Genomic DNA, 57671 nt, shown 5'->3' on the forward strand with positions numbered 1-57671 from the left:
CGCACCGAACAGGAGCAAGACCTCGTCTCCTTCGGCCAGCTTTCTAGCTTGCTCGACGCTCTTGGGCGGGGAGTATCCATCGTCGTAGGAGATGAACTTTATCCGTCGACCATTGATGCCGCCTGCAGCGTTGATCTTGGCGAAGTACGCTTCCTCGGTCTTCCCCATGATTGCAAACGAAGACATCGGTCCGCTGTAGGGAATGATGTTTCCGACCTTGATCTCGACGTCCGAAGCTCCAGGACCGTATTTCTTCTCGGCGAGCGCAGTCCCGTTGCCGAGCAGCGTCGAAGCAACGAGCAGGCTGATAGCAGGCAGGGTCTTTCCAACTGTCATTATTTCCTCCACGGCTTCGATCTAACGAGTGATATCTGGTCCGACGACAGAACTATTCTCCTTAGTCAGGCGTCCCTGACGGAGGCGCAGACGGGCGCTAGGTAGCCGAACTGCTTCGTCAGCGAGTTCAGTCGCCGCCTAGCAGAAACGGAATGATCGCCTCGGCAATGGGCGCGGCTTCCGTCTGCATGGCGGATGCGTAGGTTACAGGAACGCTTTTGGAGACGCCCGAAGACAGCATCGCCGCGATACGCTGGGCCTGGGGGCCCATGTGTGTTTCCTGAGGCGTCGTCAGTTCAAGGATCAGCGTGGGTGCTCGAATCGTTCGATAGGCCTCGGCGAGGTCATATGCATAAACCGCGCGATAGACGGGATCTACGCTGCGCCATCCTAGGAGATAGTCAGAAACTGTCGATTCCGCATCTTCGATGTCTTTTTCTGTGACCTTCGCTCCGGTCAGCACCTGCGTCGGCCACCACTTTCCCGAGGCCGTATTGAAGGTGCGCAGCCATTGCCTCACCAGATGACTGCCGTCCGCGTTCTCCCCGGCGGGCTGGAGGTAGCCGTCAACGATAGGCTTGATGGCTTCGTTGCGCGATGCGACCTCCGGAATGATGCTGTGGGTTTGTCCCGCCAATACCAGCCGGTCGATCCGCTCGGGGAAGTTGGCCGCAACGGCTGAGGCGATTTTGTTGCCGAGGTGAATGCCGAACAGGTTCGACGAGCGCAATCCGATTGCAGGTAGGAATGCGGCGACACATTCGGCCAGCGACTCGATCGAGAGCGGCTCAGGCAGAGCGTGAGAATTGCCGTACCCTGGAGTATCAATCGCGATCGTTCGGAAATGAGGTGCCAGCAAAGGCATGATCCGCTCGAAGTGCCGCCAAGTACGCGCGGTCTCGCTCAACATCAGGAGAGGAGGGCCTTCGCCAATTTCAGCGTAGTGAATGGCGCCGTATGTCGTTTGCGCGTAGGCTTTGCGCGTCGCATGCCGTGGATTGCTCATGTCGTTGCTCCGTTTTTCGATCGTCTGTGCGGTTGGTTCCGCGATGACCAAGGAGGGCTGGACGGCCGTCAGTGTGGCGCTTGCGCCGCGGTCGACAGAGACATGATCTCCTGTAGCGAGTCCGCGTCTTCAAGGTGCATCACGGCTTCGGCAAGGCGTTCGGCCGCGCGGGTGGATACGACGCGCGTGGCGTTGGCCATGAACTTTGCCTCTAGGTCGGCCTGAGATATCGGCCATTCCGGCGTGCCAAGGCTCCATGGCTTTCGACTGCTTAGAACTCGTCCATTTCTCAGGTGAACGATCATCTCTCCCGGGAAATGCGCGGGGTAGTCGCTCTCGGGATCGTCGACACACCAGGTCTTTTCGGCGATCGCGAGCACGTCGGGCGCATCCAGCGGTTCATCGTAGAAAGCGGCGAGATCGACGCGGCCGCGAGCGAGCGCGAGGCCCACCACGTATTGCACGCTGAACAATGCGCGATACGCATTCGCTGGGCGAATGCAATCGGCTCGTGGTTCCGTCACTAGGGAGAGCCACTCGCGGGTGAGCTTGCATTCGATCCGCTCCACGTCACCAAGCGCGAACTGATCGCGAAGCTCGAAGGCGGCATCGACGAACGCGTGGATCACGTGGCAGCACGGGTAAGGCTTGAGAGCGAGTCCGATCGCCCGCCACTCTGCCCCGAGTTGGTGGCCGGGCAGGGGGTCTGGAACGTGGCCGATATGGGCCGCATAGAAGCCCCTACGGCCTTCGAGCACCGTGTCCGGGCCTATGAAACCAACCCGGCCCAGTGCGGCAGCGACGACCCCGGCGTGCGCCGACCACCCAGGATGGAGCCTCTTGAGCCAAGATTCCCCGGTTTCCAGAATGCCAGAGGCCATGCTGCCGCATAGGCCGAAGGCGCTGACCAATTGGGGGCGGGTCGCGCCCGAGAGTCGGCCGGCAGCGGCGGCCGCTGCGAAGGTGCCGCACACGGCCGTAGCGTGAAAATTGCGGCGCGTAAAATCGCCGGCGCCCGCAATAGCTAACCGGCACCCGATCTCGATCGCGGCGATGAAGGCGAGCAGGGCGTCGCGGCCACGTGTCTTTTTGGCTTCGCCAACGGCGAGAACGGTCGCAAGAGCAGGAGCGCTCGCATGATAAATGCCGCCGATATGCGTGTCGTCAAAATCGAGACCATGAGCGAGAACGCCATTGACGAGGGCCGCGGAGGCCGCTGGCAACATGGCGCCGCTTCCGATGGCAGTCGCATCGGACCCGGTGCCGAGTTCACGTACGCCCTCGAGTGCGACGCGACCAAAGGCAAACGCAGATGACGCGATGGCGACGCCCAGCGTGTCGAGCCAGTGTCTTTTGGCCAGGTCCTGCACCGCAGCGGGTACTTCGCTGAGCGTCAGTCCGATGGCGAAATCTGCAAACCGAGCCGATTGCCATTCGCGCTGGCTGGAAACCTGTTCCTTGAACGCGTCCATCCCTCATCCATCTTGTTGGATCGCTTGCCTAAGCAGGCGGTCATTGACAACTGCTACCTAACAGCATTAAGTGTTTATATCATTATGTCAACATAATATCTCTTGGCGGAGCTGTTTCCAATTATCGGCACGTGCGTGAAACGCTCTGCTGTGCCAAGCGGATGTCGAGGTGCTAAGTTGCGATTCGTCTCTCCCAAAGCTGTGAAGACCATGTCCCCTGCTGCTGGCATTCCCGAGTTCTCGCCCGCCAAGGGCACATTGCTGCATCGCCAGCTGTTCCTGGTCTTGCGCGAGCAAATTCTGCGCGGCGCGTTTGGGCCGAGTGGAGCGCTGCCGAAGGAGGAGGAACTCTGCAAGCACTTCCGGGTGTCGCGCATCACTGTCCGTCGTGCGCTTGCGGACCTTGCAACGCTGGGATTGGTGGAGCGTCGGCACGGGTTGGGCACCTTCGTAAGACAGGGCACGGCCATCCCGCGCGCCGCGCCTAATCTCAGCCTGATCGACGAGCTCAAGAAGCAGGCGAGCGAAACGGAGGTGCAAGTCCTGCTGTTCGAGCATGCTCTGCCAACTGAAAGCGTGGTGCATCTGCTCCAGCTGGGGGAAGGCGAGGAGGCCATTCACGCCGTTCGCCTGCGCACGCTGGACGGCATGCCCGTCATGCTGACGGATGCGTGGATTCCCAGCGAATTCCGCAAGGGCGTGAGCGCATCGCGCCTTAGGAAATCGCCGCTCTATGAATTGTTGCTGGGCCAAGGGGTCGTCTTCGGGCGCGTGCTGCAGGAGTTTACCGCCGTGATTGCCGATCCCACTTTGGCCGGCCAAATGAAAGTCGAAGTCGGGGCCGCTCTGCTGCGCCTCGTGCGCGTCATGCACGACGATAAGGATCGACCTATCCTCTATCTCGCGGCGTTCCTGTCGTCGGAGCGCAGCCGTATCCTGATGGACATTCCCGGCGATACGGTGAATACGCTGACTGCCGGCCGGATCGTGCATGATGGGCTCTGAACTGGACGACGCAGATCAAATCGAGATTCCTTGCGTGGTGATGCGGGGCGGAACCAGTAAGGCACTGTTTTTCCGTAGCCGCGATCTGCCCGCACCGGGCCGCGATCGCGATAATCTACTTAAGCGCGCCATGGGCACGCCCGATGAGACGCAAATCGACGGAATGGGCGGCGCCCGGCTCAACACATCCAAGGTGGCCATCGTCGATCCGTCAGAACGGCCGGACGCCGACGTGGATTACACGTTCGCCCAGGTTGAGATCGGCTCCGACAGGATTGGATACGAAGGCAATTGCGGCAACATCTCGTCTGCGGTCGGCCCATTCGCCATCGACGAAGGACTCGTTCGGGCGACAGAGCCTGTGACGACGGTCCGCATTCACAATACTAATACGGGCACCATTCTGGTGGCGCGGGTGCCGGTGGCTGGAGCGAGAGCGAGAGTCTTTGGCGAATGCGCGATCCCGGGCGTCCCGGGCACGGGTGCTGAGATCCTAATGGACTATGCCGGAACGATCGGAGCCGCGACCGGCCGTCTTTTGCCGACCGGCACGGCGATCGAAACGGTGCATTTGGATGATGGTCGCGTGTTCCAGACGTCAGTCTGCGACGTCGCCAATCCCTGCGTCTTCATCGAGGCCTCTGCGTTCGGATTGCGCGGCGATGAGAGTCCCGAGCAAATCGAGAGCGATGCGGCCTTGATTGCCGCGACGGAGGAAATACGGGGGCGTGTAGGCCAGGCGCTTGGTTTCTGGCCGGATTGGAGGACGGGCGATCTGCCGGCAATGCCCATGATCGTGCTAGTCGGGCGTTCGGCAGACGACGCGCCTTCGGACATGCATGCGCGCCTCCTTTATCTGCGCCGATGCCATCCAACCATGGCAGGCACCGGTGCGATCTGTCTTGCTGCAGCTTCCCGCATCGCCGGCACCCTCGTGCAGCGCGTTCTCTCGGAGCGTCACCGGGGCGGGGCCGACGTGCTTCGCATCGGCCACCCCGGCGGCACGCTGGATGTCCGTGTTGTTGCACAGGACGACGGGCGAGCTTTTCAAGCTCTCGGATTCCCGCGAACAGCTCGCCGGTTGATGTCGGGCAGCATCTGCATCCCGCGCACTCTCGGGAGCTGATGCTTCTCAATCAACCGGCGCGATATCGAGCACCAGCTTGCCCTCGGCCTCACGTCTCTCGATCGCCCCGTGGGCCTCTCGGATCTGGTCCATTCCGTAGCGATCGCCCAGACGAAGCCTGAGGCTCCCCTCGGCGAGACCAGCATACAGAGCTTCTGCGCGCCGCTCGATCGTCTCTACGCCAACGAGGTGATCCTTGAGGCGCGGTCTTGTGAGATAGAGTGATCCGGCCTCGCCAAGTTCAGCCGGGTTGAGGTCGGTGACCGCGCCGCCGGACGATCCGAAGTTCACGATCAGGCCCCGGCACCTGGCTACTTTCAAGTCGTGCCGAAGGGTGGAGCTTCCGACAGAGTCGAATACCACGTCGACGCCCCTACCCCCGGTGGCTTCCAGGAGCGGCGCGACGAAGCTCCCTTCGTCGGACAAAAAGACCTCCCGCGCGCCGCGTTCGAGCGCGACTTGCTTTTGTCCCTCGGATCGGACCGTACCAAAGGCCGTTGCGCCGAGGCGTGCCGCAAAGCCAAGCAGAAGTTGTCCGACGCCGCCGGCGGCCGCGTGAACGAGACAACTGCGCCCGGGCCCGAGTTGGCCGACATCCGTGGCAAGATAGTGGGCGGTGAACCCTTGAAATGTCGCAGCCGCGGCGAGTGATAGCGGTATTGCGGCTGGGACGTGGACGAGCCAGTCCTCGGGCACAACGGCAAATTCGGCATGACTGCTCCAAACCAGGCAATACGCCACGCGGTCGCCTCGCCGAAATCTACTCACGCCATCACCCACCTCTTCGACCGTGCCTGCGCCTTCCATGCCGATGGTGGTCGGGAGCTTGACGGAGTAGGTGCGCGAAGACGCGAAGACACCTTTTCGCGTGCCGATATCCATCACATTGATACCGGCGTTGGAAATGCGCACGAGCACTTCCCCACGACCCGGCTCAGGCGCGGGAATGTCTTGCAGGCGCAGCACCTCGGGGCCGCCATATTGCTCGATCCTGATGGCCTTCATGTGCCGCCTCATTTGCGCCAGGAGCCTTCCTCGACCTCACGATCGCGCTCGGCGCGGCTAAGAGCGCCCCGCAATCCGCTCTCATCGAACGCTACGCAATATGCTGGTTTAGCGCGCTCGAAGCGCCAGCTTTCCGACAGCGGGCCGGCATCCACGACATCGTAGCCGAGCTCATCATGCAGGGTCGCCACGACTTGCTTGGCTTGCGCATCGTCGCCGGCGATAGGAAGCGCCCGTCGCCCCGGCGATCCGGCCGGCTTGGCATCCTTGACCAAGTCGCTGGCCAGAATCGCGTTGAATGCCTTGACGATCAGCGATCCTGAAAGGTGTCTCGCCAGAATGTTGCTGGTTGTGGACTCCCGCATGTCGAGTTCTTCGATCCGCCCATCGCGCTCGGGGTAGTAGTTTGCAGCGTCCATCACCAGCTTTCCGGAAAGCGCTTCCGTGGGAAGCGTATGGATGGCGCTGAACGGGATTGCGACCAGGATCGCGTCGCCGAAGGCAACGGCTTCGTCCACGGTACCGATGCTGACCCCAATTTTGCGCCCGGCGTCGCGGAGGCTTTCGGGGCCGCGCCCGTTGCTGAGCATCAATTCGTGTCCAGATTTGAGCGCCAATTGCGCCACGCCCTGTGCGACCAGGCCGGCTCCGATAATGCCGATTCGCATGGTTTGTCTCCTTTGGTTGCAATCAAGTAACTGACGCCGGTCGATCGAATTGCGGCGCCTCCGTCCGTCGATATCGCACGGCAAGTCGCGCGATAGGCATAGAGTTTATGTGTATATAAACTTATTGACTTCAAGCCATGCGCTACTTAAATTCCGCGTCGGTCGGGGAGGGGCACCCGGATCGCAGGAGGACGTCGGATGGAAAGCCACGGCGAGCAGTCGGCGATCAATTGCGTGATCATGCGCGCCGGCACGAGCAAGGGTCTGTTTTTTCACGAACGCGCGCTGCCGCCGGCTGGTTCCGAACGGGACCGGCTCCTCCTTCGCCTGATGGGATCCCCCGATGTGCTGCAGATCGACGGGCTTGGCGGGTCACGTCCCATCACGTCAAAGGTAGCTGTCATTGCGCGATCCAGCCGGACGGATGCAGACGTGGACTACACCTTCGCTCAGGTGGAGGTAGATCGCCGTCGCGTCGTTCACAGCGGCAATTGCGGCAATATTTCCGCGGGAGTCGGTCCCTTCGCGGTCGATGAGGGCCTGGTCCCCGCGGTCGAGGGCGTGACACGCGTCCGCATCCATAATACCAACACCGGCAAGATCATCGTCGCGGACGTCCCGGTCCTGAACGGCCGAGCGCGCGTCTCGGGCGATCTGGCAATTCCGGGTGTCCCTGGCACGGGTGCTCCGATCCTCCTCAATTGGGTGGATACGGTGGGCGCGAAGACCGGCAGGCTGCTCCCGACACAAGCGGCAACCGACGTTCTGACGCTGGAGGATGGAAGCAAAATCCCCGCGACTTTGTGCGACGTCGGCAACCCCGTGCTCTGGGTAGCCGCGAGCGACGTTGGCATGAATGGCAGTGAGCTCGACGACGCCATTCACGCGAACACAGCGCTGCTGCGGCGGCTGGCCGAGCTGCGCGGCAAGGCGGCAGCCCTCCTTGGGTTCTGCGAGGATTGGCGACAGGCCGATGAACATTCACCCGGCTTGCCGATGATCGGGGTCGTCGCGCCGCCGGCGAGTTATCTCACGTTGAGCGGAGTCGAGATCGATGCGGCTGACGTCGACCTGCGAGTCAGGCTTATGTTCATGGGACGCCTGCATGAGAGCATCGCAGGCACGGGCTCGATGTGTCTGGCAGCCGCGTCGCGCTTGGATGGATCCGTGGTTCGATCTGTCGTTTCCGATGTGTCCCGACCAACGCTGCGCATCGGCCATCCGTCAGGAGCGATGACCGTGAAAGTCGCGACGGAGGCGCCGGGAGATTCAACGGCAGTACGCTTCACGATGCTAGGGATGGCCCGCACAGCTCGCCGCTTGGCACGATGCGAAGCCTTCTATCCGCATGAGGTCCTGAACACTAGCGTCACACACGGCTGCCCCAAGGACGCCGCCTCGGGAGCAGCCCCCTCATGACCGAACTTTCGCTTCCCTCGATTTTCGCTGTCTCTCCCCATGGCCATCCCACGGAGTTCGGTCGGATTTTTCCTCCAGACCGGCCGTGGCTTGCGCGCCAACCGCGAGAAGAGATCCTGTTCCCCGAGTTGCCCATCGTCGATGCGCATCACCACCTCTGGGACGTTCCAGGGTTTCGTTACCTGGTTGATGAATTTGGCGAAGATGTCGGACGCGATCACAACGTCGTTGCCACGATCTATGCGGAATGCGTGTCGATGTATCGCGCAAAAGGTCCCGTCTCGATGCGGCCTGTCGGCGAAACCGAGTTCGTGGTCGGAATGCACGCCATGAGCGCCAGTGGTCGGTTTGGGCCGGCGGAGATAGCCCGCGGCATAATCGGGTTTTCCGACCTGCGGCTGGGCGCGCGAGTGGCGGAGGTGCTGGACGCACATCTGCAGGCGGCGCCGGACCTGTTCAAAGGCGTGCGCTTTTCAACCAGTTGGGACGCCAGTCCGCAGATCCTGAGCAGCCACACAGGAGCAAGCCCTGACGCATTCGCCGATCCGGCTATCCGCGAAGGTGCGCGGACACTCGCGGCCTACGGCCTTAGCCTGGATTCCTGGTTGTTCCACACGCAACTCAGCGACCTCGCCGGCCTCGCGGACGCCTGTCCGGATCTCGTCATCGTCATGAACCACTGCGGCGGACCTCTCGGCTACGGTCCCTATGCATATGATCGCGAGCGACACTTCGAAGATTGGCGTCGCGGCGTGCTAGACGTCGCTCGACGGCCGAATGTCGTTTGCAAGCTCGGTGGCCTGCTTGGGCGCTGCGCGGCCTACGACTACGTCGATGCGAAGGATCCTCCGGATTCGCGGCTGCTCGCAGAGATATGGAGACCGTGGATCGAGACATGTATCGAGGCCTTCGGGCCTGCCCGTTGCATGTTCGAAAGCAACTTTCCCGTCGAAATCCAAGGCACGGGGTACTCAACGCTCTGGAATACGTTCAAACGCCTGACAGTCGGCGCCAGCGAGGACGAGCGCCGATTGCTCTTCGCCGGCACCGCGGCGCGCATTTATCGTCTTTCCATCTAGATCAATCGAGAACAACAACGCGTCTTCGAGACGCCGGGAGAAATGCCATGATTCAGCACGTGACTTTGCAAGTCGCGAACAGCGGCCCGCGCCTCGACAGATTGCCGCTCGGACCTTGGCACTACCGGCTCCTGGCGCTCATTACCGCCGGGTTGTTTGTCGATACGTTCGAACTGTACTCCGCCGGCGCCGTGCTCGCTGCGCTGGTTCAGTCGGGCTGGTCGACCATGAGCCTGAACGCAACGTTCCTTACCGCTACCTTCGTGGGCTTGACGGCGGGCGCCTGGGGCGCCGGTATTGTCGGCGACCGCTATGGCCGCCGCTTCTGCTATCAGCTAAACCTGCTCGTGTTCGGGCTCGCTTCGGTCGCCGCCGCCTTCGCACCGAACATGACGATCTTGATCGTCCTGCGCTTCGTCATGGGCCTTGGGCTCGGCGCAGAAATCGTCGTCGGCTACGCTACCATGGCGGAGTTCATTCCAGCCAAATATCGCGGCCGGATTATTGCCAGCATGGTGCTGATGGCCAATGCGTCATCAATCGTTGCATTGTTGACGGCTTCATGGGTTGTACCGTCTCTTGGTTGGAGATGGATGTTTTTGTTGCCGGGGGCAGCGGCCCTCCTGATCTGGTTCTTTCGACGATCGCTGCCGGAATCACCCCGCTGGCTTGAGGCGGTCGGTCGAACGTCGGAGGCGAACGCCCTTCTGGATGGGATCGAGCTGGCTTCCAATATTGTGACGGCGAATCCTGGATCAGCATCGGCAGGCCGGGCAACGGTACAAAGCAGAGCCGTCACCCCGCTGTCGGTCTTGTTCGAGAGACAAACCGTACTGCGAACGATTGTCGGTGTCGTCTTGACCACGACAACGGGTTTTGTGATCAACGGTTTCCTCCAATGGCTTCCGACGTTCTCCATCAGCCAGGGAATGAATTTTTAGTCAGCCCTTCATCTTCCGCTGATCATGTCGATCGGGCTTCTGACCGGCGCAGCGGTCTCGATCTGGTCGGCGGACCGGTTAGGCCGCCGTCTCGGCATCGTCATTCCTTCCTCCTGCGCGGGTCTCCTGTGCGGAGCCTTTGCTCTGACGAACGGGACGGCACTGGCTATCGTGGCATTTCTACTGGCGGGTGCGCTGGGAGCCGCCAGTTCGATTGCCAGCAATATCTATCTGCCAGAGTTGTTCGATACACCGGTGCGCCTGCGTGGCGTTGGGTTTTGCGGCGCGGCCGGGCGGCTGGCCACGGCGTCAGTACAGTTCGTACTAGTTGGCGCCTTCGCCTTTGGGGGCCTCCCGGCTGTCGTGGCCATGCTGGCCGGCATCGTCTTCACTCAGGCCGGCGTGGTTTTTGCCCTGGGTCCGGAGACCGGCAGCAAGTCGCTCGAATCGGCGGCTGGTTTGCCGATAGGCAAAGAGGAACGCTCGGCAGCGCCAGGACGGGTGCCGGGGGGCGCCGCGCTTTGAGAAGGGATTTCTGGCCGGCCGTCCGTAAGCTCCGAGCAGATCCATAGCGACGCTGCAGAGCACATGGCGCGAAGCCTCGCGAGTTGCCCCAGCATTGCCGCATCTGTCATAATCGCCGAGCAAGCAGTGCAGCCTAGGGCCAAACCATCTTGGACCGCCGTGTTGCATCGCGCGCTACGGAGTGCAGATGGCGAGTCAAAGAGCAAGTACGAAGAGTCCGCGGCGCCTGAAGCGGATTCAAGAGCGGGAAGAAGCCATTTTGGACGCGGCGTTGCAGCTGTTCTCCCGCTTCGGTTTGCACGGGACGACTCTCGACCAAATAGCCGAAAGTGCCGACGTGTCGCGTCCTAACCTCTTCTACTACTTCAAATCGAAGGAAGAGATCTACCAAGGTGTCTTGAAGCGTCTTCTGCAGGATTGGCTAACGCCTCTCGAGGCGCTGAACGCGGAAGGCGATCCTGTCGAAACCTTGAAATCCTACATCCGGGCCAAGGTCGAGTTTTCGCGCAAAAATCCAGAGGCTTCGCGACTGTTCTGTCTAGAGATCGTCCAAGGCGCGCCCTTGGTTCGCCAGCATTTGCGGACTTCGTTGAAAAGCCTGGTGGATGAAAAGGCGGAATTGATCAAGATTTGGATCAAGCGCGGCAAGCTCGCGCCGGTCGATCCCTACCACCTGATCTTCTCGATCTGGGCGACTACGCAGCATTATGCCGACTTCGCGGCTCAAATCGATGCAGTCGTGGGGAAGCGCCTCACGCAAAAGGCTTTCTTCGAGGCAACAGTCGAGAACTTGCAGAAGCTTTTGCTTGACGGATTGCGGCCGCGGAACACCGGTACTGATTAGCCTGCGAGACTTTTTTTGCCTGTAGAGGTGATCGCTTCAACCATGGTCGAAATCGAATCCTGAAGAGCCTCGAGGTGCGTCTGCATCGCCCTCTCGGCCGCTGTCTCGTCCATGGCGAAGATCGCATGGCAAATGTCCGCGTGCTCCTTGACCGAGCGGTCCACAAGGCCTTCGTGATAAACAATCTGCCGGCGGTAGGGTTCGAGCCGCTGCCGCAGTAATTGAGACTGCGAAGCCAGGAAGTCATTGCCGCTCGCCGTGTAGATGGCCTCGTGAAACACGACATTGGCGCGGTAGAAGCCGCGCGAATCGGCCGCGGTTGCGGCGGCAATGCACTGATTGAGGCCTTTCTCGATGGCCTTGCGATCGTCTCGCGAGTGACGACGTGCTGCAAAGCGGGCGCAAGTGATCTCCAGCACCTTCATCATCTCCACCATGTCTATGATGACACGAGGCGACAGGACTGCGACGTAGGCTCCCTGATGCGGGCGAATCTCGACGAGCCCGGTTGCGGCAACTGCCTTCAAGGCCTCCCTCACCGGGGTCCTCGACATCCCGAAGCGGCCCGCCAGTTCCTCTTCATCGAGCTTCTGCCCGGGCCGGGCACGCCCCTCAAGGATTTCTTCCTCGATCTTGAGGCGCAGGCTCTCGGTCCGTGTTTGTGCTGCCGGCATGCGTTCGACGGGCCTGCGGCGCTTGGGGGTGACCATGTGGGATTTCCGCTGCTTCATAGGTCGATAACGAGAGAAGAAATTGGTACGGCCACGCACGGCAAACACTGGTCCTTGCGGATCTCTGTGGACGTCGAGGGGTGTATCACAGCGCCGTCGAGAAGTCTGACAAGGCAACTTTCGCATTGGCCCGACCGGCAGCCCGACGCAGCCGCGACACCGTGTCGTTCGATTTGATCCAGTAGGGACCCTGCCTCGGGTTGCCACGCAAACGATGTTTTCGATTTCCGCAGGACGATGGTCTGCGGTCCCCGGTTGACGGATTCCAGCGGCCGACTTGAAGGCCCAAACGCCTCAAGACGGATCCGGTTTTCGTCGACGCCGGCTTGGCGAAGGCCTGAGACCAGATCCTCCGCCATTCCGGCGGGCCCGCAGATGTAGATGAGGGGTTTCCCCTTGATCGCGGAGACAACGTCGGGTGGGGTGATGCGTCCAATCTTGCGCGATCCTGTGGGCGCGCCACGCGCGCTGTGAAAGATCGTGACCTTGAGGCGCGGCAACTGGCCTTCGAGCTCCGTGATCTCCTCTCGAAAAGCCTCGTCTTTCGTCGAGCGGACCCCGTAAAGGAGCTGGAGGTCACCCTCCCATTGCCGATCGCGGAGGTCGTACAGCATCGCCAGAATTGGAGTGATGCCGATGCCTGCGGCCACAAGGACGAGCTGTTCCTGCCGCGCCAGATGTTCTTCGTCGAGGCGGAATTCGCCCTTGGGTGCCTGCAAATCCACAATGCCTTTTAAAGACAAGCGACCATGGATCAGGCCAGACATCTGCCCATTGCCCCGCTCAGAGCGGGCCAGCTTTACCGAGATTCGGTAGCTGTCGGCCCGATATTCGCCCGACAGCGAGTAACAGCGTATGACCGGCCTTCCGTCCTCGCCCGTCAACCGCATCGTCACATGCTGGCCGCCGCGGAAGGCCGGCAGTTGAAGGCTGTTGTCCGCAGGGCGCAGGTGCAGCGAGAGAACGTCGTCGGTCTCACGTGCGATCTCCATCACTTCAAACCGCCGCCAGCCCGACCATGCCTTGAGCGCCCGGGGTGTAACAGGTTCAAGATCGCAGATGGAGGACCGCAACCCGGAAGATGCGCTGATCGGATCCACCCTGTCGTCCGACACCAAGCGGTTCACGTTCGCTCCGCCGTCGGATCGTGCGTCATAGCCGGGCAGGCCAAGTTCTTCGTTGCTCTGCCACCAGCCATACTGGGCGCTGACGACGCGGGGATCCAGACTCTGGTCGAATCGCGCTCGCATGCGGGCCGTGCCGTAGGGCATCTTGATGTTGATCCAGTCGCCCTCTCGAATATCGCGCTCGAAAGCGGTGTCTGGATGAACGCTGATTTCAGGATCGGGCGAGCGGCGCCGGAGCGATGTGATGCTGCGATGCTGGCCGTGCAGATAATGCGCGACTTTCGCCGACGTGATGACCAAGGGATACTGCTTATCGGCGCCATACGGAGACGCCGACGGCTCGACGAAAGTGGGGAGCGGAGGTTGGCCGGCCTCGGCAAATACCTCGGAATAGATCTCGATCTTGCCGGTCCGGGTCTTCACCCCGTCGCGCTTGTGGCGGTGGTAATAGGGCTTCCCCGCAATGCTTATTCCGTTGGGTTTGGCCCGGAGGTCGTCGGCTGTCAGTCCTAGTGGCTGCAGGATCTCGTCAAAGCCGGCATCGATGTTGCCGTTCCAGAAGAGGTCGCCGAATCCGAGGCGCTGCGCCAGTTCGAAGACGATTTGGGCGTCAGACCTGCTCTCGCCTCGGCTCTGGATAGCGGCTTTTCGGATTTGGATGTGCGATTCCGCCGCTTGCGTTCCTTCGAATCCGATCCGCAAGGCCTCACGTTCCCATGGGGTGTTGACCGGCAGGAAGATGTCGGCCAAGGCCGCGGTGGGGGTCATGACGAGGTCGACATGGGCATAGAATTCGAGCTGCTCTAAAGCGCGGACGCCGCGATCGCCATTGGCGTGGTTGACCAGGAAGTTACGCCCAAACCCGATCATCCCCCGAATGGGATAGGGGCGGCCATCCAGGATCGCCTTGTAGAGCGCATCGGAACCGATGAGGCCCTGGCGGCCGGGTCCCAGGCTCGAATGTGCAAGCGAGACGCATTTGAGCTTCTGCTCGGGCGACAGGAGGTCGGTACGCGAGACGTCTTTCGCTGGGGGCTTTTGGTATTCGACATTTCCGCCCGGTCCGTCGAAGCTTCCCGTCAATGCCATCAAAAGCGAGATCGCGCGGTCAGTTTGGGTGGCGTTGGTATGCTGGCCAACTCCCGACCAGGCATAATAACTCACGGGCCTGCATTGCCAAAGGAGGTGCGCTGTCTCTCGAATTTGCGATGCGGGCACCCATGCGATCTCCGCGACACGTTCTGGCGGATAGTCGTCGCAGAGCTCGGCGTACATATGAAACGCCGATCGACAGGCGATCCGATTGCCCTCTCGGAGCGAGATCGCTGAAATGGTGTTCAAGGCCGGAAAGCGGCCACCGGCATACCGTCGTTTCGAGGCATTGTAGGAGACCAGACTGCCCGCCGCATCCTGCGCAACGAAATCGTCGGGCTCTCCGTCGATGGTATCAGCGAGATCGCGGACCCGAAGGAAAAGCCCGGTATCGGCTCGCACCAGGAGCGGACCATTGGTCCAGTCGCGCATGAAGTCTGCGTCGAACCAGCCCTCCCTGATCATCACGCCGGCAATACCGAGAGCTAAAGCGCCGTCCGCACCGGGCCTCACCCGCAACCATTGGTCGGCGCGCCCGGCGAAGCCTACCCGCTTCGGGTCGATGACGATCAGCTTCGCGCCGCGCGCATGGGCCGATCCTGTTTCCGTCGCGTGATCGAGCCAAGTAGCGCTCGGATTGTGGCCCCACAGGACGACGCAAGCGGACCTTGCAAAGTCCGGTGATGCTATCGATCGCCCGAACGTATAAGCATGCGCGGAATCCTTGTGCCAATTGCAGATCTCGGTGCCGTCGGCGACATTGGGCGTTCCGAACGCGTTGCAGAAGCGCTGGATCCAGCGGATATCATCCGAGATCGGCGTGCCGCTCGGTGTCGTAAGGCCGACCGCGACCGACTCGGCACCGTATCGGCTGCGAAGGCGATCCAGCTCCTTTGCGGTCGCAGCAAGCGCCTCCTCCCAGGAGATACGAATCCAACCAGGATCCGGGTCGCCCTTGGGGCGTGTGCGCTTGAGCGGGTAGAGCTCCCTTTGCGGGTTATAGACGATATCCGGTGCCGCGCGCCCCTTGATGCAGAGCGCCGCTCCTGTCGGATGGTCCGGGTTCGGCTCCTGCCTGACGAGCCGGCCACCCCGCGTCACCATCACGGAGCCGCACCGCGACTTGCAGAGCGCGCAAAAGCCCGGTGTGCGGATTTCCTCGGCGGCGGTCTCGGAAAGCGGCTTCACGATCCTCTCGCCTCAGGCCGCGTCCGTCATGGGTCGTTCGACCGATCGAAGGAATCGCTGCGTGCGTTCTTCCCGCGGAGAATCGATGACCTGTGACGGCGGTCCCTGTTCGACGACCTTTCCGCCGTCCATGAACACGACGAGGTCGGCAACCTCGCGGGCAAACCGAACTTCGTGAGTCACGACGATCATGGTCATCCCGGCGTCGGCGAGCCGCCTCATCACGGAGAGAACCTCGCCAACCAGTTCCGGATCGAGCGCCGACGTCGGCTCGTCAAACAGCATCAATTGCGGCTTGATGGCCAATGCGCGGGCTATTGCCACTCGTTGCTGTTGACCTCCGGACAAACGGTGCGGCAGCTTGTCGACGTGCGCACCAAGGCCGACTTCTTCGAGCAGTTGGAGAGCGATCTTCCGCGCCTCGGCCGCCGGCATTCCATGCACCCGGACCGGCGCCTCCATGACATTCTCAAGCGCGGACATATGCGCGAACAGGTTGAAATGCTGGAAGACCATGCCGATCTTGGCGTCGGCTCGCGCTTTGGCGACGTTTCTGCTCGGTTTGAGGCCGCCAGGTATGGCGTCGTATCCTACACGTGCGCCACCGACGGTAATCTCGCCCCAGTCCATCGTTTCGAGATGATTGATCATGCGCAAGAAGGTACTCTTTCCGGAGCCGCTCGGACCCAACAGGCAAACGACTTGTCCCCGATGGACGGTCAGATCTACGCCGGTGAGTATTTCGCGTCCGTCATAGACCTTCTGCACGTTGCGGCAGACGACGAACGGAGCGCCCGCATCAACTTGCTCAACTCTTCGGTGAACCAACGAACGCAGCCAATGTCGTTCGTTGTTCTGTCGGGCTTGGCCCGGGCGCTCCAACTCGATGGCGAGGCCATCCGAGGCTTGAGAATTGTTTTGGGGGCGGCGAAAGCCGAACATTCGCGACAGGGGGCCGGCTTCCGCAGGCGTCCGTTCAATATCGAAGTGCCGTTCGGTCAAGCCCTGAACGAACGCGATGAGGCTCGTCATGAGCAGATAGACGGCGCCCGCAGCCGCAAAAACCGTGAAGAACCGAAAGTTCTGACCTACGATCTGCTGGGCGCGGAATGTGAGCTCGCTGACAAAGATGATCGACGCAATCGACGTCAGTTTGAGCATGCTGATGATGTCATTGAATATCCCCGGAAGGATCGTACGCATCGCCTGCGGCAGGATGATCCTGCGTAGCGTCAGAAATGAGCTCATTCCCAAGGAGGCGGCCGCGATCGATTGGGTCCGACTGACAGATGTTATGCCGCCCCTGATGTTTTCGGCGCTGAAAGCGGCTTGATTCAGCCCGAAGCCTATTACCGCCGTGGTGAAGCTGTCGAGCTTGATGCCCATAGCCGGCAAGGCGTCGAAGATGAAGACGAGCTGCAGAAGCTGTGGCGTTCCACGCATGATCCAGATGTAGGTCCATGCGAACGAGCGAACCACCTTCATCCGAGATAGACGCATCAACGCGAAGACCAGGCCCAGACCGAGTCCCAGCATCATGGCTAGACACGTTATCTCGACCGCGATCAGCGCGCCGTTCCATAAAAAGCCGGAGGTTATATAGCCGAAGAAGTCGCCGACGAATGCCATTTCCACGAGCGGCCCCTATGTAAGTTCGTCGCGCCTCGGCGCGACGACTTTTGATCGGTTGATATAAAGGCCGCGCGCTATTTGGTTTTTGTTGCAGCCGGCAGCTGCAGCGCGGCATCGACGCCGTAGGTTTGAAGGATTTTCTTCTGCTGGTCGGTCTTCTGGACCACCTGCATGCCGTCAGATATGACCTGGAGCAACTCGGCGTTCCCCTTTTTCACGGCGGCACCGACCTCGAGCCCGTCCATGATGGCAAATCCGCGTGCATACTTCTCGGGGTTCGTGGCTGCTAAATTGTCGACAAAGCCGAGATCCCACATGATCGCGTCCGCGCGTTCGCTGTCCAACAGGCGCAATCCCGCCGCCAAATCCTGGAACGGCATCATGTTGATCTCGGATTTCTGCGCGGCCTTGCACGCCTCATTCTGCTTTTTGACTGCCAATTCGTTGCTGCTGCCGACTCCGAAAGAGACGGTCAAGCCGCAAAGATCCTCGATCCTGGCGATCTTTTTGGGATTGCCCTTCTGCACCAACGCGCCTGTTGCAGCTTGCATGTAGATCACGAAATCTACGACTTCTGCACGAGCAGGCTTGTAGTAGAGGTCGTCCCACATCACGTCCAACTGTCCGCTCTGGACCGCCGGAAGTATTCCCGACCACGCGCCGAGGACGAACTCGTATTTCAGACCGGCGCAATCGAACACCGCGCGGCTAAGGTCCGCGTCGATGCCCACAACTTTGTTGAAGTCGGTCTTGTCGCGCATGATGTAGGGCGGCGTTTGCGGATCGGCGCCGATCTTGATCGTCTTCCCCGCGAGGCCGGGGTACTTCTGCGCGACTTTTGCCGGTTCGCAGGCCGCATCCGCCGCCGTTGCCGGGCTTATCAGAGCCATGGCGACAGCAACCCCAAGTCCGAAACCAATTGCCCTGCTCGACACGATATCAAACTCCTTCCGACGTTGCGATTGAACTATAGAAATTTCAGCAAGTTAATGTGATGATTATGCAATAATGGGAAGATTGCACGCGCAAATCTTAGGCTTTTGCATTCAGCGAAAACTGTTGATGGCTCCATGCTTTAACGAGTCCGTTCGATGGTGTGATTGATGTTTAGGCGCCGAGGTGCCGGGAAACCGTTCAAAAAACTGGACTAAATCGTCAAAAATGGACAAAATAGTCCAACATGTCGCTCATCAATTTTTCAAGCCTCTGAATTCATGAGGCAATCCCGCGATGGCACGCTTCCTGCTGATAGCAAGCGGGTCCATCAGGCGATACTCGCCACAACTGCGGGAAGCATCATGAAAGTCGGCGTCTTCATTCCGATTGGAAACAACGGTTGGCTCATATCCAGCACGTCGCCGCAGTACATGCCGACGTTCGCTTTGAACAAGGAAATCGTGCAGAAGGCCGAAACCTATGGCTTCGATTTCGCGCTCTCGATGATCAAGTTCCGCGGCTTCGGCGGGAAGACGCAGTTTTGGGAGCACAATCTGGAATCGTTCACGCTCATGGCGGGTCTTGCGGCCGTGACTTCCAAAATCAAGCTGTTTGCGACGTCGGCGTCATTGGTGATGCCGCCTGCTGTGGTGGCCCGCATGGCGTCGACCATCGATTCGATTTCCAACGGTCGCTTTGGGCTCAATCTGATCACCGGATGGCAGAAGCCGGAATATACGCAGATGGGCCTATGGCCCGGGGATGAGTATTTCGGACGACGTTACGAATATCTCTCGGAATACGTGCAGATCCTGAGAGATCTTTGGGAGAGCGGCGTCAGCAACCGCAAGAGCGACTTCTTCCAGATGGACGATTGCCGCGTCAGCCCCAGGCCGCAGGCCGATATGAAAATTATCTGCGCGGGTCAGAGCGACGCGGGAATGGCATTCTCGGCCCGGTATGCGGACTACAATTTCTGCTTCGGGAAGGGCGTCAATACGCCGACCGCGTTTGCGCCGACCGCCGCGCAGCTCATCGAGGCGACTAAGAAGACGGGCCGGCAGGTGACGTCGTTTGCCCTGTTCATGATTATTGCCGATGAAACGGACGAAGCCGCGCGCGCCAAATGGGAGCTCTACAAGAGCGGCGCGGATCAGGAAGCTCTGGACTGGCTGACCCTGCAATCGGGTGCCGACAAGACGTCGGGAAAAGACACGAATGTACGTCAGATGGCCGACCCCACATCCAATGTGAACATCAACATGGGCACCTTGGTCGGTTCATACGCGTCCGTCGCGCGGATGCTCGACGAAATCGCCACCGTTCCCGGTGCCGAAGGTGTGTTGCTGACTTTCGACGACTTCGTGAAGGGTGTGGAAAATTTCGGCACGCGCATCCAACCTCTCATGAAATCGCGCCGTCACATCGAGGCGCTCGCGAAAGCTTCTTGAGGAGTCAGCTATGCAGACCGGATTCAGCGCGCTTACCCTTGGGCGGGCGGAAGTGACTCTTCCGGCGAGGCCCGAGCCGTTATCGGTCAGGCCGAACGAAACCGCGGTGATCGTCGTCGACATGCAGAACGCCTATGTTTCCAAAGGCGGCTACTGCGATCTCGCCGGCTTCGACATATCGGGCAGCGATGCCGCGATAGCGCAGACGGCAAGGCTACTCGAAGCTGCCCGCGCGGCCGGCGTGCTCGTGGTCTACTTCCAGAACGGTTGGGACCCAGACTACGTTGAAGCAGGAGGTCCGGGCTCGCCGAATTGGCACAAGTCGAACGCGCTGAAGACGATGCGCGCGCGACCAGAGCTGCAGGGGACGCTCCTTGCCAAGGGAAGCTGGGACTATGCCATCGTCGATCAACTGGCTCCGCGACCCGGCGACATTCTCGTACCCAAAACCCGATATAGCGGCTTCTTCAACACCAACGTCGATAGCATCCTGAGGGCGCGTGGAATTCGCAACCTTGTCTTCACTGGCGTGGCGACCAATGTTTGCGTCGAATCCGCGCTGCGCGATGCCTTCCATCTCGAGTACTTCGGCGTGGTCGTCGAGGACGCGACCCATCAACTAGGCCCAGACTTCATCCAGAAGGCTGCGCTCTACAACATTGAGAAGTTCTTCGGTTGGGTGACTTCCGCAGCTGAGTTCTGCGGTGCGATCTCTCAAGTGGCTCCTGAATAGAAGATAGGTGAAACATGCCAAAGGTTGTCGTTACTCCCAAAGGTACTGGTGTTCCGATTGCTCCGTTCTCGCCGGGAACGCTGGCGGACGGCATTGTCTACGTGTCCGGCACGTTGCCCTTCGACAAGGAAAACAACGTCGTTCATGTGGGTGACGCGGCCGCGCAGACCAGGCATGTCCTCGAGATCATCAAGGGCGTGATCGAGACGGCCGGCGGCAGCATGGCGGACGTCACCTTTAATTCGATCTTCCTGACGGACTGGGCGAACTACGCAGCCATCAACACGGTCTATGCCGAGTTTTTCCCGGGGGACAAACCCGCGCGATATTGCGTCCAATGCGGGCTCGTCAAGCCCGACGCGCTCGTGGAGATCGCTTCCATCGCCCATATCGGCAAGAGCTAACGTTCTATCTCGGTGCGCGCATGAAGTATCGGCAAATCGGCTCCGCGGCGGTAGATGCGCCGACAGTCATCCTGTCGGCGGGACTCGGCGGGCTAGGTCAATTTTGGCAGCCTCAGCTCGACGAATTGAGCAAGGCGTTTCGCGTACTCGTCTACGACCATCGCGGGACGGGGGAGAACGCCGAGGTCCTACCCACCCCCTACACGATCGACCACATGGCGGATGACGTCGAGGCCATCGCCGAAGCGTCCGGGACTCGTACCTACCATTTCGTCGGTCACGCCCTCGGAGGATTGGTGGGGCTGGCGCTAAGCCGGCGGCAGCGGAGCCAGTGCGTCAGTCTCTGTCTCGTGAATTCCTGGGCGTCGCTTGACACGCAAACGGCTCGATGTTTCGACATGCGGCTGGCCCTTCTCGATCACGTAGGCGTCGAGGCCTATGTGAAGGCGCAACCCCTCTTCCTCTACCCGGCTGTTTGGTCGTCGGTCAACGCCGAGCGCGTCGAGAAGGAAGTCGAGCACGGAGTTCTTGGCTTCCAGGGCGCGTCCAATCTCCGCGCGAGAGTTGGAGCGCTGCGCGCGTTCGATGCGAGCGTTGACCTCGAGCGAATTGCTATTCCCGTGTTGATCGCCGCCTCGAAGGACGACATCCTGGTCCCGTTCACGTGTTCCGAGACTTTGGCAAAGTCACTTCCGCGCGGGCGGCTTTGGATCATTCCCCACGGAGGTCATGCCTTCACGGTCACGGAACCGAGTCCCTTCAATCTTGCGCTTTCCTCCTTTATCGCGGAGGCGAGCCGTGAGTAATGTGTTTACCGCTGTCAATGCCGAAGCAATAGCGACCCTTTTCACCGAAGCACGTACCCATAGTGAATGGCTCCCGAAGCCCGTGGACGACCGCCTGCTAGCTGAAGCCTACGAACTTGCAAAATTGGGCCCGACATCAGCGAACTCTTCCCCTGCGCGATTTGTTTTTTTGCGAAGCGCCGCGGCGAAGGAGAAGCTCAAGCCCGCCTTGTCGGCTGGAAATGTTCAGAAGACGATGACCGCCCCGGTTACGGTCGTCGTTGCCCATGACACGCGCTTTTACGATCGGCTGCCAGAATTGTTTCCGCACGCGGACGCGCGGTCATGGTTCACATCGACACCAGAATTTGCGGCGGACACGGCGCTCCGAAACGGATCGTTGCAGGCGGCCTATCTCATAATGGCATTGCGGGCGCTGGGTCTCGATACCGGCCCGATGTCCGGATTCACGCGCAAATTGGTCGACGAAACGTTCCTCGCCGGGACCACCTGGCGATCAGATCTACTGATCAACGTGGGCTACGGTGATCGCAGCAAGCTATTTGAGCGATTGCCTCGCCTAAGTATCAGCGATGGATCCCGCTTTTTGTAGGAGAGCTCGATGTATAACTTAGCTCAGCATCTGCCTGTGAGCAGGGAAGAGTTTCGTGAAGGGATGGCGCGTTTGCCTGCTGCCGTCAACATTGTTGCCACCGACGGTGTAGGCGGAAGAGCAGGATTTACTGCCTCTGCGGTCTGCAGCGTAACGGACAGGCCGCCGACACTGTTGGTCTGCCTCAACAGAGAGGCTTCCGTGTATCCGGTCTTCCTCAGAAACGAGGTGATCAGCGTCAACACGCTGGGCCCAGCGAGCGAGGATTTGTCGCGGATTTTCGGTGGCAAGACGCCCATGGATGAACGCTTCCGCGCTGCAGAATGGTCGAGAGGCGTCTCAGGAGCCCCGATTTTAATAGGAGCTTCCGTAGCTTTCGACTGTCGTCGGGTGCAGACGTCAAGCATAGGGACACACGACGTCATTTTTTGCGAGGTATTGGCGATCTATCGCCATCTCACGTCGGCAAGCTTGGTCTATGTCGACCGCAATTACCATGTGATCGGAGAACGCCTCCAACCAAGCGGTAATGATCTCTCCAAGAGCGTCGCGCATGCTTAGCTCATCGAAATTCAACTCCTCGAGCCAACCAACCAGAAACGACGCCGGATTGAAATGCCTCGGCGTGGAGTCCGTTTCAAAAAATCGCATGTGATCGCTCGCCGCTCCGCCGTGACGCCGTTCTGTGTCGACGTCAAAATCTTCACCGAGCGCTTACCCAGAGGGATAGTGGCTACGTTGGCACGCCGACTTATTTTTGCCGGCGGCGAATCGCGCACAAACGGCTGCTCTTGGCGGACTATCGAGATCCAAGTTAGGCTGCTCGCCAATAAGAAAACAGGGCCTCCGAAATAGTGGGTTTCGCGATGTAGCGGACCACTGACTCGAACCCCCGACAACTCAGCGATAGCGGCGTACAGCCCCCATCACCAACGGCGCGAGGCGGCTCCCGGTCGGTTAACCTCGGCCGGAGATCCCGCCGCGCATTCAAAGATGCCTACGCCTCGCGCAGCTCAGTTCTTCTTCGAGAGCGCCGCAACGAAATCGCAACGAATTAGGCGAAACGACCGTGAACAAAACGGGATGGAAGTGACTGTCACATCAAGAAATATCAATAGCTTAGAAGATACGCACTGCGTTCGGGACGCAGGGAACGCCCTCGGTCAGATCGCTACCTGAAGGGAATGTCGGTATCGGTGGTTGCGCCTCCGGGATTTGAACCTGCAATTCAAACCGTGTGAAATTCTGACCAGAGACACCGCCTGCTAGCATACGATAGTGGTATCGAAAATTCGCTCGCTTGCGATTTTTCGCGACACAGGCCGCTTTCAGCCGACTGGTAGCCCGAGATCTTTCAATATTCCCCTGCGTGAGCGTAAAGCTGCGCTTATCCCAGGGCTCACGAACTGCCCTATGCGTAAGATTGGCTGAGATATCGTAGGTTTAGTTGGTGTTGGGAAAGGCGGTAGCGCTCCAGGGACCCAAACCCCCGACGATCCCGCGGGAGCTGGGTTTGCGGCTATATGGAATGCGTACGCGCTTAGTAGAGTGACAGGTTACCCCGCGTTGGCCTTCAGTCCCGCCGCCTGGATGCCGGCGACCGCGCAGGCCTCGTCATTGTCGGAGGTGTCGCCGGAGACGCCGACCGCGCCGAGCAGCGTGGTGCCGTCCATGATCAGCACGCCGCCAGGGACCGGCACGAGCGCGCCCTTGGCGATCGTGTTCACGGCGTCGATGAAATAGGCCTGCTCCTGGGCGCGCTGATACAGCGCGCGCGAGCCCATGCCCATGGCGAGGGCGCCATAGGCCTTGCCGTGGGCGATCTCGGCACGCATCAGGCTGGTGCCGTCCTGCGCGGCGGCGATCTTCAGCACGCCGCGGGCGTCGAGGATGGTGACGACCAGCGGCTTCAGCTTCAGCTCGGTGGATTTTGCGAAGGCGGCATCGAGGATCTTTCGGGCGGTGTCGAGCGTGAGTTCAGCCATGGCTGGTTTCCTTTTCGGTGTGAGAGGTGGAATTGATGTCGGCGCGATCGAGGCTCATCGCCAGCACGCGCGCGACGTGAAGTGCCGCGCGCTGCGCGCCGTCGTGGATCTGGTGTCGGCAGGAGGTGCCGTCGGCAACAACCAGCGTGGACTGATCGGCCTTGCGCACGGCGGGTAGCAGTGACAACTCGGCCATCTCGATCGAGGCATCATAGGTGTCGGCGCCATAGCCGAAGGCGCCGGCCATGCCGCAGCAGCTTGACTCGATGGTCTCGACTTTCAGGCCGGGAACCAGGCGCAGCACCTGCTCGACCGGCTTGAAGGCACCGAAGGATTTTTGGTGGCAATGGCCGTGCACCAATGCCTTCTCTGCGACGGCGCCGAGCGGCAATTGCAGCCGGCCGGCTTCCGCCTCGCGCACCAGAAATTCCTCGAAGGTCAGCGCGTGAGCGCCGACAGCCTTGGCGTCGTTGTCCTTGCGCAACGAGGCGAGCTCGTCGCGCAGCGTCAGGAGGCAGCTCGGCTCAAGGCCGACGATCGGCACGCCGCGTGCCGCGAAGGGCGCGAAGACGGTCACCAGACGATCGAGTTCGGACCGGGCTTCATCGACAAGACCGGCGGACAGGAAGGTGCGGCCGCAGCAGAGGGGCCGGCTGCCGTTCGCAGGCTTGGGCAGATGCACGCGATAGCCGCCCGCCGTCAGCACGCGCAGCGCGGCGTCGAGGTTTTCGCGCTCATAGATGCGATTGAAGGTGTCGGCGAAGAGGACGACTTCGCGGCCGGTCTCCGGTCCGACCGTTTCCGCCGGCGGTACGAACACATCGCTGCGGAAGGCGGGCAGCCCACGGCGCGCGCTGATGCCGGTAAAGCGCTCGAACAGCTTTCGCAGCAGCGGACTATGGTTGCGCAAATTCGCCAGCGGCGCGAAGCGCGCGGCGAGGCCGGCATAGCGCGGGAGGTAGCCGACCAGGCGGTCGCGCAGTGTCAGGCCGTGGGAGGCGCCGCGCGCGGCGAGCACCTCGATCTTCATCTTGGCCATGTCGACGCCGGTCGGGCATTCGTGGCGGCAGGCCTTGCAGGAGACGCAGAGTTTGAGGGTCTCCATCATCTCGTCGGAGGACAGCGCATCGGGGCCGAGCTGGCCGGAGATCGCGAGCCGCAGCGTGTTGGCACGCCCGCGCGTGACATCCTTCTCGTTGCGCGTCGTGCGATAGGACGGGCACATCACGCCGCCCTCGAGCTTGCGGCAGGCGCCGTTGTTGTTGCACATCTCGACCGCGCCCTGGAAGCCGCCGCCGGCGCCGGGATAAGCGGACCAGTCGAGTTTTGTTCTCAGCTCAGCGACGCGATAGTCGGGCTTGAAGCGGAACAGCGAGCGATCGTCCATCTTGGGCGCGTCGACGATCTTGCCGGGGTTGAGCACGCCATCAGGGTCGAAGCGATGCTTGACCTCGCGGAAGTCGGCGACGAGACGTTCGCCGAACATGGTCTCGTGGAATTCGGAGCGCACCAGGCCGTCGCCATGCTCGCCGGAATGCGAGCCCTTGTATTCGCGCACCAGCGCGAAGGCTTCCTCGGCGATGGCGCGCATCGCCTTGACGTCCTTTTCCAGCTTCAAATTCAGCACGGGGCGCACATGCAGGCAGCCTTCGGAGGCGTGCGCATACATCGTGCCGCTGGTGCCGTGCCTGGCGAACACTTCGTTCAGCCGCGCCGTGTAGTCGGCGAGGTGCGGCAGCGGAACGGCGCAGTCCTCGACGAAGGAGACCGGCTTGCCCTCCTGCTTCATCGACATCATGACGTTGAGGCCGGCCGCACGGAAATCGGCGATGCCGCTCTGCAGCGCCGGCTCGGTGATCTCCACCACGCCGCCCCATTTGCGCGGCTCGTTGGTCCAGCCAAAGCCAAGATCGCCCATGAGCTGAGAGAGCTGCTTGAGGCGCACTAGATTGTCCGTCTGGTCTTCCTCGGCGAACTCGACCACCAGGACGGCATCCGGATCGCCCTTGATGGCGGCGTTGATGATCGGCTTGAACATCGCGATATCGCGGCCGAGCGCGAGCATGGTGCGGTCGACCAGCTCGACCGCGATCGGTTTCAGCTTGACCAGATGCTGGGCCGCGTCCATGGCTTCGTAAAAGCTGCCGAAATGGCAGACACCCAGCGCCTTGTTGCGGATCACCGGCCAGAGCTTCAGCTCGACCTTGGTCGTAAAGGCGAGGGTGCCCTCGGAGCCGACCAGCAGATGCGCCATGTTGTTGCGCGCATTGCGCGGCACCAGCGCATCGAGATTGTACCCACCGACGCGGCGCTGCACTTGTGGGAAGCGCGCCGCGATCTCGTCGGCTTCGCGCATCCCGAGATCGAGCATGTCGCGGAACAGGGCGCGCATGGTCTCGGCGGCGTCGCTGTCCGAGAGATCGCGCGACACCTCGCCAAAACGGCTCAGTGTGCCGTCGGCGAGCGAAGCCTCCATCGACAGCGTATTGTCGCGCATGGTGCCGTAGCGAAGCGAGCGGCCGCCGCAGGAATTGTTGCCGGCCATGCCGCCGATGGTGGCGCGCGAGGCGGTGGAGACGTCGACCGGAAACCACAGGCCGTGCTTTTTGAGCTGCCGGTTGAGATCGTCGAGCACGATGCCCGGCTCGACCACGCAGGTGCGGCCCTCGACGTCGAGCGACAGGATCTTGTTGAGATGCTTGGAGAGATCGACCACCAGCCCGTCATTGACGGTCTGGCCGCATTGCGAGGTGCCGCCGCCGCGCGGGGTGACCTTCACGCCCTCATCGCGCGCGATCGCCAGGGCCCGCAGGGCCTCGTCCATGGTTTTAGGCACGACCACGCCCGCGGGCATGATCTGGTAGAACGAGGCGTCCGTGGCGTAGCGGCCACGGCTGAAGCGATCGAACAGGACGTCGCCGGTCATGTCCGCGCGCATGCGCCGTTCGAGCGAGGAGGCGTTTGTCATCCCTGATCCCGGACTGCCCCAGCGAGGCGAAGGCCTTGCTGAGTTATTCATTATTATCCATGACCGATTATATTATGAATTCAAAATGAGGAAGCCGGCGCCGCTCAAGGCGTCGCTGGCGCGTCCTCTTGGGGCTCGGTCAGGTGCTCGATCGCGGCTGTCCGCTTGTTGCGCAGGTGCTGGAACAGGATGTCGCTGAGCTCGCTGCCGGCACGCCGGCGCAGCGCATCCAGAATCGCCTCGTGCTCGCGCATCGCCTCCGCCCAGCGCTGCCGCTTGCGGGCGAAATTGGCGGAGTAGCGGACGCGGCGAATGCGGCCGGCGAAATTGGCGTAGGCGGTCTCCAGCGTCGCGTTGCGCGCGGCCGTGACGATGCTCTCATGGATACGCTGGTTGGTCTGGAAATAGCCGTGCATGTCGCGGTGCAGATAGTGGCCGTACATCTCGTAATGCAATTGCTCGATCGCGGTGATTTCCGCGTCCGTCATGGCCTCGCAGGCAAGGCGCCCGGCGAGACTCTCCAGGCCGGCCATCACGTCGAACAGTTCCTCGAGATCGCGCTGGCTGAGTTGGCGCACGCGCGCGCCGCGGTTGGGGAGGAGCTCGATCAACCCCTCGGCGGCGAGCACCTTCAGTGCCTCGCGCAAGGGCGTGCGGGAGATGCCGAGCATCTCGCAGAGCTGCCGCTCGGGAACGCGCCCGCCCTCGGGAATGTTGCCCTCGACCACATAGTCGCGCAGCCGCAGCAGGATCTCGCCGTGAAGCGAGGCCTCCTGACGTTCGCCGCCATTTGTAGCGGGCGAGGCGATCGGAACCCCGCTGTCGGGAATCGTGGATTTCATTTGCAGCACAGTAGTTTGCCTGGTTGGTCGCGTCGATGTCCGTAATCGAATACCAAATTATGATTGAAAGGACAAAAAATGAATGCAAAATAGTCGTCGGAGCCGGCCAGAATCCGTCGATAGGGAGGTTTGCATGCACCAGGGACGCCATTTCCTTCAGATTCCGGGCCCGAGCCCGGTCCCCGAGCGCGTCCTGCGCGCCATGGACATGCCTGTGATCGACCACCGCAGCGCCGAGTTCGGCGCGCTCGGCCGCTCCGTGCTCGAAGGCAGCCAAAGGATTTTCCAGACCAAGGGTCCGGTCATCATCTTCCCCTCGTCAGGGACCGGAGCCTGGGAGGCCGCGATTGTCAACACGCTGTCGCCGGGCGACAAAGTGCTGATGGTCGAGACCGGACATTTCGCCACGCTGTGGCGGCAGATGGCGGGGCGCTTTGGCATCGAGGTTGATTTCGTGCCCGGCGACTGGCGCCGCGGCGCCGACCCGGCCGTGATCGAAGCAAAGCTCACCGACGACAAGGCGCGCGCGATCAAGGCCGTGATGGTCGTGCACAACGAGACCTCGACCGGCGCGACCAGCCGTATCGCTGAAATCCGCGCCGCGATCGATCGCACCTCGCATCCGGCGCTGCTGATGGTCGACACCATCTCCTCGCTCGGTTCGGTCGACTACCGCCACGACGAGTGGAAGGTCGATGTCAGCGTCAGCTGCTCGCAGAAGGGTTTTATGCTGCCGCCCGGTCTCGGCTTCAACGCGATCTCGGAGAAGGCGCTTGCCGCATCCAAGACCAACAAGATGCCGCGCTCCTATTTCGACTGGGCGGAGATGCTCAAGCCCAACGCCAACGGCTTCTTTCCCTACACGCCGGCGACCAATCTGCTCTACGGCCTGCGCGAGGCGATCGCGATGCTGCTGGAGGAGGGGCTCGACAACGTGTTCGCGCGGCATCAGCGGCTCGCTGCTGCAACCCGCGCCGCGGTCAATCATTGGGGCCTCGAAGTGCTCTGCCAGGAGCCGTCGGAGTTCTCGCCGGTGCTCACCGCGGTGCTGATGCCGCCGGGGCATGACGCCGATCAATTCCGCAAGGTCGTGCTCGAGAATTACAACATGTCGCTCGGCTCCGGCCTCTCCAAGGTCGCTGGAAAGGTCTTCCGCATCGGCCATCTCGGCGAATGCAATGCGCTGACGCTGCTTGGTGCGCTCACTGGCGTTGAGATGGGGCTGTCGGTTGCCGGCGTGCCGCACCTCTCCGGCGGTGTCGATGTCGCGATGAAGCTGCTGGAGCAGCGCCCGCAGGGCAATGCGTCGCCGCATCTGAAAGTCGTGAGCACCTAAAGACCGCGCGGAACACACGAGCGGCGATCATAAAAAAAGCAAACAGGGAGGGTGGAGATGGGGATCAGGTTCAAGGCCACGCATGTCGTCTTGGCGATGCTCTGCGCGATGTATTTCATCACCTATGTCGACCGGGTGAATATCGGCACGGCCGCGGGCGAGATCCAGAAGGAGCTGGGCCTGTCCAACACCCAGCTCGGTCTCGTGTTCTCCGCCTTCGCCTATCCCTATCTGCTGTTCCAGGTGATCGGCGGCTGGGTCGGCGATCATTTCGGGCCGCGCAAGACGTTGTTCTGGTGCGGCATGATCTGGGCCGTCGCCACCATCTTGACCGGCTTCGTCACCGGTCTCGCCGCTCTGTTCGTCGCACGCTTCGCGCTGGGCTTTGGCGAGGGCGCGACGTTTCCGACCGCCACACGCGCGATGCAATACTGGACGCCGGCGAACCGCCGCGGCTTTGCGCAAGGCCTGACCCATTCCTTTGCCCGGCTCGGCAATGCCGTGACACCGCCGGTAGTGGCGCTTCTGATCCTCTGGCTGACCTGGCGCGGCGCCTTTGTCGTGCTCGGCTTCGTCAGCCTGATCTGGGGCGTGATCTGGGTCTGGTATTTCCGCAACGAGCCGAAGGAGCATGCTTCCATCACCGAGGCCGAGCTCGCCGCGTTGCCGCCGCGCCCGACCGGTGAGCGCCCGCGAGTGCCATGGGGGCCGCTGCTCGGGCGGATGTGGCCGGTGACCCTGACCTATTTCTGCTACGGCTGGTGCCTGTGGCTGTACCTGAACTGGCTGCCGCTGTTCTTCAAGAATAACTACAGCCTCGACATCAAGAACTCGGCGCTGTTTGCCTCCGGCGTGTTCTTCGCTGGCGTGGTCGGCGACAGCGTTGGCGGCGTGCTCTCGGACAAGATCCTCGACCGCACCGGCAATGTCCGCCTGGCGCGGCTGAGCGTGACCGTTGCCGGATTTACCGGGGCCCTGCTATCGCTGCTTCCGATCCTGTTCGTCCACGACATCACGGTTGTCGCGCTGTGTCTGTCGGCCGGCTTCTTCTGCGCTGAGCTGGTGATCGGCCCGATGTGGTCGATCCCGATGGACATCGCCCCGAAATATTCGGGCACCGCGTCGGGTCTCATGAACACGGGCTCGGCCTTCGCCGCCATCGTCTCGCCGCTGGTTGCCGGCTTCGTGATCGACGCGACCGGCAACTGGTACCTGCCGTTCCTGATGTCGATGGGCCTGCTGCTGCTCGGCGGCTTTTCGGCCTTCCTGATGCACCCGGAGCGCCCGTTCACGGATGCCGAAGGGCTGGCGCCGTCAGGAAAGGTGGTGGCCGCGGAATAGAATGGGGGCGGCGGAGGTCCACCGCTTATGCATGGGAGCAGCCCTTTGGAGAGGGGACAAGCCGGTCAAATGGTGCTATTCGGCGGCCACCAAAATAAGGCTAGACCGGGAAGGACGCCTATGACCGTGCATACTGGAAGGCATTTTCTCCAGATTCCAGGACCGACCAATGTCCCCGACCGCGTGCTGCGGGCGATGGACATGCCGACGCTGGACCACCGCGGTCCGGAGTTCGCCGAGCTCGGCTTCGGCGTGCTTGCCGCGATGCAGCGCGTATTCCGCACCAAGCAGCCCGTGATCATCTTCCCCTCGTCCGGGACCGGCGCCTGGGAAGCGGCGATGGTCAACGTGTTTTCGCCCGGCGACAAGGTCCTGATGTGCGAGACCGGCCAGTTCGCTGTGCTGTGGCGCGGCATCGCCGACAAGTTCAGGCTCGACGTCGACTTCATCCCGAGCGACTGGCGCCATGGCGCCGACCTCGCCGAGATCGAGAAACGGCTTGCCGCCGACAAGCAGCACGCCATCAAGGCCGTCTGCGTCGTGCACAACGAGACCTCGACCGGCTGCGTCACCCCGCCCGCGGAGGTGCGCAAGATCCTCGACCGCACAAAACATCCGGCGCTGTTGATGGTCGACACCATCTCCGGCCTCGGCTCGATGGAATACGAGCACGACGCCTGGGGCATCGACGTCTCGGTCGCCGGCTCCCAGAAGGGCCTGATGCTTCCGCCCGGCCTCGGCTTCAACGCCGTTTCGGAGAAGGCGCTCGCGGTGGCGAAGGTTAACCCGGGCATGCGTTCCTATTGGGACTGGCAGGAAGTGATCAGCTTCAACAAGCTCGGCACCTTCCCCTACACGCCCGCGACCAATCTGCTCTACGGCCTGCGCGAAGCGGTGAAGATGCTGGAAGAGGAAGGGCTGGAGAACGTCTGGTCCCGCCACAAGCGTCACAGCGCGGCGACGCGCGCGGCGGCCAAGGTCTGGGGCCTGGAGACGCAGTGCATCGATCCGGCCGCACATTCGCCGGCGTTGACCGGCGTGCGCGTGCCTGACGGCTTTGATGCCGACGCCTTCCGCAAGGTGGTGCTGGAAAACTTCGACATGTCGCTGGGCACCGGCTTGAACAAGGTCAAGGGCAAGGTGTTCCGCATCGGCCATATCGGCCATTTCAACGATCTGATGCTGATGGGCACGCTCGCCGGCGTCGAGATGGGCCTGGATCTTGCAAAGATCCCGCACCGGAGCGGCGGCGTGCTGGCAGCCATGGACGTCCTGAAGGGGCGTGACGTGGTGCCGATCGCCAAAGCCCAGGTGGCTTAAGGGCTGAACTAACTGGAAAGAGAACGCGCGATGAATGCACCGACGACTGCTAACGAAGATCTGCTCTACTCCGTCACGGACGGCATCGCGCGGATCACTTTCAACCGCCCCCAGGCGCGCAACGCCATGACCTTCGCCATGTATGATCGCATGGCGGAGATCTGCACCGAGATCAACGGCGACCGTTCGATCAAGGCATTGATCCTGACCGGGCGTTTGCCTCCTGCACCGATAAGAGCCGCAATGGAGTTGCCCTGAGAGTCTGCGCCGGGGTTTCCGGTGAACACTGGTTTGACCTGACCCCGATCGCGCTTGATTTCTTGCACTCGAGCAAAAGTGTCGGCGTCGACGACGGCAAGGTGTGGCACATCGGATCGTGCCATTGTGACTCCGAGCTGGGGCACGACACGCGTTTTCCAGTGTCGGGATCCTTGAGCATGCGGACGCGATTCGACACCGGCCGGCTGGCGTATTCCCCGTTGCTCAAGATGTCGTTGTGTCGATTGTTTGATCCGGTCAGCACGCCGGGCTCCGATATGCCCCGCGCAGCCGGCCTAATCTTGTCGGTGTTCAAGTGCGCCCGGCTGGCCTCGGCTTGCATGGTAACCATAAGCCTGCCCGCCGGCATGCTTGCCGTCGCGAATGTTTCCGGCGGCAACGCAGCGCACCTTGTGCACGAGATCTCTTAGGGATAGCGCACCGATAATTGCGCGAATACCAACCTGCACTTGATCCGGCTCGGCCTTCATGAGTCGTGGCGATGTCAATGCCTTGAAAGTTGAGCCGCTTGAGTTCGAGCGCAAAGTGAGATTAGCTTAAGCCGGTGTCCGTCAAACGGCCGACAGCTCGGATTTTCAATTGAAAGAGGCCGCCAGACGAGGTGGCCCTCTAAGGGAGAGATGAGTCATGAAAACGATTGTTAGTCTTTTGGCTTTGGCGAGTTTCGCGCCGGTTATCGCACAACAGCAAGTGTCACCGCCCGTAAAAATGCTGTCTCCGGCAGAATGTGCCTTGATAGAGAGACGTCCCGCTGGCGATTACATGGTCAACGGAACGATCACAATTGGCGGCTTGACCGTTACCAATAGCAACGTTCCGCGCAACGGGATTAATTTGGGTGGGATCGACCCATTCGAGATCATCACCCGCTCGTGTTTCGTGGGGAGACCGGCCTAACAATTAAGGCGAGGGTAGTTGTCCCCTGCGATGGCGACCGCGTCTTTAGCGTCCTGTGCTTCTCTGGGAGCGTCTTCAACTTCTTCTCACTCCCTCAAGACACCGGGACGCACTCGTTCACCTAGCGCCCTCATAATACCACTCTCGGAGGAGCTATGACGCGCGCAGCGGCCAAGGTCTGGGGCCTGGAGACGCAGTGCATCGATCCCGCCGCCCATTCGCCGGCGCTGACCGGCGTGCGCGTGCCTGACGGCTTTGATGCCGACGCCTTCCGCAAGGTGGTGCTGGAAAACTTCGACATGTCACAGGGCACCGGCTTGAACAAGGTCAAGGGCAAGGTGTTCCGCACTGGTCATATCGGCCATTTCAACGATCTGATGCTGATGGGCACGCTCGCAGGCGTTGAGATGGGCCTGGATCTTGCAAAGATCCCGCACCGGAGCGCCGGCCGTGCTGGCAGCCATGGACGTCCTGAAGGGGCGTGACGTGGTGCCGATGGTCAAAGCCCAAGTGGCTTAAACCTGAGTGGCTTAACCTGAACTGACTTGGAAAGTGAGCGCGCGATGAACGCACCGACGACTGCTAACGAAGACCTGCTCTACTCCGTCACGGACGGCATCGCGCGGATCACCTTCAACCGCCCCCAGGCGCGCAACGCCATGACCTTCGCTATGTACGACCGCATGGCGGAGATCTGCACCGAGATCAACGGCGACCGTTCGATCAAGGCATTGATCCTGACCGGCGCCGGCGACAAGGCGTTTGCCTCCGGCACCGATATTTCTCAATTCCGCGCCTTCAAGACCGCGCAGGACGCGCTCGACTATGAGGCACGTATCGATCGCGTGCTCGGAACGCTCGAGCAGTGTCGCGTGCCCGTGATCGCGGCCATCGCCGGCGCCTGCACCGGCGGTGGCGCCGGCATCGCCGCCTGTTGCGATCTTCGCATCGGCACCGAGACGACGCGGATCGGTTTTCCGATCGCGCGCACGCTCGGCAATTGCCTGTCGATGTCGAACATCAGCCGCGTCGTCTCGCTGGTCGGTCCCGCCCGCGCTAAGGACATGATCTTCAAGGCACGCCTGGTCGAGGCGCAGGAAGCATTGTCGCTCGGCCTGCTCAACGAGATCGTGCCCGACGTCGAGACGCTGCAGCGCCGCGCGGACGAGACCGCGAAGCTCGTCGCGAGCCACGCGCCGATCACGCTGGAGGCGACCAAGGAAGCGGTGCGCCGCATTCGCCGCACGCTGTCGCGCGAGGAAGGCGAGGACTTGATCCTCAAGGCCTATATGAGCGAAGATTTCCGCGAGGGCATGGACGCTTTCCTCAACAAGCGGACGCCCGTCTGGAAGGGCAAGTAGTTGTCGGACGGGGGCTAATGCTAGATATTATCTGGCTAGCATAACCGAGTTGCCAAAATGACAGAGGCTTGCCAAGACAACGGGGAGCAGACTCCCGTCCGTCAAATTCGTCAGGAACAGTTCTTCCTTTATGAGGCGGTCATTTTGACCGAGCAAATGCCCGCAGGCCAAGTCCCTCGGTTCATGCAAGAAAATCCTGAGTTCTTTGCTTGGTACCGCGCAAGACACCCTCTGGTGTCCGGATGAGTCTCATTCCAAAGTCATAAGCAGTGCGACGCCGGCCCGGCTTGAACTGGCCGGTATTCGCCCGCACAATGCAGTTCGCCCGACTTTGTGAATTGCCAATCCGAACAAGAACATAGGCGAGAAATAGGGAAGACGCGCGTGAGACATGGAATGAAGGCCGCGATCACGCTGGCAGCCGCGCTTTGCGGCACGCCGGCTTTTGCAGCTTGGGAGCCGACCAAGCCGGTCGAGATCGTGGTGGCGGCGGGCGCGGGCGGTGCCTCCGACCAGATGGCGCGGATGATGCAGGCCGCGATCCAGAAAAACAATCTGATGAAGCAGCCGATGGTGGTCTCGCTCAAGGGCGGCGCCTCCGGTGCGGAAGCGCTGATGTACATGAAGTCCGGCGAGGGCGACCCGAACAAGGTGCTGATCGCCTATTCGCTGATCTATATGCTGCCGCTCTCGGCCAAGATCCCGTTCAACTGGCGCGAGCTGACCCCGGTCTCCGTGATCGCACTCGACCAGTTCGTGCTGTGGGACAACAGCGCCGGCCCGAAGACGGTGAAGGAGTTCGTCGAGGCCGCGAAGGCCGCGAGCGCGCCGTTCAAGATGGGCGGTACCGGCTCCAAGCGTGAGGATCACGTGCTGACCGTGTTCCTGGAGCAGAAGACCGGCGCCAAATTCTCCTATCTGCCCTACAAGTCCGGCGGTGAGGCTGCGACCCAGCTGGTCGGCAACCACACCGAAGCCAACGTCAACAACCCATCCGAAAATCTCGAAGTCTGGCGCGCCGGCCAGGTGCGTCCGCTCTGCGTGTTCGACAAGGAGCGCATCTCCTACACCACCAAGGTGACGGACACGCAGTCCTGGGCCGACATCCCGACCTGCAAGGAGGAAGGCGTCGACGTCCAGTATCTGATGCTGCGCGCGATGTTCCTGCCCGGCAAGGTCACCCCGGAGCAGCAGGCATTCTATGTCGAGCTGTTCCACAAGGTGACGCAGACCGCGGAGTACAAGGACTACATGGAGAAGCAGGCGTTGAAGCCGATCTTCCTCACCGGCAAGGACATGGTGCAATTCCTCGAAGAGGACGATGCCATCAACAAGTCGCTGATGACGGATGCCGGGTTCGTTGCGAAGTAGCTGGTCTCTTCTCCCTCGCCCCGTTCTTACGGGGAGAGGGCGGGGTAAGGGGCTCTCTCCGCGAGTCGAACCCGTGGAGAGAGCCCCTCACCCGGCGCTTCGCGCCGACCTCTCCCCGTAAGAACGGGGAGAGGTGATAACCCCCAGCCTCGCAACGGAGCTCATGTCCCAAACCGATCTTGAAATCGTCGTCGACGATCCGACTGCGCCCGAAGACGACTCGCCCTCCGTCGTCTCCTCCGGCACGGTCGAGATAGTCGTCTGCCTGCTGCTGCTCGCGCTGGCCGTGATGCTCGGCTACGACAATTGGCGCACCGGCGCGTCCTGGGATGCGACCGGGCCGGAGCCGGGCTATTTCCCGTTCTATCTCTCCATCATCCTCGGTGGCGGCAGCCTCTACGGCTTGATCGTGGCGCTTGTCGCGCATCGCAAGGCGGCCGAGACCTTCGTCACGCGTGCGCAGGCCCGCCGCGTGATGGCGGTGTTCGTGCCGACGCTGCTGTTCTGCCTGGCGACCCAGTTCCTCGGCCTCTATGTCGCGAGCTTCCTGCTGATCGCGGGCTTCATGCGCCTCGTCGGCAAGATCGCGCTGTGGAAGTCGCTGCTCACCGCTGTCCTGTTCACGGCGATCATGTTCGTCACCTTCGACATCGCCTTCGACGTCATCATGCCGAAGGGGCCGCTCGAAGCGGCCTTCGGTCACTAGGCGGATCCGCGATGGAAGCTCTCGGTCTGTTGCTTCACGGCTTCGCCGTCCTGCTGACGTGGAAGACGCTCGTGCTGATGATGGTCGGGCTGGTGCTCGGCATCTTTGTCGGCGTTCTGCCGGGGCTCGGCGGTCCCAACGGCGTTGCGATCCTGCTGCCGCTCACCTTCACGATGGATCCGACTTCGGCGATCGTGATGCTGTCCTGCATCTATTGGGGCGCGTTGTTCGGCGGCGCGATCACCTCGATCCTGTTCAACATTCCCGGCGAAGCCTGGTCGGTCGCGACCACCTTCGACGGCTATCCGATGGCGCAGCAGGGCAGGGCGGCCGAGGCGCTGACCGCGGCCTTCACGTCCTCCTTCATCGGCTCGCTGGTCGCGGTGCTGCTGATCACCTTCCTCGCGCCGATGATCTCGTCCTTTGCGCTGAAGTTCGGCCCGCCCGAGTTCTTCGCGGTGTATCTCTTGACCTTCTGCTCCTTCGTTGGCCTCGGCCGCGAGGCCAAGCACAAGACCGTCATCTCGATGTCGCTCGGGCTCCTGCTCGCCGGCATCGGCATGGACACGGTGTCGGGCAATCTGCGCATGACGTTCGGCTCGTCCGAGCTGCTTCGCGGCATCAACTTCCTCGTCGCCGTCATCGGCCTGTTCGGCATCAGCGAGATCCTGCTGACCATGGAAGAGCGCCTCGCGCTGCGCGGCCACGCAGCGAGCATTTCGCTCCGCGTCGTGCTCGGCGTCTGGAAGGACCTGCCGCAATACTGGGGGACACTGCTGCGCTCCTCCATCATCGGCTGCTGGCTCGGCATCACCCCGGGCGGCGCGATCGCGGCCTCCTTCATGGGCTACAACCTGGCAAAACGTTTCGCCAAGGACCCTGAGAGCTTTGGCAGGGGCCGCATCGAGGGCGTGTTTGCACCCGAGACGGCGGCGCATGCCTCCGGCACCTCGGCGCTGCTGCCGATGCTGGCGCTCGGCATTCCCGGCTCCGGCACGGCCGCGATCCTGCTCGGCGGGTTGATGGTGTGGGGGCTCAATCCCGGCCCGCTGCTGTTCGTCGAGCACAAGGACTTCGTCTGGGGCCTGATCGCCTCGATGTATCTCGGCAATGTCGTCGGCCTCGTGCTGGTGCTGACGACGGTGCCGATCTTCGCCTCAATCCTGCGCGTGCCGTTCGCGGCCGTGGCGCCGATGATCGTGGTGTCCTGCGCGATCGGCGCCTATGCGATCCAGAACGCGATGTTCGACATCTGGTTAATGTTGGGCTTCGGGGTCGTCGGCTATGTCTTTAAGAAGATCGGCATTCCGCTGGCGCCGTTTACCCTGGCGCTGGTGCTCGGCAACCGCGCCGAGGACGCCTTCCGTCTGTCGATGATCGGCTCCGGCGGGACCTTGAAGGTGTTCTGGTCGAACGGCCTGGTCGGCTCGATCACGACGCTGGCCATCCTGCTGCTGTTCTGGCCAGCGATCGACGCTCTGCTCGGGCGGGCGGGCCTCTGGCGCAAGTCGGTCACACTGGGCTGAGCGGGCCGGATTGCGGCGCACAAAAAAATAAGCCCCAGTCGAGCCGGGGTTTTTCCCGAGCCAAACGGCAGATCAGCACTTGCAACCACCGGGCCGCCGACAGACATCGGCAGGTCGCTCGGCCGCCGTCACCGATCCGCTCGGTGACGGCGGCCCGCCGAATGCACGCCAAGTCCGGGGCTGCAGGCTTGGTCCATCGGCACGCCAATGTCCCTTAATCTCGAGGGCAGTTCAATCCGGACTTTTGGCTCTTCCGGAGGGGCACTCCATATAGTAGGGCTCTCTCGGAATCGGTTATTTCGATGATTTTCCAGCTCCCGGGCATCGCTACGCCATCGAAGAGCTCGCCGACCGCGCGCCGGCGACAGCGAAATCCTAAGGAGGTTGTCGTCACGGCTCCCGCAGGCCCGCGATTGAGCGGCAGGCGAGGCATAGTCGCGGGATCCGGCGCGCCACCGGTTCCGTGCTAAGTTCAAAGAGCGAGGTCGGGCTGCATGCACGCTTTGTATCAGCAATAGACGTGAGCATTGCGATCCAATCTCATTGCCTCACACAACACGCTTCTCGAGTCCCACGTAGAGGTTGAAATTGCGAGTTGGACGTATTCGTGATAAACTTTGCGGGCTGCGGCTGACAACCAGGGTGTGACACTAACGACTGGGCAGATTCCCTCGCACGTCCATGCGAACACTCTGATAGATCCAGGACACGCGCATGCGCAACAATTTGGAGTTCGCGGTTACAACACATCTGGCTCGGCACAAGCGTTCTCAACTGCCCCAGGTATCGATGGGACAGTAAGTTATCCGCCATCCAGTGCAATGACAGGCATAACCATCAACAACGTCGGGACAGGCGGTGGCCAATCACACACCAACGTGCAGCCATCCCTCGTGACCGGCATTGCAGTAATCCGGGCCGCATGAGAACGACCCGTTGGTTGCGTATAGGCTGATCGGTTAGAACGGACATTTGGACAGTGCGCCCCACCATCCACTGCCTTCCGTACCTACGCCCGTAATACAGTCACCACTCGACTCAAGCGAAAATTTAAGCCCGTACCTCTGCCTGTGCCAGATGCACCATCCGTAGTGTAGCGGTAGGAGCGCCCCGGCAGAGGATCTTTTGGGATGAATCGTAGATAGCCGCCGTCCACAAGAGCAGGAGCCAAATCCTCGGCAGGATTGTCCGTGAACGGAGCTGGGCATACGCCACGCGTTGCATGATACCGATCTAATGCTCTCTTCAACATCGCTCCATGCTCTGCACGTATAGCATGGCGCCTTCGGACGCCATAGCTGTCGAGGACATCCAGTGTGCCAAAGAAGAAAGCGGAAAGGATGGCTACCGCTTCCAAGCCTCTTGCAACGATCAACCATAACTGAACAGTTTCTGAACGCGATTTTTGCACGGCATACCATCTTTAAGTCATTCTTCGCCCTCGCCTAGTCGCCCAAACAAGGCTCGCTACAGCGCGCAACAACGGGCACATTCGGAGCCACATATGCTTGGTGCGCCAGCTTTGTGAACCCGATTACTGCCAACACGAACAAGCCCTGCGAGATGATCGCCCAGGCTGGGGTAAGCTTCTTCTTCGTGTGTTTCCAGACATGGAATCGCTGAATCGAACGAAGCGGCTCTTGTGGGTATAGTCGATATGCTAACTGGAGAGGGTCTGGGAGCATTGCCCCGATAGCTGCAGCCCAGATGGCAAAATTCGTTCCATGACTGCCGTACAGCAAAAATGTGGCCACGAGCCTGATCGCAGCATCTGAAGCAAGAAGTGCGAGGTCGCAAAGTAAGAGCCAATTAGCCGAGATTGCCGCCCGGTCTCGTCCGATCGAGTTGGATCGTAGCGGATAATCGGAGTGAGGAATGGCGTCGATGGCAAAATGGCTCGCTGCCCCGGCAAGAAATGCCAGAAGAGGTTGGTCAGGCACAAGGCTGCCGATGGCTGCTCCGACAACAGCATGAGTGCTTAAGATCATAGATAGCTACAGCGCGGCCCGCGAGCCCAACCCGCAAGTTGAAATGAACTGGTCGTGATGGACTTGAACCTAGGAACCACCTTACCCAACTCAAGTTTTCTAGTCGGAAGGTGGAGGTCCAATGCCAGAGGCGGACGTATTAATTGACCGGGCCAGAATGTTCCAACAGCGAGCCGAAGTTGCTCTAGATCCTATAACAAAGCTTCACTGCCGCGAAATGGCCGCTCACTACCGCATGCTTGCAGTTGAGCATTTGAAAGCCCGGCGCGAAGCAGAACACGCGTAAGTGGCCTTCTCACTACGGTCGATTACCATTCGGTCGAGTGTCTCGGCGGGCCCCAAGTCCATTTACCTGGGACATAGTGATAAATTGGATCGTCTTTAGGATTCGCCTGGTCTTTGGGCCCGTTCGACGGATAAAGGATATCGGGACGGTTCGATGTGACTATCGCACGCTCGTTGTCCCGGGTTGCACTCTGCTCCAGATCGACCGACATCAAAATCCTCCCACTAGAGGAGCCGATGCTTATCAACCCGGAACGTCAGATGCTGTAACCGAAGTGCGACAGCGGCCACGATTTTTTCTCAAGGCTGGTCTCTCAAGAGCGTTGTTCCTCAGGCAACCGTCACGCTCCTCGCGCCGAGACGGCCATCGATCTGAAGCAAGCGAACTGAAGATTAGCGGTGATGCCCCAAGCCAATTCCGAGATTGCGCGCTTTTTGCCTCAATGATCCCTCAGATCGCTTCATGATCTTGGAAAGCTTGGCGACACGAGTACGAGCTTTTGAATGGGCTCTGAGCAGCTTTACATCGTCGCTGGTGTATTCTTTGCGCTTGCGCTTGGTCTTTCTTACCACTCGACGACCTCCACACGATTGCGCACGTGCTTAGACCGGCGAGCGAAACCGTCGACCGAACCAGCTACTATTCTTTGAGCGGGATACACGTAAGATGTTCATTTGAGCGCATTCTTACTGCGGTACCTAGTAGCACCACCCTCTTTGATCATCTGCTCATTCCGTTCGAGAGACATTGCATTATCGGGCACATCCTTCGTAATCACGGACCCTGAACCGATATAGGCGCCCGTGCCGATACTGACCGGCGCGACCAGCGAAGAATTGGTGCCAACGAAGGCGCCTTGCCCGACGGTGGTCTTGTGCTTCTTGAAGCCGTCGTAGTTGCAGGTGATCGTGCCAGCGCCGATGTTGGAATTGGCGCCTACAGAGGCATCGCCAATATAAGAGAGATGGTTGACCTTGACGCCGGCCTCCAGCGTCGCGGCCTTGGTCTCCACGAAATTGCCGATCCGCGCGCCGTCGCCGAGCGAAGTGCCGGGCCTCAAACGTGCATAGGGACCGATCGAGACGTTCTTGCCGAGCGTCGTCTGCACGATGTGCGAAAAGGAGTGGATCACGGTGCCGTCGGCGATCGACACGCCGGGGCCGATCACCACGAACGGCTCGATGGTGACGTCCTTGCCGAACACGGTGTCGACGGACAGAAAGACCGTGTCCGGCGCGATCAGCGTGACGCCGGCTTCCATCGCCGCTTTGCGCAATCGCACTTGCAGTGCAGCCTCATCTTCCGCGAGTTTGACGGTAGGGGTCATTCTAGGTGAGTTCATCGAGTGATTGGGGGAGACAACTCCGAAATATAGCGAAAAGCTCTCATCGTGCCAAATGAAGACAGATCTGGCACGACCATTCAGCCATCCCGTCGCGTACTGCAGCCGTTTTAGCCCATTTACTAATTGTTAACCAGAATCGTCGTCGCATGCTCGGTCAGCGGGAGGGCCAACTCATGTGGGTCGATCTTCTGGTTGGGTGCATCATTGCGGCGCCAGGGGTGCTGTACGGCGCGATTCAGTATGTGCAATATCTGCAGTAGTGGAAGTTCGATGTCGGCATATTACCCGTTGCTAAAGAAATGGTCAGCCGCGGAGCACGAACAGCTGAAGGAGTTAGCAGCAGCGGGAACGCGTCCAAATGACATTGCGCAAAGGCTGGAGCGGACGGAAGAAAGTCTGAGCTTGGCAGCACAGCATTCCTTTGCGTCTCATTACGAAGAAGCGCCGGAGCACTCGCTTTGTCATTCTCAGTCCCATTCGTTTTTAGGAATTGTGCCCGGCAGCGGCTTGAGCTGTTCGAGACCGGCCTCGATGACATGTAGCTCTCTCTGAACGACTTCCACAGAGCCGGCCACGTCAAGGCTTGTCACCGCCTGCAACTCAGCGAGGAGCTTGCGCCGATGCGTTTGCAGGTTTTCTAGCGCGCGACGATCATTCGTCTTCACGTAGCTCGCGACGATCATCTCGACAGCTTTTGACATTGTTCAACTTTTAAGCCGATCCGCAGATCTTCGGCCGACATATTGGACGTTGCCTGCCTTGACCTCGTAGCGAGGCTAGAGCGGGGCCAGCTCGGCGATCAATATTGAACTTTAAAGGACTGGCGCCAGCGTGAACCGGCTGATCTTGGGTAGCTTCAGCGAGATAGCTCCGCTACGTACTCCTTCGGCAATCCCATCTTGCCGGCTACGGCTTGCAAAGCGGCAGCGTATTCATGGTTGCCGCTCACCTTTTCGGGCGTGTAGGGCAAATTGAAGCAAAGGGCAAGTTCGGCTGTGCCGTCAGGTAGTTGCACAAGCACAGGCTCAGGTCGGTACGCTGCGACACTCGGCTCCGAATACAATTGGTCGAGCTCAGCGTGCGTGAGGTGCACGGTTGTGCCGTACACGCGACCGCTAGAGCTTGGAACGAGCGTTGCACGGGCTCCCAGGTGCAAGACGAAGCGCTCGACGAACGCTTGCCGTGCCCCCAATGGTCGCAAGCCTTTCGCCTCAAGAGCTTCCGGGTCCATGAAAAGCCCGTAGAAAAAGACCGCAACTCGTTCAGCCACTGTCACCCCCTCAAGATCGAAGTCTTCCTCCGGCGAGGTCGACCATAATGTTCACACCATAGGTGAGAAGCTGGCAAGCCATCTCCTGCACAGGTCTTGAATCAAGGCGCGCGCGTCTGTGAGTGACATCCGGGACGCCTGATCTCGCTGCTTAGGCCACCTTAGTTTGGAATGGAGATCGAATTGTGCACCGGAGGTAAAGGCTTTGATGTGCCTGGCGCTTGGCCAGCCAATTCGCTCTGGGCCATTTTTGCCAAAGCGCTGCTCAATATCCCCCCTCATGATCTCGAAGGCGTTGTAGAGGTCGACCCAGTCACGGGCCATGCCCAAGTAGCCGAAGACGTCGGCGATGTCGTCATTCAGAACGGATGCCATGAGTATCCGGTCTTCAGCCCTAGAATCGAGCTTAACTCGCATTCGAGCTTCATCATCGAATGACACCGCCTGTAGCATATGCTCGGAGTTCCACCTTCCGTCTGCGGATTGCCTGTAAAAACGTCCACCTAAACGGAGCGGAACCTCATCGGTATCATTTAGGAAAAGGATTCCGTTCACGAGATCGATCAATCTTTGAGTCTACCTGATGATAGCTCGATGCTCGTCGAGCCCGTTCAGGTGCTCAGAAAGCAAGATGGTCCTCTCGCCCTCTTAAACACGAAGTCGCTGAATTTGAAGATGGCTCGTATCGGAAAAAATAGAAGCAGGCGTCGTCGAGCGTGGTGCTCTTCCCATCCAACTCAACGGCAATTCGACCATCAATCGGATCCATTGCTTCCTTCGAATACGCGGGTTTAGATCAGGACGTACACTAAGTCGACTTGTGGGGAACCAATACTGGAGGATCGGGTATCGCCATAGGCGGCTGGCGGTGGGGCTCGGAGGATTCCCAAAGGATCTTTGAAATCAAGGCAAGCGGCCGGATGCGAATAAAAGAGAAAAATACACCACATAGCGTGCAAAGAAGTGCAAGGCGCATGGCAAGAGAGCTCCGCAATCGAACAACTAGGCAGTCCTGGCGGTGAAGGCCGACGAGAAGATCACAGGTTGCAATCGCGTGAAACTTGATCGAATCCCGAACGGTCTCCTTCGAGGCACGCTTCGGGCCGCCAATGGCCATCGTGCTCATGACTTTGCCACTCCGCCTTCACTGACGACCTTGATCGGTGCCGGCGGGGTCGCGCGCGGCTGCAGCACCTGGGAGAGGACCTGCTCCTTCGGACCGAAGGCCTGCATGCGGCCGTCGCGCAGCACCAGGATCTGGTCGACCGCCTCGACGCCGATCGGACGGTGCGCCACCACGATGACGATGGCGCCGCGCTCGCGGGCGGAACGGATGGCGCGCGTCAGCGCCTCGTCGCCCTCGGTGTCGAGATTGGAATTGGGCTCGTCGAGCACCACCAGGAACGGATTGCCGAACAGTGCCCGCGCCAGCGCCACGCGCTGGGCCTGCCCTGCGGAGAGCGCCGTGCCCTGCTCGCCGACCTGGGTGTTGTAGCCCTCGCGCATCTTGATGATCATCTCGTGCACGCCGGCTTCCTTCGCCGCAGCGATGATGGCGTCCGACGTCGCCTCGGGATCGAAGCGGCTGATGTTCTGCGCGATGGTGCCGCCAAACAGCTCGACGTCCTGCGGCAGATAGCCGATGTGGCGGCCGAGGATATCGGACGACCATTGATCGAGCGCCGCGCCGTCGAGCCGCACCTTGCCGCGGACGGGATGCCAGACGCCGACGAGGGCACGGATCAGCGACGACTTGCCCGAGCCGCTCGGCCCTATCACGCCGAGGCCGTTGCCGGCCTGAAGCGCGAAGGTGACGTCCTGCACGATCAGGCGCTGGTCGCCCGGCGGCACCATGGCGACGCCCTCGACCGAGAGGCGGCTGGTGGGCGCCTGCAACTGCGTCGGCGTGGCCTGCGCCGGCATCTGCTCCAGAAGGCGCGTGAGGCGCTGCCAGCTCTGGCGGGCCGCGACAAAGGATTTCCAATGTGCGATGGCCAGATCCACCGGCGCGAGCGCGCGGGCGGACAGGATCGACCCGGCGATGATGATGCCGGCGGTCGCCTCCTGGTTGATCACGAGATAGGCGCCGACGGCGAGGACGGCCGATTGCAGCATCATGCGCAGCACTTTTGCCACCGCGCCGAGACCGCCCGAGACGTCGCTCGCGCGCTGATTGCCGGCGAGGTATTTTTCGTTGGCCTCGCTCCAGCGCGCGTTCATGTGGCCGGCCATGCCCATGGACACCATGACTTCGGCGTTGCGGCGGCTGGCCGCGGCGAGATCGTTGCGCTGGGCGGCAAGGCCCATCGCCTCCTTCGCCGGCTGGCGCGACATGAATTCTGTGACCAACGTCAGCCCGACCAGGATGATGGCGCCGACCAGCGCGGTGACGCCGATCATGACGTGGAAGGCGAAGCAGATGGCGAGGTAGAGCGGCAGCCAGGGCAGATCGAAGAACGCGCTCGGGCCCATGCCGCCGAGGAAGGAACGGACATTGTCGAGGTCGCGCAGCGGCTGCAGGCCCTCATTGCGGCTGCCGACCAGCAGCGGCAGGCGCACGACGGTGTCGAACACGCGCTTGTTGAGCGCCTCGTCCAGCGCGGTGCCCACGCGCCCCAGGATCCTGTTGCGGATCATGTCGAGCACGCCCTGGGCCATGTAGAGGAAGCTCGCCAGGATGATCAGGCCGACCAGGGTCGGAACGCTGCGGCTCGGCAGCACCCGGTCGTAGACCTCCAGCATGAAGATCGACCCGGTCAGATAGAGCAGGTTGATCATGCAGCTGATCAAGCCGACGCCGACGAACGCCGTGCGACAGGCGCGCAAGGCGTCACCGAGCTCCGAGCGGCGGACGCCTGGGATGGCTGCCATCCGTGATCCCCAAAAATCGATTTGAATTGAAATTGCTAGCACTTCTAGCTAACACTTTCGATGGTGACGGAATGTGAGCTAGCTCACAGTGCTTTTGGCCTTTGCGACGGCAAGCACCTCGTCGTGCGGGTCGTTTCTGGTAGTTAATATTAGTGAGTTGTCGTTCCGATGCCTTGGAAGAATACTGGCCCAACTATGGTAGCAGGCTTTTTAATTACCGGCGGCGTTGCCATCTTGGCTCTTGGTGTCACGTTCGCCGCCGTGATGTATATTGACGTTTGCGCCGAGCGAAAGCGACGCTAGGAAGCGCTACGACTCAGTGTGGTACTGCGCTGCTTGAACCACTTCATGGGCAGCCCAATGGCGTAGCCCCGCCTGCGAAGTTCTTGCTCAGTCCTGCTGAGCGTTTTGCAGATCGCCTGGAGCGGGCCCCAGGAGGGATCCGTTCCAATTTCATTACCATTTCTGCTCTTGGGGGAGGATATCGTGTCAGCCCTGCGTGCGCCGGAATGATCGGCGGTCCTGGCAGTGAGCCGTAAAGCCGCCCCGCAACCAAAATTCTCGACCATGCCCAGCAAGCAAGCGCGCCCGAGCTTATCGGGTTTGTCTTAGTTCTTCGCCCCAAGTATCTCAATTGCCATCCGGCGGCCTCTCCAACAGTCAATGCGACGTAACTTGAATTTAACCCGCTCTCTGCGAGCCATAAGCCATGGATACGCGATTATCCAGCCGGCAGAGGAAGGGTTTCCATCGCGATGAATATAGGAGAAATCTTTGTCTTTGAGCGATTCAAAGCCGACGCGAACCGGTTAATCGCCCGGCTTGAGAACGAAGTAATAGGGCTTCGAGCAGAAAAGGCCGACTTAGAGGCCGATATCGAGAAAAAATATCAGTCAATGGCGATCCAACTCTGTCAGATCGCCGGATGGAAGGCAGCCCATGAGTTCTGGCGCAAGATTGCCTCTGAGGATCACCTTGAAGAGGCGATCGACGCTTGGACCCGCGCGTTCAATGCAAAAGCAGATGAACTGCATTCGCCGGAGTTGAAGAAGCAGATCCATCGTCGCTCTCACGCTCCAGGCGCGCGATTGTCGGCAAGGAGCGGTTCCATTGCTCCCTCCGAAATGAACGGTTAGAGCCGGATGGACACTAACCCTGTCTGTGCTGACTGTGCGCTCGGCTCTCTCATCTACAGCACACACTGCCTTGACCTAGTCGCAGAGTCGGGGAGGTCTTTCTCCGACTGGAGCATGATTATCCTGTTCTAGTTGTTCGTCCCATGATCTCATCGAGGTGCATACCGTACGTTGACTTTTTAAGGAGCATCACTCAAGTTGTACCGAGTTGAAATGCATGGGGGTTTGAGGAATGCCGTCGAGGTTAGGGTCCGAGCACGTCGCCTTTACCACAACCCTCTGGAACCCGGGCCCTGTGCCGCAAATTGTCGGATTGAAAAACGGCTACATCGATCTGCTTTTCACGAGTGGCAATCTCCCCAACTACGCCTCGTCCGGCGGATTGTATGATCTTAGTGGCAACCTGATCCAAGCTTATGGGAGCAATTCGGGGTCGCATTCGATCTGGAACAGCTACTCAGAGCTTGCGAATGGCGATCTCGCAGAAGCGTCGATCATCTTTAACGGGACCACGTACTCAATCAGCTATTATAACTCCGCGTACGCGTATGGAGCTGGCTTTGTCACTACTGTGGTCCCCAGCACTACAGACCAACTAAGTGGCGCGAGCGTTTCGGATGGGACTCTCGCCGCAATTTCGTACTACGAGCAGACGGGTTCGGGGTGGGAAGTTCGCGTCGTTGTTGATCCGGGCGGGGCTAATCAAAATCATCTTCTGATCGCACCATCGAATGCGGTTGTCTCCAGTTGGCCGGGGACAGAGATTGTTCAGCTTAGCAATGGGAATTATGCAGTCGGATGGGACTCAACCTCTGGCGCTCACCTAACGATCATCAACTCGGCTGGCACGATTCTGCATGATCAGACGTACGCGCCCACCACAAACGTGACTGATATTCTGCATTTCAGTTCATCTCACGTTGGATCGGGCGATCTCGGCATCACGGAGTCTTACCAGGGACAAATCTACTTCTGGTATATGAACGGAAGCAACTACGGGTCTACGCAGCAGATCGTGAGCCCGGGATCTGAGACCCACGATTACGCTCCTCAAGTGACTACCTTGAGCAACGGCGACTTCGTCGTGGCTTGGTACAATTCAGATACTCACTCGATCGAAGCTCAGCTGCTCGATCCGACCGGCGCGAATATTGGCTCGACGCTACTGGTCAGTTCCGATGCGAACAACGTGAGCAACTTGTCAGTTTCGGCTCTGAGCGCTGGCGGATTTGCCGTGGCGTACGCTACCGACAGCGGAACGCAGGCTACCGTGAAGTTTCAAAACTTTTCGCTCGGGGCCACCAGCAATGACTATGGCGGCGATGGCAAATCCGATCTCCTCTTTCAGGACTCACAAGGAAAGATCGTGTCCTGGGATATGTCGGACCACACTTACAGCGGTTTTGCCTTTGGGACCGGCGCAGGTTCGAGCTGGCAATTCCAAAAGACTGGGGATTTCGACGGTGACGGCAATGCTGACCTACTTTGGAGAGACAATAGTGGCGACCTCGTTAGTTGGTCCATGCACGACCACCAGTATTCGGGCTTCGATCTCGGACACGTGGACACGAGCTGGCAGGTCGTTGGCGCGGGGGATTTTAACAACGATGGCAAGAGTGACATCCTATGGCGGGACAACAGTGGTGAACTTGTTTCATGGAACATGAACAACCACGCGCATTCGGGCGTAGATTACGGACACGTGGACACGACCTGGCAGGTCGTCGGAACCGGGGACTTCAACCTCGACGGCACCACTGACATCTTGTGGCGAGACACCAGTGGCGAAGTGGTAGTATGGAACATAAACCCCAATGGCACCCATTCAGGTTTTGATTTCGGACGCGTGGACAATTCGTTCCAGGTTACCGGCATTGGTGATTTCAATGGTGACGGCAATGCTGACATCCTGTGGCGGAATACTTCGACAGGAGATCTAATCAGCTGGGATGTGAAGGCGGACGGCAGCCACATCGGTTTCGATCTTGGCGTGGTCGACCCATCATTCAAGGTGGTCGATATTGGCGACTACAATGGCGATGGGAAGAGCGACATTGTTTTCCGCAATTCGGCAACCGGAAACGTCGTCACTTGGGACATGAACGATCACACTCATACGGGGTTCGATTTCGGAAGAGTGGACTCCTCATTCCATCTACTCGCGTAGTTGCGACGTCGTAATCTCATTGTCAGACATCAGCGAGCAATTTGACAATGGATGTCCGGCAACGGGCCGGCGCTGGATTTTGCACAACAACAAGCAAAGGAGTGAGCCTGAGTTGCGATCGGCCATGAATATTGTGGCCTTGGGCGTCTATTTTGCGGCTCGTACTTAGCTTCCTTCTAGGCCGAGTAACCTTATTACCTGCTTCGCCTGTTCTTCTGCGGTGTTGCCGGCGCGTTTGCCTCAGCCTTCGACGACGCTAGGGCATCAACTCGTCCGGTTATAGAACCCAGCTGATCGGAAAGGAGTTTTCTCTCTCCTTGCTCCGCTGTGATCCTACGCTGAAGGTCGGCCACTTCCTTGTTTAGCTTCTGCTGGGTGCCTCGCACTTCTTCGGTGGTTTGCTGAAGCGCGGTTATCGCTCGGCGAATGGCATCGAGGCCGGGGTCCTGACGAGGCGCGCTTTGTGCCTTCTGCAATACGTCGATCTTTTGGTTGATCCAAAAGGCCTCCATATAGGCACTCGCTTTCGGCGGTTCGGCCCGGCCCTTGGCCGCATTACTCCACGCGGGTTCGATGGCGATTGCGCTGGGAAAGGACCATCGCTCCGAGGGCGCTCGCATTCCGAAATGGCCAAGGTGACATACAGCTTGAGCCTCCACAGACAGTAGAGGTGTAGCAACGACGATCGGCAAATGCTGTAGCTGAATTGCTACAACTCCCCCGGACGCGCGCCGATCGTGGGCTTGTTATCGCACCTGTACCAAGACAAGAGTTGTTATCCTGAGTCAGACGCTCTCAAGATTTATCATCCGGGTAGAACCATCAAATACGCCTGGGCCCGAGTTGACGGGCTGGCGTCCAGTTGCAACTTAGCTGCCTTCACACGTGCGCTTTATCCGACCCCAGCGACCATGAGATGCTTCGTTTGGCGGCTTTTGGCATCGTCGTCGTGCCACCGCGATCATTCGGGATCGCGTCCTCTATGAAGGCGGTGGCCTTCTTGATCGCGATCGTTTTCCCAGCCAGCCACCCAGCCCCCTTGATCGCGCTCTGCGACACCGCGATTGTCGCCACACCGTTGTCCGTGCTCGTTCGTGGAGATGATGGAGAAGAACGGACGGCGCCGGGGCGCGCCTGGGTGACGGCGACTGAGGCGAATTCGGGTGGCATCTTTTGTCAGGCCGAGAAGAAGCACAGCCGGCGCCAAGCAAAATATCCGCGAGATCCGGCACCGACGGCTTTGCCCGGGGCGCATGGGTCTAATCGGTAGTTCAGGGCCGAAAAATCGGGTCTCCGTCTCTCAACTGAGTGCACACGAAATGAGCATTGAACCTATGCAGCCGTTGGGTGACTAAAGTGAGGGATGGACTACTTGTAATTTAGTCCTCGACAGGGGCATTAATTCGACCAAGCAAACCAAATTTCAAGAAGATTGGAGGCTCACGTATGACTTCCGTAACCTATAGTTATTCAAGTATCGGAGGTTCCATATTCGATAACTCAATAACTGGCGGAGATCAGTCCGGGGTTGCTCTCGCTGCTCTTGCAAACGGCAACTTCCTCGTCACATGGGACGGTCCGGATGTAGACTATGTGCAGGGACGAATACTCAGCCCAACAAACAATCCGATTACATCAGAGTTCAGCGTAAATTCCACCCAACCTAATCATCAATATCATTCAAGCGTCGCGGGGCTTTCAAACGGCAACGCTATCGCGGTTTTCGTAGATACCAGTTCAGATCCGAATGGTGACATTCGCGCTCGATTGTTTGCAAGTGATGGCACGCCGTTGGGCAGCGATTTTCTAATTTCAGGCGGCGCAAATATGGACGGCGTGCCGAACGTCGCGGCCCTTCCGGGAGGAGGCTATGTTGTTACTTGGACGCGGACATTTGGCTCCGGGGGCGACGAAGATATCAAGGCAGCGATCTTCAACTCGGCTGGAACTGCAATCGACACATTCACCGTGTCGTCGTCATCCGCCACCCTCGACAGCTTCAGCTCGCACACCACTGCGCTCGCCGATGGCAGCTTTGTCGTCACGTGGTCAGAGAAGACGGCGGGCGGAAATGGCAACGTATCCAACTATTTTAGACGCTTTGACGCACTGGGCGCGACGTTGGATAGCGGCCCAGTTTTGATCGACAACGCGGGTACAAACTCAGATATTCATGTCGTGGCTCTCGCGGACGGCGGCTTCGCCGTTACTTACACCGATACCGGGTGGGCAGCCAACACGACCGGCGGAACCTCGATCACTGCTCGGGTTTTCAATGCTGATGGCTCGGTGCGGTCCGACTTTATCCAGGTCAATCCAGGAAGCCTTGCAGGCAGCAGCTATTTTGAGATCGCGCCATCCATAACTACGCTTCCTAATGGGGGCTTCACGGTCGGCTGGGCTGACCAATCGAGTGGTACCGAGTTTTTCCAGGCATTCGACTCCTTGGGCCACCGGCTCGGTGATTACCAGTCTATGGTGTCGAACGTTTATGCCGGGGAACTGACGACGACCGTCGGTGGTCACGTTGTGTTGGCACGAACAAGCTCGCTAAGCGATGGAGATGGTAGCTCATCAATTCGATCGTCGACGTACGACTTGATCAAGCAAACTACAGGCGATGCAACAAACGAAGTTATCGTTGGCGAAAAAGGAATCATTGACAAGGTGACTGCGGGTGGTGGCAACGACACATTTGTTTACGGCAAAGGTGGTGGGGCCGATGTTTGGACGGACTTCGTGGCCGGGGCGGGAAGTGCCGACAAGATCGATTTGACTAGTTTTGGTCGGCATCTTCATCTCGGAAATATTTTGTCACAAACCACTCAGAACGGTTCGGACGCGACCATCGATTTTGGTGGCGGCGATACTGTAACGCTCCAAAATGTGAACAAGTCCGACCTGCATGCCGACGATTTTATAGGCCTGAAATCGACCTCAAACGACTTTGGTGGCAACGGAACGTCGGATCTGCTTTGGCGCAGTGATACTGGGGCGGTCGTAAGTTGGAGCATGAATAACCATACTTACGCCGGTGTCAGTCTGGGAACGGTCGATAACAGCTGGAAGATCTCAGACACAGGCGACATCGATAATGATGGTCGTCAGGATCTCTTGTGGAGGGATAACTCAGGCGAGCTGGTCGTATGGCGGATGAACGGCAGCACGTATACTGGAATTGATTTGGGGCATGTTGACACCAGCTTCGCGATCGTCGGTACGGGCGACTTTGACACCAACGGCACAAGCGATATCCTTTTTCGCAATACAACGACCGGCAATCTCATTAGCTGGGACATGTTTGGAAGCAACCATGTCGGCTTCGACTTCGGAGTGGTTTCAAACACATACGCCGTTGTCGGTACTGCCGACATAGACGGCAATGGTAGCAGCGACATCCTCTTCCGTGACAATTCAGGCCAGTTGGTTGGATGGTTCATGGCCGATCATGTCCATGCCGGCTTTGACTTTGGTCGCGTTGATACGACTTGGCAGCTAGCAGGGACCGGAGACTTCGACGGGAACGGGACCGACGACCTGCTCTGGCGAAACTCCGGAAATGGCGATTTGGTGATGTGGAATATGGCTGGCACCAGCCACACCAGCTTCGACCTCGGTATCGTCGCAACGAACTTTCAGATCGCAAGTGTTGGAGATATCAATGCTGATGGTAAGTCCGATATCATCTGGCGCAATAGCGCCGATGGGGACGTAACGGTCTGGAACATGGACAATCATGTTCATACCGGCTTTGACTTCGGAGTAGTTTCTCAATCTTATCATCTCATGGCATAGCCCACGCGGCTGAGTACGCGGCATATCAGCTTCGCCAGATCAAGGTAGCATTTCGCCAGATCGCCGAGGCCCTTGAACGTAACTCAACGGGTGATCAGCGCCATCCCGTCGCCAGCCAGCAGCTGCCGGCGGGCTTTTTCCGTGTAGAGCTCGGCCTGTGCCAACGCTTTCCGGCCCAAGCTGAGGGTCCTATCTATTTGGCAGCCACAGAATCCTTGCAGCGGTTCTGCTGCCAGGCTTTCTCGGCAAAGTGGGCCTGTCCCCGAACCTTCATGTAGTCGGGCCCGTAAGCAGCTTCCGCAATCACAGACCCGCCGGGCGCGGTTTTCGCTTTGGCCATAAGCTGCTCGAGCTGCTCAGTTTGCGCCGCAAGACTCTTCCGCTCGTTTGAAAGCTGCTCGCAAGAGTAGAGCTCGTATCGGGCAGGATCTGCGTTGGCGGGCGCCAAGATTTCGCTCATGGATGAGCAGCCGGCGAGGACAAGGGAACAACAACCAAAGGCCAGAGCAATGCATTTCGAGAGCACGGGGAGGGCCTCCTTTCGCCGCTTCTGAAGCATAATTCCCCCGAACTTCGCCAGTCTGAACGTACCTTTTGGCTGCTTTGAACTTGCCCTGTGGCGCTTCTGGTACAGCGAACGCCTTGGCCTCTCCTACCCAGAACAGCGACATGGGATAGGCTACGGTCGCCTCTAGTGGGTGGCCTCTTTCGTTGCTTGGACGGCAGCGGCAGATACATCCGCAATCAGTTCTCACGAGAAGTCAAAGAGCTGCTCGAACAGAGCTGGACGTACCCTCATTTTTTCTTGGCGCGTTTGGCCAATCTTACACCCGCGCCGCCTCCGTTCTCGGGGATGAACTCAACGCCAGCTCTCTCCAGTGCGGCACGGACCGCGTCTTTAACATCCTCAGACACAGCAGGCCCATCATCGCTCTCTCGCTCTAGGCGCTTGATCGTTGGCAAAGAACGTCCGGCCGCCTCAGCGAGGTCGGTCTGAGACCATCCCAACAAGCCGCGGGCCGCTCTCATCTGCTCGATTGAAATCATCCCAGATCCCTGTTTGACACTTTTTGGATCATCGATATGATCCATTTTGTATCAAGACAGAAGCCCGAGAGCAACCCCAATGAGCGAGAACACCTTCCCGGTGAGCGGCGGAGCTATGCCGTCAGCCATCCTCCCCAACCAGCGGAGCGGGCGCCTGATTCCCACCCGGTCAGCAGCCCGCCGGGAGGCTTCCGCAAACGTCGAGCCGCGCTCGGCGGCCAACGCGCTCCGCTCCCAGCTCATGTTCGAGGCTCATGCCCGCACCAAGGCGGACTATGTTGACGAACTCGCCTGCCGTGATCGCGCTCACCACATCAACCGTCCCTATAGCTATTACCTCAGGCTCCAGATGCGCAGCGGCTTTGCTGAGGCCCGATTGCGCGGGCTGGCATGGCGCCGGCCTTCGAACTTCCCCCGCAGCGTTGGGCATAACGGAGCCAAGAGCATGCTTTCCTCCACCACCAGCGATACCCGCGGTGGCGCCAATCGCCCATTGTTCGGCCTAACTACTTGGCTTGAGATTTCTCTTGCAGGCACTCAAGCAGAAATGCCGTGCGATCGCGCGGCAGCACATTGCGCATTTCAGCTTTCATCGCGCACTCCCGCTGCGCGATTTGTTCAGCGCGGCGCTTTTCTGCAGCCTCGCGGAACTCGGCAGGCACTTTGTCGGTGTCCACGAGCTTCTGTGCGCTGCCGGGATGTGTCATAAGCAATGCGGCAATGGTAAAAACAAGATGCTTCAAATTTGATCCCTTAAGTCCTCGACACAAAAAAAAGCTCCAAGCCAAGTTAGGGTTGGCGCTAGGTCGACTGCCGCCAACGGTTCAGCAATGGCTCATGCCATCGCTCCACAGGGATTTTACGACGATGGCTTCGAGGCCCTTCGACGTTGCGCGATAGGATGGCGACTGCGAACCGTTCGCGTTCTCCTCTCCGATCCATCCTTTGGCAACGAGTGCCGAGTTGGCAGCCGGGCCAACTCCAAAAGGGAGGACGTTTCCCTTCGCAATCGATGCGATCGCCGTCCGCTCTGGTAAGTCGGAATATCTGCCGGCCGCCTTCTCTGCTGAATTTTCTTGAGGTCTATGCCGAGTTTTTCAACGCGCTTGCGAAAGGACGATGTGCTCCGTCCCATCTCGTTACTAATTTCTCCTGCCGACTTTCCTTCAACAGCCAATTTCCGCAGCTGCGTATCAGCCTTGTCTGTCCATGCAGGTCCACGTCCCATGCGATCCTTGCACCTTGGTTTAATGCAGAAGGATGGCAAACCTCAGCTGCGAACTTAAGGTGCCGAGAGGCCAAGAAGGCTGTCGCGTCGAAACCCCGTCGGGGTCACCCCGACGGGGTTTTCTTCACCAAGGCTGGGGTCAAACGGGGGGTTGCGGAGGCCTTGGCCCAGGCATTCAAGCCTGCTTCTGAGCTGGGCACAATAAAAAACGAAAGCCGCCGGTGACGGGCCGGCGGCTTTGGACCAGAACTTATCGCCCGTTGAACGTCGGGCGCTGGCGTTGTTGTGTCTTCGCTGGAGCTCAAAGGTTCAATGGAGGCAAAGCCTCTCATCCATAAACCCCCGCCAGAAAGCTAATGCGAAATAGGCGCCTGCTGCGACGACCGCCGTGATGCTGATTGCGAGGAGGACCCGCCAGGTCTCGTCCATGGTGCCTCGTGGTCGTCAGCTCGGCCCGCTGGCCAGTATTTCGACTTGGTCAGGATCCAATGCTGCGCTTCCTCTTCAGTGGCGAAATCCCGAACGTGGGAGATGGGACCGACGCCGGTTGTCACGGCGACGATCCAGCGCCCGTTTTTTGTTTGTGCGCTAAAGCTCGGAAATTGAAGCCCGAGGCCTTTGTTCGCCGGTCGGATGTCATTCTTCATTTCCCCTGCGTGGCCGCGCCTACGATGGGTCTCCGGCCGATTCCGCGCCTCTCCAGGGTCGCGCAGCGATCTCATATTAACCACGCTCGCCGTCATAGTTGCTAGTTTGTAAAGTTGTGTAAGGGCGTGTGATGATTGTCTACTTGGGCACCATGAGTTATGCTGTTGCCGCGGTCTTGTTGCTCTTCGAGACCGGGCTCGCCAGGTAGCCTGCGTGGCGAACGAGACGGACCGGGCTACCCGCCTCGAACCGTCGGTATTTTTCGTCTCACTGCCGCGACCCCCTCTGCGGTAGCTTTGTAGTCAACGCCCTGTTCAGCTATCCAACCTTTGCGCAGCAGGCTCGCCAGCGTTCCCTTGCCTACACCAACAGGCAACGGCGCGGCGTGGCTCAAGGCAATGATCGCAGCTCGTTCGGGATAGTTCGGAACGTCGTCGCGACGGTCCGGGATCCGGCGCTGAACTTCGATACCGAACTCGTCGGCCTTCTTGCGTACCGTGGTATCTGTCCGGTTCAGCGCGGCGGCGACCTGGGTCAAAGTCAAGCCATCGCGTGCGAGCGTTCGAAGCTGCTCGGTTTCTTCGTCGGTCCATGGTCTCGACTTGCCCACTTCTACTTCGCCCCTCGCTCCGAGCTAGCGTTGCTAACTCAAGCCACTTGATAATTGGTCAAAGCTATTTCGCGGACGCCCCAGCAATGGACCCCCCGCGCCAGCTCAGTTTGCATCAACCGTTAGGTTGAGAAACAGACCGGGGTCCAATTTGTCACAACGACCGTAACTGGGGCCCCTTGGGCTCGAAATTTGAATGAGCCGCCGCCAAGGCGACCGCCTGCGCAACGCCCCGACTAAGCGCGGGGCGGCGGGAGAATCTCGCCTATCGGCAAGCGTTTTTCGCACAACTTATCTTCTTGCCGCAGGAGTTGCCCTGCTGCGAGGCTGACTCCTATCACGTAAATCCAGCCGGGAACGAAATCGAACAAATGCGAGTTAAAGAGCGAACTCACCATGTTCTGGATCACTATGATGAAGCCGAGCCATGAATAAAAGTCCGGCTCCCGAAAAAGGCGAAGATGACCGATCCACATTGCGTAAAGAATGATACAGCCGATGCAGCCCCACTGAACAGCAACATTAAGGGTCTGGTTGTGCGGATTGCTAATTGTTTCTCGTGAAATTCCGGTTTGCCCCTGAGCGGCGCGATCGAACAACCTTTGGACCGATCCTGTGCCATGCCCGAGCACGGGAGCGCCGACAAAGAAGCTGATAGATTTACGCCAATACTCAAGCCGCAATCCGACTGACGTTACTTCACCGCCGGTGACAAATTTCGAATATTCGACCAGGATGCTGTGCGACTTGTTCTGTAAGTTGGGCGAAGCGAACCAAGCAATTCCAATCAGGCTCATAAAGATCGCGCTGGCACTGTAGAAGATCGAGCGCGGCAAATAGTAGATCCCAAAAAGCACCATCATGATTGGGGTGTAGATCAGAGCCGTCCTCGCTACCACGACAAGTGCAAGGTTGGCGAGGAACGCCAGCGAAAGGCCGAGAAGAAATAACCCCAAGCCGATTCTTCGTGATTTGAACGACTGCAGAATTGGCCAAGCAAGGACGATAGCGCATAACGCAAAAGATTGGCTTTGATCGATGTAATTCTTTACGGGTACGCCAGGCTGTAAGCTGGCTGTCGAAGTGAGATTTGGCACAAACACGGTGATCCACGAAAAGATCATCAGAGCGCTGCAGGAGGCAAGGAATGCCCCCAGGACCCAGATCCTCCGTGAAGATCTTTGGAAATAGTACATCAATGCCGGCATCATTAGAAACTTCGCTGTGGGA

The 57671-nt window shown here is 59.9% G+C and carries 46 protein-coding genes and 4 pseudogenes (2 of these 50 cut by a window edge); 26 read left to right on the forward strand and 24 right to left on the reverse strand.

What is annotated here, in order from left to right:
* From HYH08_RS12405 to HYH08_RS12415, 3 genes are all read right to left on the reverse strand, one after another.
* Positions 1–336: the 5' portion of an ABC transporter substrate-binding protein gene (locus HYH08_RS12405; RefSeq protein ID WP_220010062.1), read on the reverse strand. It extends 894 nt beyond the left edge of the window; only the first 336 of its 1230 coding nucleotides appear in the window; it begins with the start codon at positions 334–336; its stop codon lies off the left edge, out of view.
* A 127-nt stretch (positions 337–463) separates the two neighbouring features.
* A complete protein-coding gene (locus tag HYH08_RS12410) occupies positions 464–1342 on the reverse strand; it encodes an alpha/beta fold hydrolase (RefSeq protein ID WP_220010063.1) in 879 nt (292 codons plus the stop codon).
* Positions 1343–1410: 68 nt separating this feature from the next.
* Complete coding sequence (locus tag HYH08_RS12415; protein WP_220010064.1) at positions 1411–2814, reverse strand: MmgE/PrpD family protein; 1404 nt, start codon at positions 2812–2814, stop codon at positions 1411–1413.
* Positions 2815–3024: 210 nt separating this feature from the next.
* On the opposite strand from HYH08_RS12415, the gene HYH08_RS12420 reads away from it, so the two are divergent.
* A complete protein-coding gene (locus tag HYH08_RS12420) occupies positions 3025–3819 on the forward strand; it encodes a GntR family transcriptional regulator (protein WP_220010065.1) in 795 nt (264 codons plus the stop codon).
* Positions 3806–4945: a 2-methylaconitate cis-trans isomerase PrpF family protein gene (locus HYH08_RS12425; protein WP_220010066.1), complete on the forward strand. Its 1140-nt coding sequence runs from the start codon at positions 3806–3808 to the stop codon at positions 4943–4945. The genes HYH08_RS12420 and HYH08_RS12425 overlap by 14 nt, the downstream gene beginning before the upstream one ends.
* Before the next feature lie 6 nt (positions 4946–4951).
* Here the strand turns inward: HYH08_RS12425 and HYH08_RS12430 are convergent, their stop codons facing one another.
* Positions 4952–5950 carry a quinone oxidoreductase family protein gene (locus HYH08_RS12430; RefSeq protein WP_220010067.1) on the reverse strand — a complete coding sequence of 333 codons (999 nt, stop codon included), beginning with the start codon at positions 5948–5950 and terminating at the stop codon, positions 4952–4954.
* Between the two features lie 8 nt (positions 5951–5958).
* On the reverse strand, positions 5959–6618 hold the full coding sequence (locus tag HYH08_RS12435; protein WP_220010068.1) for an NADPH-dependent F420 reductase: 660 nt from the start codon (positions 6616–6618) through the stop codon (positions 5959–5961).
* A 198-nt stretch (positions 6619–6816) separates the two neighbouring features.
* Between HYH08_RS12435 and HYH08_RS12440 the strand changes: the two genes are divergently transcribed.
* The 4 genes and pseudogenes from HYH08_RS12440 to rutR all read left to right on the forward strand — a co-directional run bounded on the left by HYH08_RS12440 (position 6817) and on the right by rutR (position 11426).
* Positions 6817–8037 (forward strand): 2-methylaconitate cis-trans isomerase PrpF family protein, encoded by a 1221-nt coding sequence (locus HYH08_RS12440; protein WP_220010069.1) that lies wholly within the window; start codon positions 6817–6819, stop codon positions 8035–8037.
* Positions 8034–9116, forward strand: a complete 1083-nt coding sequence (locus HYH08_RS12445) for an amidohydrolase family protein (protein WP_220010070.1) — start codon at positions 8034–8036, stop codon at positions 9114–9116. The genes HYH08_RS12440 and HYH08_RS12445 overlap by 4 nt, the downstream gene beginning before the upstream one ends.
* Positions 9117–9163: 47 nt before the next feature.
* Positions 9164–10582, forward strand: a pseudogene (locus HYH08_RS37425) (MFS transporter).
* A gap of 187 nt (positions 10583–10769) precedes the next feature.
* Positions 10770–11426: an HTH-type transcriptional regulator RutR gene (rutR, locus tag HYH08_RS12460; protein WP_220010073.1), complete on the forward strand. Its 657-nt coding sequence runs from the start codon at positions 10770–10772 to the stop codon at positions 11424–11426.
* Here rutR and HYH08_RS12465 read toward each other — a convergent pair.
* The 4 genes from HYH08_RS12465 to HYH08_RS12480 form a co-directional block, all read right to left on the reverse strand.
* Positions 11423–12136 (reverse strand): GntR family transcriptional regulator, encoded by a 714-nt coding sequence (locus tag HYH08_RS12465; RefSeq protein ID WP_220010074.1) that lies wholly within the window; start codon positions 12134–12136, stop codon positions 11423–11425. The two genes, rutR and HYH08_RS12465, sit on opposite strands and share 4 nt — an antisense overlap.
* Before the next feature lie 17 nt (positions 12137–12153).
* A complete protein-coding gene (locus tag HYH08_RS12470) occupies positions 12154–15564 on the reverse strand; it encodes a molybdopterin-dependent oxidoreductase (RefSeq protein WP_220010075.1) in 3411 nt (1136 codons plus the stop codon).
* A gap of 12 nt (positions 15565–15576) precedes the next feature.
* Complete coding sequence (locus HYH08_RS37685) at positions 15577–17193, reverse strand: amino acid ABC transporter permease/ATP-binding protein (RefSeq protein ID WP_220010144.1); 1617 nt, start codon at positions 17191–17193, stop codon at positions 15577–15579.
* A gap of 77 nt (positions 17194–17270) precedes the next feature.
* Positions 17271–18131 carry an ABC transporter substrate-binding protein gene (locus tag HYH08_RS12480; RefSeq protein WP_349631422.1) on the reverse strand — a complete coding sequence of 287 codons (861 nt, stop codon included), beginning with the start codon at positions 18129–18131 and terminating at the stop codon, positions 17271–17273.
* A gap of 363 nt (positions 18132–18494) precedes the next feature.
* On the opposite strand from HYH08_RS12480, the gene rutA reads away from it, so the two are divergent.
* From rutA to HYH08_RS12510, 6 genes are read left to right on the forward strand one after another with little or no spacing between them, the layout of a single operon-like run.
* Complete coding sequence (rutA, locus tag HYH08_RS12485) at positions 18495–19583, forward strand: pyrimidine utilization protein A (RefSeq protein ID WP_220010077.1); 1089 nt, start codon at positions 18495–18497, stop codon at positions 19581–19583.
* Positions 19584–19593: 10 nt separating this feature from the next.
* On the forward strand, positions 19594–20316 hold the full coding sequence (gene rutB, locus HYH08_RS12490; protein WP_220010078.1) for a pyrimidine utilization protein B: 723 nt from the start codon (positions 19594–19596) through the stop codon (positions 20314–20316).
* A 14-nt stretch (positions 20317–20330) separates the two neighbouring features.
* The gene (gene rutC / locus HYH08_RS12495; RefSeq protein WP_220010079.1) at positions 20331–20720 is read left to right on the forward strand and encodes a pyrimidine utilization protein C; all 390 of its coding nucleotides are present in this window, start codon (positions 20331–20333) and stop codon (positions 20718–20720) included.
* Positions 20721–20740: 20 nt separating this feature from the next.
* Positions 20741–21526 (forward strand): pyrimidine utilization protein D, encoded by a 786-nt coding sequence (gene rutD, locus HYH08_RS12500; RefSeq protein WP_220010080.1) that lies wholly within the window; start codon positions 20741–20743, stop codon positions 21524–21526.
* Position 21527: 1 nt separating this feature from the next.
* Positions 21528–22118, forward strand: a complete 591-nt coding sequence (locus HYH08_RS12505; RefSeq protein WP_220010146.1) for a malonic semialdehyde reductase — start codon at positions 21528–21530, stop codon at positions 22116–22118.
* A 9-nt stretch (positions 22119–22127) separates the two neighbouring features.
* Positions 22128–22679, forward strand: a complete 552-nt coding sequence (locus tag HYH08_RS12510; protein WP_220010081.1) for a flavin reductase — start codon at positions 22128–22130, stop codon at positions 22677–22679.
* A gap of 995 nt (positions 22680–23674) precedes the next feature.
* Here the strand turns inward: HYH08_RS12510 and HYH08_RS12515 are convergent.
* The 3 genes from HYH08_RS12515 to HYH08_RS12525 form a co-directional block, all read right to left on the reverse strand.
* Positions 23675–24103, reverse strand: a complete 429-nt coding sequence (locus HYH08_RS12515; RefSeq protein WP_212342625.1) for a GlcG/HbpS family heme-binding protein — start codon at positions 24101–24103, stop codon at positions 23675–23677.
* Positions 24096–27071 carry an FAD-binding and (Fe-S)-binding domain-containing protein gene (locus HYH08_RS12520; RefSeq protein ID WP_220010082.1) on the reverse strand — a complete coding sequence of 992 codons (2976 nt, stop codon included), beginning with the start codon at positions 27069–27071 and terminating at the stop codon, positions 24096–24098. Before HYH08_RS12520 ends, HYH08_RS12515 begins: the two co-directional genes overlap by 8 nt.
* A gap of 104 nt (positions 27072–27175) precedes the next feature.
* Positions 27176–27913: a GntR family transcriptional regulator gene (locus HYH08_RS12525; protein WP_220010083.1), complete on the reverse strand. Its 738-nt coding sequence runs from the start codon at positions 27911–27913 to the stop codon at positions 27176–27178.
* Positions 27914–28046: 133 nt separating this feature from the next.
* Here HYH08_RS12525 and HYH08_RS12530 point away from each other — a divergent pair, with 133 nt between their 5' ends.
* The 11 genes and pseudogenes from HYH08_RS12530 to HYH08_RS12580 all read left to right on the forward strand — a co-directional run bounded on the left by HYH08_RS12530 (position 28047) and on the right by HYH08_RS12580 (position 38050).
* Positions 28047–29249: a pyridoxal-phosphate-dependent aminotransferase family protein gene (locus HYH08_RS12530; protein ID WP_502787898.1), complete on the forward strand. Its 1203-nt coding sequence runs from the start codon at positions 28047–28049 to the stop codon at positions 29247–29249.
* A gap of 57 nt (positions 29250–29306) precedes the next feature.
* A complete protein-coding gene (locus HYH08_RS12535) occupies positions 29307–30590 on the forward strand; it encodes an MFS transporter (RefSeq protein WP_220010085.1) in 1284 nt (427 codons plus the stop codon).
* 120 nt (positions 30591–30710) lie between these two features.
* Positions 30711–31910, forward strand: a complete 1200-nt coding sequence (locus HYH08_RS12540; RefSeq protein ID WP_220010086.1) for a pyridoxal-phosphate-dependent aminotransferase family protein — start codon at positions 30711–30713, stop codon at positions 31908–31910.
* A 30-nt stretch (positions 31911–31940) separates the two neighbouring features.
* Positions 31941–32123 (forward strand): annotated as a pseudogene (locus HYH08_RS12545) (enoyl-CoA hydratase-related protein); the annotation flags it as partial.
* Positions 32124–32347: 224 nt separating this feature from the next.
* A complete protein-coding gene (locus HYH08_RS12550) occupies positions 32348–32599 on the forward strand; it encodes a hypothetical protein (protein ID WP_220010088.1) in 252 nt (83 codons plus the stop codon).
* 217 nt (positions 32600–32816) lie between these two features.
* Complete coding sequence (locus HYH08_RS12555) at positions 32817–33086, forward strand: hypothetical protein (protein ID WP_220010089.1); 270 nt, start codon at positions 32817–32819, stop codon at positions 33084–33086.
* A gap of 152 nt (positions 33087–33238) precedes the next feature.
* A pseudogene (locus HYH08_RS12560) lies at positions 33239–33605 on the forward strand (serine--glyoxylate aminotransferase); the annotation flags it as partial.
* A gap of 44 nt (positions 33606–33649) precedes the next feature.
* The gene (locus HYH08_RS12565) at positions 33650–34447 is read left to right on the forward strand and encodes an enoyl-CoA hydratase/isomerase family protein (protein ID WP_220010090.1); all 798 of its coding nucleotides are present in this window, start codon (positions 33650–33652) and stop codon (positions 34445–34447) included.
* 396 nt (positions 34448–34843) lie between these two features.
* A complete protein-coding gene (locus tag HYH08_RS12570) occupies positions 34844–35818 on the forward strand; it encodes a Bug family tripartite tricarboxylate transporter substrate binding protein (RefSeq protein WP_220010091.1) in 975 nt (324 codons plus the stop codon).
* A 163-nt stretch (positions 35819–35981) separates the two neighbouring features.
* Positions 35982–36524 carry a tripartite tricarboxylate transporter TctB family protein gene (locus tag HYH08_RS12575; RefSeq protein WP_220010092.1) on the forward strand — a complete coding sequence of 181 codons (543 nt, stop codon included), beginning with the start codon at positions 35982–35984 and terminating at the stop codon, positions 36522–36524.
* A gap of 11 nt (positions 36525–36535) precedes the next feature.
* Positions 36536–38050, forward strand: a complete 1515-nt coding sequence (locus HYH08_RS12580) for a tripartite tricarboxylate transporter permease (RefSeq protein WP_220010093.1) — start codon at positions 36536–36538, stop codon at positions 38048–38050.
* 2944 nt (positions 38051–40994) lie between these two features.
* Here the strand turns inward: HYH08_RS12580 and HYH08_RS12585 are convergent.
* From HYH08_RS12585 to HYH08_RS12610, 6 genes and pseudogenes are all read right to left on the reverse strand, one after another.
* A pseudogene (locus HYH08_RS12585) lies at positions 40995–41636 on the reverse strand (DapH/DapD/GlmU-related protein); the annotation flags it as partial.
* A 500-nt stretch (positions 41637–42136) separates the two neighbouring features.
* Positions 42137–42370 (reverse strand): hypothetical protein, encoded by a 234-nt coding sequence (locus HYH08_RS12590; RefSeq protein WP_220010094.1) that lies wholly within the window; start codon positions 42368–42370, stop codon positions 42137–42139.
* A 155-nt stretch (positions 42371–42525) separates the two neighbouring features.
* Positions 42526–42939, reverse strand: coding sequence for a gamma-glutamylcyclotransferase family protein (locus HYH08_RS12595; protein WP_220010095.1), 414 nt, complete (start codon positions 42937–42939; stop codon positions 42526–42528).
* Positions 42940–42990: 51 nt separating this feature from the next.
* Entirely contained in the window at positions 42991–43506 is a 516-nt protein-coding gene (locus tag HYH08_RS12600) for a hypothetical protein (protein WP_220010096.1), read from the reverse strand.
* Positions 43507–43747: 241 nt separating this feature from the next.
* Complete coding sequence (locus HYH08_RS12605; protein WP_220010097.1) at positions 43748–44065, reverse strand: hypothetical protein; 318 nt, start codon at positions 44063–44065, stop codon at positions 43748–43750.
* Entirely contained in the window at positions 44062–45810 is a 1749-nt protein-coding gene (locus HYH08_RS12610; protein ID WP_220010098.1) for a type I secretion system permease/ATPase, read from the reverse strand. Before HYH08_RS12610 ends, HYH08_RS12605 begins: the two co-directional genes overlap by 4 nt.
* 755 nt (positions 45811–46565) lie before the next feature.
* Between HYH08_RS12610 and HYH08_RS12615 the strand changes: the two genes are divergently transcribed.
* Positions 46566–46946: a hypothetical protein gene (locus HYH08_RS12615; RefSeq protein WP_220010099.1), complete on the forward strand. Its 381-nt coding sequence runs from the start codon at positions 46566–46568 to the stop codon at positions 46944–46946.
* A gap of 295 nt (positions 46947–47241) precedes the next feature.
* Positions 47242–49113, forward strand: coding sequence for an FG-GAP repeat domain-containing protein (locus tag HYH08_RS37795; protein ID WP_220010100.1), 1872 nt, complete (start codon positions 47242–47244; stop codon positions 49111–49113).
* Positions 49114–49992: 879 nt separating this feature from the next.
* On the opposite strand, the gene HYH08_RS12625 is transcribed toward HYH08_RS37795, so the two are convergent.
* On the reverse strand, positions 49993–50187 hold the full coding sequence (locus HYH08_RS12625) for a hypothetical protein (protein ID WP_220010101.1): 195 nt from the start codon (positions 50185–50187) through the stop codon (positions 49993–49995).
* Positions 50188–50559: 372 nt separating this feature from the next.
* On the opposite strand from HYH08_RS12625, the gene HYH08_RS12630 reads away from it, so the two are divergent.
* Entirely contained in the window at positions 50560–52908 is a 2349-nt protein-coding gene (locus tag HYH08_RS12630) for an FG-GAP repeat domain-containing protein (protein ID WP_220010102.1), read from the forward strand.
* A gap of 193 nt (positions 52909–53101) precedes the next feature.
* Here the strand turns inward: HYH08_RS12630 and HYH08_RS12635 are convergent, their stop codons facing one another.
* From HYH08_RS12635 to HYH08_RS12655, 5 genes are all read right to left on the reverse strand, one after another.
* A complete protein-coding gene (locus HYH08_RS12635; RefSeq protein ID WP_220010103.1) occupies positions 53102–53368 on the reverse strand; it encodes a hypothetical protein in 267 nt (88 codons plus the stop codon).
* 335 nt (positions 53369–53703) lie between these two features.
* Positions 53704–53955: a helix-turn-helix domain-containing protein gene (locus HYH08_RS12640; RefSeq protein WP_220010147.1), complete on the reverse strand. Its 252-nt coding sequence runs from the start codon at positions 53953–53955 to the stop codon at positions 53704–53706.
* A 506-nt stretch (positions 53956–54461) separates the two neighbouring features.
* Positions 54462–54698 carry a hypothetical protein gene (locus HYH08_RS12645; RefSeq protein ID WP_220010104.1) on the reverse strand — a complete coding sequence of 79 codons (237 nt, stop codon included), beginning with the start codon at positions 54696–54698 and terminating at the stop codon, positions 54462–54464.
* A 1368-nt stretch (positions 54699–56066) separates the two neighbouring features.
* Complete coding sequence (locus tag HYH08_RS12650) at positions 56067–56441, reverse strand: hypothetical protein (protein ID WP_220010105.1); 375 nt, start codon at positions 56439–56441, stop codon at positions 56067–56069.
* Between the two features lie 236 nt (positions 56442–56677).
* Positions 56678–57671, reverse strand: the 3' portion of a protein-coding gene (locus tag HYH08_RS12655) for an O-antigen ligase family protein (RefSeq protein WP_220010106.1). Its footprint extends 341 nt past the window's final position; 994 of the gene's 1335 nt are visible here — the last part of the coding sequence; its start codon lies off the right edge, out of view — the gene reads right to left on this strand; its stop codon occupies positions 56678–56680.

Origin of the sequence: Bradyrhizobium sp. BR 10289 (assembly GCF_019455385.1) — a bacterium.
Taxonomy (GTDB): Bacteria; Pseudomonadota; Alphaproteobacteria; order Rhizobiales; family Xanthobacteraceae; genus Bradyrhizobium.

Bases quoted from the DNA above. Each gene is read 5' to 3' on its own strand.
- HYH08_RS12410 (WP_220010063.1), bottom strand. From the start codon at position 1,342: ATGAGCAATCCACGGCATGCGACGCGCAAAGCCTACGCGCAAACGACA.
- HYH08_RS12415 (WP_220010064.1), bottom strand. From the start codon at position 2,814: ATGGACGCGTTCAAGGAACAGGTTTCCAGCCAGCGCGAATGGCAATCG.
- HYH08_RS12420 (WP_220010065.1), top strand. From the start codon at position 3,025: ATGTCCCCTGCTGCTGGCATTCCCGAGTTCTCGCCCGCCAAGGGCACA.
- HYH08_RS12425 (WP_220010066.1), top strand. From the start codon at position 3,806: ATGATGGGCTCTGAACTGGACGACGCAGATCAAATCGAGATTCCTTGC.
- HYH08_RS12430 (WP_220010067.1), bottom strand. From the start codon at position 5,950: ATGAAGGCCATCAGGATCGAGCAATATGGCGGCCCCGAGGTGCTGCGC.
- HYH08_RS12435 (WP_220010068.1), bottom strand. From the start codon at position 6,618: ATGCGAATCGGCATTATCGGAGCCGGCCTGGTCGCACAGGGCGTGGCG.
- HYH08_RS12440 (WP_220010069.1), top strand. From the start codon at position 6,817: ATGGAAAGCCACGGCGAGCAGTCGGCGATCAATTGCGTGATCATGCGC.
- HYH08_RS12445 (WP_220010070.1), top strand. From the start codon at position 8,034: ATGACCGAACTTTCGCTTCCCTCGATTTTCGCTGTCTCTCCCCATGGC.
- rutR (WP_220010073.1), top strand. From the start codon at position 10,770: ATGGCGAGTCAAAGAGCAAGTACGAAGAGTCCGCGGCGCCTGAAGCGG.
- HYH08_RS12465 (WP_220010074.1), bottom strand. From the start codon at position 12,136: ATGGTCACCCCCAAGCGCCGCAGGCCCGTCGAACGCATGCCGGCAGCA.
- HYH08_RS37685 (WP_220010144.1), bottom strand. From the start codon at position 17,193: ATGGCATTCGTCGGCGACTTCTTCGGCTATATAACCTCCGGCTTTTTA.
- rutA (WP_220010077.1), top strand. From the start codon at position 18,495: ATGAAAGTCGGCGTCTTCATTCCGATTGGAAACAACGGTTGGCTCATA.
- rutB (WP_220010078.1), top strand. From the start codon at position 19,594: ATGCAGACCGGATTCAGCGCGCTTACCCTTGGGCGGGCGGAAGTGACT.
- rutC (WP_220010079.1), top strand. From the start codon at position 20,331: ATGCCAAAGGTTGTCGTTACTCCCAAAGGTACTGGTGTTCCGATTGCT.
- rutD (WP_220010080.1), top strand. From the start codon at position 20,741: ATGAAGTATCGGCAAATCGGCTCCGCGGCGGTAGATGCGCCGACAGTC.
- HYH08_RS12510 (WP_220010081.1), top strand. From the start codon at position 22,128: ATGTATAACTTAGCTCAGCATCTGCCTGTGAGCAGGGAAGAGTTTCGT.
- HYH08_RS12515 (WP_212342625.1), bottom strand. From the start codon at position 24,103: ATGGCTGAACTCACGCTCGACACCGCCCGAAAGATCCTCGATGCCGCC.
- HYH08_RS12520 (WP_220010082.1), bottom strand. From the start codon at position 27,071: ATGACAAACGCCTCCTCGCTCGAACGGCGCATGCGCGCGGACATGACC.
- HYH08_RS12525 (WP_220010083.1), bottom strand. From the start codon at position 27,913: ATGAAATCCACGATTCCCGACAGCGGGGTTCCGATCGCCTCGCCCGCT.
- HYH08_RS12530 (WP_502787898.1), top strand. From the start codon at position 28,047: ATGCACCAGGGACGCCATTTCCTTCAGATTCCGGGCCCGAGCCCGGTC.
- HYH08_RS12535 (WP_220010085.1), top strand. From the start codon at position 29,307: ATGGGGATCAGGTTCAAGGCCACGCATGTCGTCTTGGCGATGCTCTGC.
- HYH08_RS12540 (WP_220010086.1), top strand. From the start codon at position 30,711: ATGACCGTGCATACTGGAAGGCATTTTCTCCAGATTCCAGGACCGACC.
- HYH08_RS12550 (WP_220010088.1), top strand. From the start codon at position 32,348: ATGCGGACGCGATTCGACACCGGCCGGCTGGCGTATTCCCCGTTGCTC.
- HYH08_RS12555 (WP_220010089.1), top strand. From the start codon at position 32,817: ATGAAAACGATTGTTAGTCTTTTGGCTTTGGCGAGTTTCGCGCCGGTT.
- HYH08_RS12565 (WP_220010090.1), top strand. From the start codon at position 33,650: ATGAACGCACCGACGACTGCTAACGAAGACCTGCTCTACTCCGTCACG.
- HYH08_RS12570 (WP_220010091.1), top strand. From the start codon at position 34,844: ATGAAGGCCGCGATCACGCTGGCAGCCGCGCTTTGCGGCACGCCGGCT.
- HYH08_RS12575 (WP_220010092.1), top strand. From the start codon at position 35,982: ATGTCCCAAACCGATCTTGAAATCGTCGTCGACGATCCGACTGCGCCC.
- HYH08_RS12580 (WP_220010093.1), top strand. From the start codon at position 36,536: ATGGAAGCTCTCGGTCTGTTGCTTCACGGCTTCGCCGTCCTGCTGACG.
- HYH08_RS12590 (WP_220010094.1), bottom strand. From the start codon at position 42,370: ATGTCAAAAGCTGTCGAGATGATCGTCGCGAGCTACGTGAAGACGAAT.
- HYH08_RS12605 (WP_220010097.1), bottom strand. From the start codon at position 44,065: ATGAGCACGATGGCCATTGGCGGCCCGAAGCGTGCCTCGAAGGAGACC.
- HYH08_RS12610 (WP_220010098.1), bottom strand. From the start codon at position 45,810: ATGGCAGCCATCCCAGGCGTCCGCCGCTCGGAGCTCGGTGACGCCTTG.
- HYH08_RS12615 (WP_220010099.1), top strand. From the start codon at position 46,566: ATGAATATAGGAGAAATCTTTGTCTTTGAGCGATTCAAAGCCGACGCG.
- HYH08_RS12630 (WP_220010102.1), top strand. From the start codon at position 50,560: ATGACTTCCGTAACCTATAGTTATTCAAGTATCGGAGGTTCCATATTC.
- HYH08_RS12635 (WP_220010103.1), bottom strand. From the start codon at position 53,368: ATGAGCGAAATCTTGGCGCCCGCCAACGCAGATCCTGCCCGATACGAG.
- HYH08_RS12640 (WP_220010147.1), bottom strand. From the start codon at position 53,955: ATGATTTCAATCGAGCAGATGAGAGCGGCCCGCGGCTTGTTGGGATGG.